At 63.8% G+C, this 56466-nt stretch carries 40 protein-coding genes and 1 tRNA gene; 20 read left to right on the top strand and 21 right to left on the bottom strand.

Translation table 11 applies throughout. The annotated features are described in order from the left end of the window. The coding region (locus tag DH08_RS24830) for a beta strand repeat-containing protein (RefSeq protein WP_210328873.1) at positions 1–3562 on the bottom strand (3562 nt) is incomplete at its 3' end. Positions 3563–3985: 423 nt separating this feature from the next. Here DH08_RS24830 and DH08_RS24835 point away from each other — a divergent pair. Then, positions 3986–4876 (top strand): transglutaminase-like cysteine peptidase, encoded by an 891-nt coding sequence (locus DH08_RS24835; protein WP_246800998.1) that lies wholly within the window; start codon positions 3986–3988, stop codon positions 4874–4876. 25 nt (positions 4877–4901) lie between these two features. Here DH08_RS24835 and DH08_RS24840 read toward each other — a convergent pair whose 3' ends face one another. The 5 genes from DH08_RS24840 to DH08_RS24860 form a co-directional block, all read right to left on the bottom strand. Then, positions 4902–5498: a ribbon-helix-helix domain-containing protein gene (locus tag DH08_RS24840; protein WP_210328874.1), complete on the bottom strand. Its 597-nt coding sequence runs from the start codon at positions 5496–5498 to the stop codon at positions 4902–4904. 34 nt (positions 5499–5532) lie between these two features. After that, on the bottom strand, positions 5533–6822 hold the full coding sequence (locus tag DH08_RS24845; RefSeq protein ID WP_192181802.1) for an HlyD family type I secretion periplasmic adaptor subunit: 1290 nt from the start codon (positions 6820–6822) through the stop codon (positions 5533–5535). 46 nt (positions 6823–6868) lie between these two features. Next, on the bottom strand, positions 6869–9001 hold the full coding sequence (locus tag DH08_RS24850) for a type I secretion system permease/ATPase (RefSeq protein WP_192181803.1): 2133 nt from the start codon (positions 8999–9001) through the stop codon (positions 6869–6871). 30 nt (positions 9002–9031) lie between these two features. Continuing rightward, entirely contained in the window at positions 9032–10489 is a 1458-nt protein-coding gene (locus DH08_RS24855; RefSeq protein ID WP_192181804.1) for a TolC family protein, read from the bottom strand. Between the two features lie 409 nt (positions 10490–10898). Then, complete coding sequence (locus tag DH08_RS24860) at positions 10899–11672, bottom strand: SDR family NAD(P)-dependent oxidoreductase (protein WP_192181805.1); 774 nt, start codon at positions 11670–11672, stop codon at positions 10899–10901. Positions 11673–11871: 199 nt separating this feature from the next. On the opposite strand from DH08_RS24860, the gene DH08_RS24865 reads away from it, so the two are divergent. Beyond that, the gene (locus DH08_RS24865) at positions 11872–13188 is read left to right on the top strand and encodes an NAD(P)H-dependent oxidoreductase (RefSeq protein ID WP_192181806.1); all 1317 of its coding nucleotides are present in this window, start codon (positions 11872–11874) and stop codon (positions 13186–13188) included. 3 nt (positions 13189–13191) lie between these two features. Here DH08_RS24865 and proC read toward each other — a convergent pair whose 3' ends face one another. The 3 genes from proC to DH08_RS24880 form a co-directional block, all read right to left on the bottom strand. Continuing rightward, positions 13192–14007, bottom strand: a complete 816-nt coding sequence (gene proC, locus DH08_RS24870) for a pyrroline-5-carboxylate reductase (protein ID WP_192181807.1) — start codon at positions 14005–14007, stop codon at positions 13192–13194. A 73-nt stretch (positions 14008–14080) separates the two neighbouring features. Next, a complete protein-coding gene (locus DH08_RS24875; RefSeq protein ID WP_192181808.1) occupies positions 14081–15397 on the bottom strand; it encodes an O-antigen ligase family protein in 1317 nt (438 codons plus the stop codon). Then, positions 15366–16364: a glycosyltransferase family 2 protein gene (locus DH08_RS24880; RefSeq protein ID WP_192181809.1), complete on the bottom strand. Its 999-nt coding sequence runs from the start codon at positions 16362–16364 to the stop codon at positions 15366–15368. The genes DH08_RS24875 and DH08_RS24880 overlap by 32 nt, the downstream gene beginning before the upstream one ends. A gap of 170 nt (positions 16365–16534) precedes the next feature. Here DH08_RS24880 and DH08_RS24885 point away from each other — a divergent pair, with 170 nt between their 5' ends. The 3 genes from DH08_RS24885 to DH08_RS24895 are packed head-to-tail and all read left to right on the top strand — an operon-like array spanning position 16535 to position 19424. Then, positions 16535–17707, top strand: a complete 1173-nt coding sequence (locus DH08_RS24885; protein WP_192181810.1) for a glycosyltransferase — start codon at positions 16535–16537, stop codon at positions 17705–17707. After that, positions 17704–18498, top strand: coding sequence for a WecB/TagA/CpsF family glycosyltransferase (locus DH08_RS24890; protein WP_192181811.1), 795 nt, complete (start codon positions 17704–17706; stop codon positions 18496–18498). Before DH08_RS24885 ends, DH08_RS24890 begins: the two co-directional genes overlap by 4 nt. Further along, positions 18495–19424 (top strand): DUF6492 family protein, encoded by a 930-nt coding sequence (locus DH08_RS24895; RefSeq protein WP_192181812.1) that lies wholly within the window; start codon positions 18495–18497, stop codon positions 19422–19424. Before DH08_RS24890 ends, DH08_RS24895 begins: the two co-directional genes overlap by 4 nt. Here the strand turns inward: DH08_RS24895 and DH08_RS24900 are convergent. Further along, on the bottom strand, positions 19421–20716 hold the full coding sequence (locus DH08_RS24900; protein WP_192181813.1) for a lipopolysaccharide biosynthesis protein: 1296 nt from the start codon (positions 20714–20716) through the stop codon (positions 19421–19423). The two genes, DH08_RS24895 and DH08_RS24900, sit on opposite strands and share 4 nt — an antisense overlap. A 200-nt stretch (positions 20717–20916) precedes the next feature. Here DH08_RS24900 and DH08_RS24905 point away from each other — a divergent pair, with 200 nt between their 5' ends. The 4 genes from DH08_RS24905 (at position 20917) to DH08_RS24920 (ending at position 27184) form a co-directional block, all read left to right on the top strand. Then, a complete protein-coding gene (locus DH08_RS24905) occupies positions 20917–23304 on the top strand; it encodes a GumC family protein (RefSeq protein ID WP_192181814.1) in 2388 nt (795 codons plus the stop codon). A gap of 209 nt (positions 23305–23513) precedes the next feature. Continuing rightward, positions 23514–24413, top strand: a complete 900-nt coding sequence (gene folD, locus DH08_RS24910; RefSeq protein WP_192181815.1) for a bifunctional methylenetetrahydrofolate dehydrogenase/methenyltetrahydrofolate cyclohydrolase FolD — start codon at positions 23514–23516, stop codon at positions 24411–24413. Between the two features lie 17 nt (positions 24414–24430). Next, the gene (locus DH08_RS24915; RefSeq protein ID WP_192181816.1) at positions 24431–25429 is read left to right on the top strand and encodes a GlxA family transcriptional regulator; all 999 of its coding nucleotides are present in this window, start codon (positions 24431–24433) and stop codon (positions 25427–25429) included. A gap of 90 nt (positions 25430–25519) precedes the next feature. Continuing rightward, on the top strand, positions 25520–27184 hold the full coding sequence (locus DH08_RS24920; protein ID WP_192181817.1) for a vWA domain-containing protein: 1665 nt from the start codon (positions 25520–25522) through the stop codon (positions 27182–27184). Positions 27185–27252: 68 nt separating this feature from the next. Here the strand turns inward: DH08_RS24920 and edd are convergent, their stop codons facing one another. The 3 genes from edd to zwf form a co-directional block, all read right to left on the bottom strand. After that, entirely contained in the window at positions 27253–29076 is a 1824-nt protein-coding gene (gene edd, locus DH08_RS24925; protein ID WP_192181818.1) for a phosphogluconate dehydratase, read from the bottom strand. Between the two features lie 70 nt (positions 29077–29146). After that, positions 29147–29863: a 6-phosphogluconolactonase gene (pgl, locus tag DH08_RS24930; protein ID WP_192181819.1), complete on the bottom strand. Its 717-nt coding sequence runs from the start codon at positions 29861–29863 to the stop codon at positions 29147–29149. Continuing rightward, on the bottom strand, positions 29845–31314 hold the full coding sequence (gene zwf / locus DH08_RS24935) for a glucose-6-phosphate dehydrogenase (RefSeq protein WP_006202754.1): 1470 nt from the start codon (positions 31312–31314) through the stop codon (positions 29845–29847). The genes pgl and zwf overlap by 19 nt, the downstream gene beginning before the upstream one ends. A gap of 280 nt (positions 31315–31594) precedes the next feature. On the opposite strand from zwf, the gene DH08_RS24940 reads away from it, so the two are divergent. Continuing rightward, a complete protein-coding gene (locus DH08_RS24940) occupies positions 31595–32341 on the top strand; it encodes an SDR family oxidoreductase (protein WP_040582923.1) in 747 nt (248 codons plus the stop codon). Between the two features lie 72 nt (positions 32342–32413). Here DH08_RS24940 and DH08_RS24945 read toward each other — a convergent pair whose 3' ends face one another. The 3 genes from DH08_RS24945 to DH08_RS24955 all read right to left on the bottom strand — a co-directional run bounded on the left by DH08_RS24945 (position 32414) and on the right by DH08_RS24955 (position 36271). Beyond that, complete coding sequence (locus DH08_RS24945; RefSeq protein WP_192181820.1) at positions 32414–33277, bottom strand: SH3 domain-containing protein; 864 nt, start codon at positions 33275–33277, stop codon at positions 32414–32416. A gap of 264 nt (positions 33278–33541) precedes the next feature. Continuing rightward, complete coding sequence (locus tag DH08_RS24950) at positions 33542–34828, bottom strand: NAD(P)/FAD-dependent oxidoreductase (protein WP_192181821.1); 1287 nt, start codon at positions 34826–34828, stop codon at positions 33542–33544. 6 nt (positions 34829–34834) lie between these two features. Further along, positions 34835–36271, bottom strand: a complete 1437-nt coding sequence (locus DH08_RS24955; RefSeq protein ID WP_192181822.1) for a glutamine synthetase family protein — start codon at positions 36269–36271, stop codon at positions 34835–34837. A 156-nt stretch (positions 36272–36427) separates the two neighbouring features. Here DH08_RS24955 and DH08_RS24960 point away from each other — a divergent pair, with 156 nt between their 5' ends. Next, entirely contained in the window at positions 36428–37147 is a 720-nt protein-coding gene (locus tag DH08_RS24960; RefSeq protein ID WP_192181823.1) for an HAD family hydrolase, read from the top strand. A gap of 39 nt (positions 37148–37186) precedes the next feature. Here the strand turns inward: DH08_RS24960 and DH08_RS24965 are convergent, their stop codons facing one another. The 3 genes from DH08_RS24965 to aceA form a co-directional block, all read right to left on the bottom strand. After that, on the bottom strand, positions 37187–37666 hold the full coding sequence (locus DH08_RS24965) for a DNA-binding transcriptional response regulator (protein ID WP_246800999.1): 480 nt from the start codon (positions 37664–37666) through the stop codon (positions 37187–37189). 225 nt (positions 37667–37891) lie between these two features. Beyond that, on the bottom strand, positions 37892–38134 hold the full coding sequence (locus DH08_RS24970) for an SMc00767 family acetate metabolism repressor (protein WP_006202762.1): 243 nt from the start codon (positions 38132–38134) through the stop codon (positions 37892–37894). A gap of 56 nt (positions 38135–38190) precedes the next feature. Continuing rightward, positions 38191–39480 carry an isocitrate lyase gene (aceA, locus tag DH08_RS24975; protein ID WP_192181824.1) on the bottom strand — a complete coding sequence of 430 codons (1290 nt, stop codon included), beginning with the start codon at positions 39478–39480 and terminating at the stop codon, positions 38191–38193. A 250-nt stretch (positions 39481–39730) separates the two neighbouring features. Here aceA and DH08_RS24980 point away from each other — a divergent pair, with 250 nt between their 5' ends. From DH08_RS24980 to DH08_RS25010, 6 genes are all read left to right on the top strand, one after another. Further along, on the top strand, positions 39731–41179 hold the full coding sequence (locus DH08_RS24980; protein WP_192181825.1) for a helix-turn-helix domain-containing protein: 1449 nt from the start codon (positions 39731–39733) through the stop codon (positions 41177–41179). A gap of 147 nt (positions 41180–41326) precedes the next feature. After that, entirely contained in the window at positions 41327–42277 is a 951-nt protein-coding gene (locus tag DH08_RS24990) for a DMT family transporter (RefSeq protein ID WP_192181826.1), read from the top strand. Between the two features lie 361 nt (positions 42278–42638). Beyond that, positions 42639–43736: a polyamine ABC transporter substrate-binding protein gene (locus DH08_RS24995; RefSeq protein WP_192181827.1), complete on the top strand. Its 1098-nt coding sequence runs from the start codon at positions 42639–42641 to the stop codon at positions 43734–43736. Between the two features lie 76 nt (positions 43737–43812). Beyond that, positions 43813–44952 carry an ABC transporter ATP-binding protein gene (locus tag DH08_RS25000; RefSeq protein ID WP_192181828.1) on the top strand — a complete coding sequence of 380 codons (1140 nt, stop codon included), beginning with the start codon at positions 43813–43815 and terminating at the stop codon, positions 44950–44952. Between the two features lie 9 nt (positions 44953–44961). Beyond that, positions 44962–45933: an ABC transporter permease subunit gene (locus tag DH08_RS25005; protein ID WP_192181829.1), complete on the top strand. Its 972-nt coding sequence runs from the start codon at positions 44962–44964 to the stop codon at positions 45931–45933. Further along, entirely contained in the window at positions 45930–46748 is an 819-nt protein-coding gene (locus DH08_RS25010; RefSeq protein ID WP_192181830.1) for an ABC transporter permease, read from the top strand. Before DH08_RS25005 ends, DH08_RS25010 begins: the two co-directional genes overlap by 4 nt. Before the next feature lie 58 nt (positions 46749–46806). On the opposite strand, the gene DH08_RS25015 is transcribed toward DH08_RS25010, so the two are convergent. Beyond that, complete coding sequence (locus tag DH08_RS25015; RefSeq protein WP_192181831.1) at positions 46807–48660, bottom strand: AsmA family protein; 1854 nt, start codon at positions 48658–48660, stop codon at positions 46807–46809. Positions 48661–48883: 223 nt separating this feature from the next. On the opposite strand from DH08_RS25015, the gene DH08_RS25020 reads away from it, so the two are divergent. After that, a complete protein-coding gene (locus DH08_RS25020) occupies positions 48884–50842 on the top strand; it encodes an acetoacetate--CoA ligase (protein ID WP_192181832.1) in 1959 nt (652 codons plus the stop codon). Between the two features lie 315 nt (positions 50843–51157). Here the strand turns inward: DH08_RS25020 and DH08_RS25025 are convergent, their stop codons facing one another. Then, positions 51158–55054: a histidine kinase dimerization/phospho-acceptor domain-containing protein gene (locus DH08_RS25025; protein ID WP_192181833.1), complete on the bottom strand. Its 3897-nt coding sequence runs from the start codon at positions 55052–55054 to the stop codon at positions 51158–51160. A gap of 246 nt (positions 55055–55300) precedes the next feature. On the opposite strand from DH08_RS25025, the gene DH08_RS25030 reads away from it, so the two are divergent. Both DH08_RS25030 and DH08_RS25035 read left to right on the top strand, forming a co-directional pair. After that, positions 55301–55759: a phasin gene (locus tag DH08_RS25030; protein WP_192181834.1), complete on the top strand. Its 459-nt coding sequence runs from the start codon at positions 55301–55303 to the stop codon at positions 55757–55759. 344 nt (positions 55760–56103) lie between these two features. Next, positions 56104–56180: transfer RNA gene (locus tag DH08_RS25035), tRNA-His, on the top strand. The last annotated feature ends 286 nt before the right edge of the window (positions 56181–56466 follow it).

Below are 56466 nucleotides of genomic sequence, written 5' to 3' on the forward strand. Positions count from 1 at the left end.
TCGTCTGGGCATCCTGTGTCACCAGCGTCAGGCCACCATCCGCAACCGTGCCGACCGTCAGCGACGGCGCATCGTCATTGAAGGTGATCGTCAGTGTGCCCGGTGCCGTCGAGCCGTCGGCGTCGGTGATCACATAGCCGAGATCGACCGTTGCATTGTCTTCATTGTTCGGACCGCCCGTATGCAACACGTTGTCGATCAGCGTCACCGTGTAGGCGCCGGTCGCCGGATCGGTGACATGGACCGAGAACAGGTCACCGCGCGGGCCTGTCGCCGTCAGCGTGTTGTTGAGGGAGTTCCAGCTGTAGGTGACGTTCTCCTGGCCGACCGTGCCGTCGGTGCCGTTGAGCGTCGCGAACGAGAAGCCGTTGGTGCCGGCGCCGTCGCCGCCGAGACTGCCGCCGAGCGTGCCCGAGAACGTCGCTTCGTTGTTGTCGCCATCTGTGTTCGGAACCGCGATATCGCCCGTCGTGCTCGCCGGATTGCCGCCGGCAAGCCCGTCATCGTCGACAGAGGCGGCCGCTGAGCCGCTCGTCGGCGTATTGGCGTCGGTCACCACAAAGCTGATGCCGGCCGTCGCGATATCGCCGTCGCCGTCCGTCACCGTGTAGGTCGCCGATGCCGCACCCGTACCGGCAACCGGACTGTTAGCCGTGAACGAGTAGCTGCCGTCGGCCTTGACCTTGATGAAGCCATCGCCGATGTCGATCGCCTGCGAGTAGTTGCTGTCAGCCGGATTGAACACCAGCGCCGTGCCGTCGATATGCGTCACCGTGGCGCCGTCGGCGCCGGCGACGAAATCCAGCGTGCCGGTCAGCGTCGTGCCTTCGGCAACGTTCTGCGAAGCTTCCGCGCTTGCGGTGGGCGCATCGTCATTGAAGGTAACCGTCAACGTGCCCGATGCGGTCGAGCCGTCGGCATCGGTGATGACGTAGCCCAGGTCGGCCGTCGCGTTGTTTTCGTCATTGGGACCCTGTGCCTGCAGCACGTTGTCGAGCAGCGTCACCGTGTAGGCGCCGGTCGCCGGATCGGTCACATGAACCGAGAACAGGTCGCCGCGCGGGCCCGTCGCCGTCAGCGTATTGTTGAGGGAGTTCCAGCTGTAGGTGACGTTCTCCTGGCCAACCGTGCCATTGGTGCCGTCCAGCGCTGCAAATGAGAAGCCGCCGGCGCCGTCGCCGCCGAGACTGCCGCCGAGCGTGCCGGAGAAAGTCGCCTCGCTGTTGTCGCCATCGGTGTTTGGAACCGCGATGTCGCCCGTCGTGCTTGCCGCATTGCCGCCGGCAAGCCCGTCGTCGTCGACAGAGGCCGCCGCCGTGCCGGTTGTCGGATGGTTGGCATCCGTCACCGCAAAGCTGATGCCAGCCGTCGCCGTGTCGCCGTCGCCGTCGGTCACCGTGTAGGTCGCCGATGCGCCACCCGTGCCGATGACCGGATTGTCGGCGGTGAACGAGTAGCTGCCGTCGGCCTTGACCTTGATCGAACCATCGCCGATGTCGATCGCCTGGGAGTAGCCGTCGCCCCCGAAGATGAGTGCCGTGCCGTCGATATGCGTCACCGTGGCGCCGTCGGCGCCGGCGACGAAGTCCAGTGTGCCGGTGATCGTCGCGCCCTCGGCGACGTTCTGCGAGGCTTCCGCACTTGCCGTCGGCACATCGTCGACGATGTTGACGACGAGCGTGCCGTTGACGCTCTGGCCGTCCTGGTCGGTCAGCGTTACGGTTAAGTTTTCGAACAGGCTGTTCTGGTCGAGGGCGTGGGCATGCACCTCATTGTCGTTGAGCGTGTAGGTGTAGCTCACTTCGCCTGTGGCTTGATTGTAGGCCGTCACCGACAGCGTGTTGCCGAGCGCGGTCGTGAACGAGCCGGCGGTGAACGCCCCATTGGTGATGAAGTTGTGGCCTTCGATTGCCAGCGCGGCGACGCCGTCCGGCGAGGAGATCGTGAAGGTGCCCGCACCGGTCTCGGCCGTGCTTGCCGGATTAGAGCCGGGTCCGCCCGGCGTGCCGACATTCAATGCCTCTTCATCCACCGTCACGTCGCCGCCACCGGCTTCCGGCGTCAGGTCGGTGATCACAGGCGGTGAGTTGCCGATCGAGATGGTCAGCGTGGTGTGCGAGGTGTCGCCGTCGCCGTCCTTGATCGTATAGGTGAAAACGTCGTTGACGCCGCCGGCGGTGCCGGCGTCGCGGACATAGGAGTAGGTGCCGTCGGCATTGAGCGTCAGCTTGCCGTAAGTGCCCTGGATCTGCACGCCGAGCGTGGCGGCATTGTCGACATCGGTATTGGTGTTGCCGGCGGCAACGCCAACCACGGCTGCGCCATCGGCGCCCTCGGTATCGGCATTGCCGTCCGTTGCGTTGGCGTCGGCGCCATCGGTTCCGCCGGCCAGCACATTGCCGGTCGCCGGGCCGAACTGGCCGGCCGCGATGCTGTCGATGTCGGCTACCGCCGTCGGCACGTCGTCGATGATGGCGACGGCAAAAGTGGTGCTGGCCGTATCGCCATCGACATCCGTAACCGTGATGCTGAAATTGTCCGGAACCGTGTCGTTGGGGTCGAACCCATTCGTGTGCTCAGGATGAGTGACCGACTCGGTGACCGTGTAATTGTATTCGATGGCACCGGTGCCCGGATCGAAGGAGACGATCGTGATGTAGCCGAACTGGCCCTGGATCTGCTGCCCGACGCCGCTCACGGTGACGCCGTTGATGACGATCGAGCCGATACCGTCCGGTGCGTCGATGTTGATCGTTCCGATGCTGGAGGTTTCCGCGTCGCTCGGCGCGTCGCTACCTGGCGATTGGGCCGGGCCTCCGTCCAGGCCGGTTTCGCTGGCCGCCTCGTCCGGGGCGAGCAATGACGTGGCCACAACGGAAACTTGCCTGTCCACAATAGACGGGAAGAGCTCGCGCCGGTCCAATTGCCCAAACTGCAAGGCAGTCGGAGGCAGCAATGCCGAGAGGTCGAACCCGTCGCCGATGCCGCCCGGAGGAACCGCGAAGTTTCCACCGGCGCTGTCCGGGCCGTTGCCAGGTCCCGCCGAGATCGAGCCATCGGCGCCGAAGGCGACATCGACATGGCTTGCTTCCAGCGCTGCGATCAAGGCAACCCGCGGCACCTCGACATCGCCGAGGATGAAGGTCGGCACGTTCAGGGCGCCGTCCTTGATGACAATCACCGACCCGTCGGGCTGTTCGAGCACCAGATTGCGGCCGTCGACACGGATGTTGTCGATCGAGACATTGGCTGGAAGCCTCACCACGTTGCTGGCGTCGGCCACATAGTCCTGCGGCGCAGGTGCTGCCGGCGCGTTTGCCGCCGCAGCAGGTGCGTCTGCCGCTGGTGGGTTTGCCGCCGCTGCCGCGGGCACTTGCGGCTGCACGGGTGCGCCGCTGCCAACATCGACCGGAACCGGATCGGCTGCTGCCGGGGCTGGCTCCCCCGTCGCTGCCTGGGCGACCTGCATCTCTGCCGGTGCCGTTGCGGCATTGTGTTCGCTGGAGGCCGAATGCTCGTTCCAGGAACCCGAAAAATTGTCCAACTCGATATTGGTGGTCATCTCTGAAACCCCTCCGGTATTTCCCGGAAAGAGACAGGGGTGGCCTCTCCTTTGCAACAGTCCTTCAATCTATTTCATATATTAGACTATACAGGCATGAGCATTTTTTACGCATGGTAAACCGCTGCCATATAGCCAGCTATATCTTGCCTTTCGTGATCCCTTTTCGGCGGCCGGCGAGCTGCGGCCATTAGGTCAATATAAGTATAAATTAAATTAGAATTTTAAATAAAGTAGACAAAACCAATTGCTGGAAACTTATCTACCTTCCTTTCCAATAATTTGAGGCGAGACTGGTAGCGTCCACAGTCAAAGGTGGGCGTTATGACAATAAAAAAAGCTTCTCCGGCATCAGCCCCGTTTAGGATTCTCCTGCTGGCGATCGGCCTTGCGGGCCTGCCGCATTCGTCGTTGGCGAGCGCGATGTCGGGTGATTCGGTGCCTGCCGGTGCGCTGCTCGAAAGGCTCCAGGCGCCGTCCAGCCTGGGCGGCGTTTCGTTGGCGAGGCCTCAGCCCTGGCAGCCTGCCGCGCCCTACCGCGTCGGCTCCGTCTCCGGCAGTTACGCCCCTGCCGAGGCGGATGGCGCAAACACCCCTTCGATGGCAGAAGCCAATACCGGCATCGACCCGATGCAGACGGCGGCGATCATCCCGGGCGTCTTCGGCTCGGTTGCCCTTTCGATGCGCAACTTCCCGGTCGCGGCTCGCTGGGCGCCCGTCTACAAGGCGATCGTCGGCTGTTCGGCGGGCAGTGCGTGCGAGCGCAAGAACGCAGCGTTCGTCGCGATGGTGGACGCGGCCAAGGCCAAGGGGTTCAGCGACAAGCTGGCCTTTGTCAACACCAGCATCAATCGCCTGATCGCCTACCGCAAGGACAGCGCCGTCTACGGCAAGCTGGACTATTGGGCGAAACCTTCGGAAATCCTCGAGCGGCGCGCCGGCGACTGCGAGGATTTCGCCATCCTCAAGATGACGGCGCTGCTGCAGGCGGGCATTCCGGCGCAGAGCATGTCGCTCGTTGTCCTTCAGGATCGCAAGAGGAAGTTCTTTCACGCTGTGCTGTCGGTGAGCACGGCCAGCGGCGCCTTCATCCTCGACAGTCTTGGCAACGCCGTCCGGCGCGACAGCGATCTCCCCGACTATGCTCCGCTCTATTCCTTCAGCATGGATCGGGCCTGGATCCATGGCTCCAGAACCGGTGGTGCCGAGATGGCCGACATCAAGGGCGGTTTCGCGACGGTCGCTCCTGGCGAAGGCTTGCAGCCGGAAATGGTTTCCGCGGACACGACACCGACCCGCCTCGGCCCGCAGTGAGTGGCGCACTTTTCCTGGAATTGCTTTAGCCGTTGAAGACGAACGCCATCAGCAATTCAGGTTCGGCCACCGGCGCGCGCACCGCGCTCAGCTGACCCCGGTAGCGGCGCTCGCCGGCGCCGATGACGAAGCCGGTCGCGACCGGCGTCTCGCCATTGGTATCGAGCCGCGCGAATATGTCGGCAACATTGAGGTCCAGCGCCAGCTTGAGGTCGTGGCGCGCATCGTCGTTTGGTGCTGTCGGCAGCTGCCGCTTGACCAGCTGCTGGAACGGCGCGTTGAACGTCAGGATCTTCTTCGACGATGACAGCGCGAAGGCCGGCGACGGACAGGCGACCAGAATGGCGTTGATCGTCCTGATCGAGGCGAGCTTTCGCAGCATCAGATTTTCTTCCGCCATGCCGCGCATGCAGGCGACCCGGATCGCCGACGTCAGGTTTCCCTGATCGGCATGGCTTTCGGCGATCTCGTCGACCAGCATGCCGATCGTGCATTTCCGGGCTTCGGCCATCTGCTTGAGCGACGCCCAGAACGCGCGTTCCAGGCGAATGCCGCGGCGTATGCCGCCGCGTGCGACGACCCGGAACTCCGGGCCGAAATCATCGGCCGAAAGCGGCAGCATCAGCCGCTCGCCTTGGGTGGCGGGAAGGGCGGAGCTATCGTTCACTCATGGCCTCCTGGCGCGCCTTGTTGATCGGCTTCAGCAGGTAGTTCAGGATCGTCTTGCGCCCGGTCTTGATGTCGACCGAGCAGATCATGCCCGGGATGATCGAATAGGCCTTGCCGTCCCTTTCCAGCGTCGACGTGTCCGTCGCGACGCGCACCTGGTAGTAGGGTTCGCCCGTCTTCTGGTCGACCAGGCTGTCGGCGGTGATGTTCGAGACCTTGCCTTCGATGCCGCCGAAGATCGAGAAGTCGTAGGCGGTGACCTTGATCAGCGCATCCTGGTTCTCACGAATGAAGGCGACATCGCGTGGCGAAACCCGCGCTTCGACCAAAAGGGTCTCGGAGGTGGGCACGATGCCGGCGACGACGGCGCCGGGCTGCACGAAGGCGCCGACCGTGTTCAGCTCCATCGTGTTGACGATGCCGTCCACCGGCGAACGGATGTCGGTGCGCGCGACCTTGTCGGTGGCACCGCGAATGGTCTCGTCCACCACCGAAAGCTCGGCCAGCGCCTGGGTCAGGTCGTCCAGCGCTTCCTGTTGCAGCTGGAGACCGAGCTCGTCGACCTGCAGCTGCGCTTCGGTGATGGCACCCTTGGCCTTCTTTATGGTCTCGCCGGCCAGGTTCAGCTGGCCGTTGAGTTCAGCCTGCTCCCGGTCGACGCGGATCTGCTCGGTCCTTGCCATCAGGCCTTTTTTGACCATCGCTTCGACCAGTTTTGCCTCCTGGTCGCTGATGGCAAGGTTCTTGGACAGGCGGTCGGCGTTGGCGGTTGCTTCGTTCAGCTCCTTCTCGCGCTGGTCGAGGCGCGATTTGAGTACCGACAGTTTGTTGTCGAAATTCCCGCGACGTGCGATGAGCAGTTTCTGCTCGTTGTCGCAGATTTCCGGGGCGATCGACTGGATTTCCGCCGGGCACGGAAAGGGACCGGAAAGGTTGCCGGCCTGCTCGAATTTGAGCCTCGCGATGCGCACCTGCAATGCGCGCGCCTTGGCCTGCTGTTCGCCGAGGCTGGAGGTGTTGACTGTGTTGTCGAGCCGGATGATGAGGTCGTTCTTCTTGACCACCTGGCCGATCCTCACCGCGATCTCCTGAACCACGCCGGCCTCGCTGGCCTGGATGATCTGGGTCTTGGATGCGGGTATGACCTTGCCGTCGCCGCGCGCGATTTCATCGACTTCGGCGAACGACGCCCAGCCTACGAACGAGACGAACAGCGCCCCGATGATGAATATGGACGCCGACGCAAACAGCGGTGGGCGGTCTTCCCTTGCAAGCATTTACCACGTCCCATTATATTGAAATGGTTCAATATAATCCGTTTTGTCAGGCGCTGTTCTTCTGTAGCGCCTGTATGACTTGTTCCTTCGGCCCGTCGGCGACGATCCGGCCCTGATCGATGACGATGAGGCGATCGGCGAGTTCGAGCATGCTGAAGCGGTGGGTCGAGACGATCAGCGTCGTGTTCCGCTCGAAAGCCACCTTGAGCTGCCTGATCAACTGCCGTTCCGAGGCAAGGTCCATCGACCCCGACGGCTCATCCAGAAAAACGATCTTCGGCTTGGTCAAAAGCAGGCGCGCGATCGCCACTGCCTGCCTCTGGCCGCCGGAGAGATTGGTGCCGCGCTCACCGACATTCATGTCGTAGCCGCGCGGGTGGCGGGAGACGAATTCGTCGACGCCGGCGGCCTTCGCGGCGTCGATGATCTCCTCGTCGGTGGCTTCCGGGGCCGCCATCAGGAGGTTCTCCTTGATGGTGCCTGAAAACAGATCGCCGGCCTGGGCAACGATCCCGACTGCGGCGCGAACCTCCGAAGGGTGGTATTGGCGAATGTCGATGCCGTCGAGCAGCAGCTCTCCCGAGGTCGGCAGGAAAAGCCTGCCGATCAGCCGCCCCATCGTTGTCTTGCCGGATCCGATGCGACCGATGATGCCCACCCGCTCGCCCGGTTTGACGGAGATGTTCAGCCCGCTCAGAACCTCGTTCTCCGACCCCGGATAGACAAAGCCGACATTCTTGAAGACCATCGCGCCGTTGCGGATCGGACGGTTGACGAAGCCGACGGTATCCGGCCGATCCTCCGGTTGAGACATGATCGCGTTGACTATTCGCAGCGACAGCAGGGCCTGGCGGAACCTGGACAGCGTGATGGCGATCTGGCCAAGCGGCGCCACCGCCCGGCTGGCCAGCATGACAGTGCCTATGATCGCGCCCGTCGACACATAGCCCGCGGAAAAGGCGTAGGCGCCGGCCACGACCAGCGCGACGGTCACCAACTGCTGGATGGATCCGGTGATGTTGCCGGCGGCGGCCGAAAGCTGCTTGATCTTTTCCGACGTGTTGGCAGCATTCTTGGAGTGCTCGCCCCATTTGCGCAGCAGATAGGCCTCGGCGCGCAGCGACTTGATCGTCTCGAGGGTCGAAATGGATTCGACCAACAGGGCTTGGCGCTGCGCGGCTTCGTTCATCGAGGCGGCGACACGCTTGCCGATACGGCGCTGCGTGATCAGGCCGACGATGACTGAAATCACAAAGGCCAGCGCCGGTATGATCACCAGCCAGCCACCTATCGCATAGATGACCAGCAGGAAGACGAAGACGAAGACCGTGTCGATGAAGACGCTGATGGTGTTGGAGGTGAAGAACTCTCGCACGAACTCATATTGGGTCACCCGGTTTGCGTATTCACCCGTCGAACTGGGCCGCGCCGAAAGCGACGAATTGAGCACTTTTTCAAACAGCAGGTACGAAATCCGCAGATCCGCCTTGCGCCCGGCATAGTCGATGAGCGAGGCGCGGGCCGTCTTCAAGAGCAGGTCGAACACAATGACGGCGCCGATCCCGAGCGCCAGGACCCAGAGCGTCGCGACCGCTTTGTTCGGCAGGATCCGATCGTAGACGTTCATGGTGAAGATCGGCGAGGCGATGGCGAGCAGGTTGATGAAGACCGCCGACAGCACGACCTTCGAATAGGTGCGCCAGAACGCGCCCATGGTTCCGGTCAGCCAGTGCCGTCTTTCGATCTTCGCCGCCGAGCCGACCTTCATCGCCTCGGTGGTGTTGGCATAGGTGATCGAGAAAGAGGCGCCGCCGCTGATATAGCTTTCGACCAGCTCGGATTTGCCGATCGTGGTGCGACCGTTCTCCTGGGGAGCGGTCAGATAGTCGCCGCCTTCGATTTCCGCGAGCAGGGCGACTGGCAGCTGGCTGGCGCGAAAGACGATGGCCGGAAGGTCGAAGCGACCGCGCACGAAATCGCGGTGGTTGAATTCCGCGACCTCCAGGCCGATGCGCTCGGCCAGATGCCTGATGTCGCCGGCCTCGATGCGCGTCTCCGCGATCGGAACGCCGGCGAACAGCACGGTCTCCGCGCTCGGCCTGCCGAGATAGGCGGCAACGGCCGAAAAGCAGGCCTTGAAGGCCTCTTTGGGCGACAGGATATTGGGCTGCTGGTTCACGATCCGCTCCCGAAGGACCCGCGATCGATCTTACATCGGCTGCTTTTTCCGGACCGGAGCGAGGATGTCGAAGGGCAGATCGTTCTTCTGCTCCGACGGCGTCCGCGCATAGGTTTCGGTGTCGGCGGTTGCTGGCACGGCGAATTCGGACCGTGCATAGGCCGCGGCCTGTTTGGCCGGCTGGATGTTCATCGTCTTCAGCAACTGTCCCGTTGCCGCCAGCAGCCGATACTGGGCGAAAAGCGACGCGTAGGATGCGGTATCCGCCAGCGTCGCCGTGTTGAACCGCGTGTTCTGCGCGTCCAGCACGTCGAGCAGCGATCGCTGGCCAACCTTGAACTGTTCGCGATAGGACGCGACCAGCCGTTCGTTGGCGGCAGCCTGTTGCCGCAGCGTCTTGGCCAGGTCGGCTTGCCGGAAGCGGCGATCCCATGAGATGCGGACAGCTTCCTCGATCTCGCGCAGGACCTGATGCAGCGCTAGGCGTTGTTCGCTGGAGCGGCGGATCTGTTCCTGTTCGTTGGCCTTGTCGATGCCGCCGCGGTAGAGGTTCCAGCGCAGCACCAGCCGCGCTTGCAGGTCGTTGGTGTCGCCATCGTCGCCATCGATGTCAGTCCCCGCCCGGGCGCGACCTTCGGCGATGATGGAGGGTCCGAATTTCGCCCGTGCCGCGTCCACAAGGGAGGCCGCCGCGTCGATGTCGCTGTTGGCCATGTGCACGCGCGGATTGCTTTCCCGCGCCAGCCCGATTGCTTCATCGAGCGACCTCGGCAGTGCTGCGGAGACATCGCCCGGCCTCGAAGCGTTGGTCAGCGGCTTTCCGACGGTCTTGAAGAAGCGTATCTTGGCCGCTTCCAGTTCCTCGGTGGCTTCCTGCATGCGCGCCTTGGCGGCGAACAGCCGCTCCTCGGCCTGTTGCCGGTCGGCGTCGTTTAGCGCCCCGCCGTCGATGCCCTGCCGGATATCGCCGAGTATAGCCTGGTGGAAGCCGAGGTTTTTCTTCGCCTCGGCAACGATCGACGCCTGCAGCATGTATTCCAGATAGTCCTGGACGACGGAGAGCCCGATGAATTCGGACCGTTCCAGCACCCGGAACGAAGCGCCGTCGACGCGCGACGCCTGACGGGTCAATTCGGCCCGTCTTGCGCCGCTGTCATAGAGCGTCTGCGAAATCGTAAGATCGGTTTCAACGGGATAGAGCGCGTCGTCCTCGATGGAAAGCGCGCGCCGGGATGGATTGTCGAGGCGCCGGGCGCCTGCCGACGCTTCCAGATCGACGCTGGGAAGGTAAAGACCTTTCGCCTGGCGCAGCTCGAATTCGATTGCTTCGCGGTTTTCAATCGCCTGGCCGATCTCCGGATTGGATTCGACGGCGACTGCCATTGCTTCTTTGAGCGTGAGTGCGCCGGCGCTTCCGCAAGCCAGCATTGACACCGTCACGGCAAGCGCAATACGCCAGCCGACGGTCACTTTACCCGTCCTGTTCATGTCTACCCCGTGACTTTCCCCGCGCCTTGTTATTTTTTTGGCGCTTAATTGCCCAAGCCTGCCACCGGAGCTTGCGGCGAGTATCTATCAGATTTTCAAAGGATGTGAGTACTTAATGATTTAGAGGCCTCTAAAACCGGGCGTTCGCGCCATTAGACCCAATAGATGTAGCAAAAATGGCACATAGGCCTTGCGTCGCCGCACTGCTATTCGGCGCGAATCGGGCCAGAAGCACGAGTCTCCTGGAAAACTGCAGGCCCGCACCCGCGAAGCCGCCCGGTCGCCGTTACTGACCCTGCTGCAGCATTTCAGCAGTAATGCGCCCCTTTGGTAAATAAGTCGGGAGTGCAATGATTTCTCTCAGCGTCAGCTCAATCCTTTGAGACGATTGGCCTGCAAGCCTGGTCGCTCACGCCACCGACCACCCGCCATCGACCAATATATTGGCGCCGGTGATCATCGACGCCGCCGGCGAGGCCAGGAACACCACTGTTCCCGCGACATCGATCGGGTCGCCGATGCGGCCAAGCGGAATGTGCCCCAGCACATGCGCGTGAAAGTCGGGCTCGGCCAGCGATGGCCGTGTTCCGTCAGTCCAGATGAAGGTTGGCGCGACGCTGTTGACGTTGATCCGGTGTTGCGCCCATTCGGCGGCCAGGCAGCGCGTCAGGTGATTGATCGCGGCCTTGCTCATGCAATAGATCGCCTCGCCCTTCAGCGTCACGGTGCCGGCCTGCGAGCTGATGTTGATGATGCGCCCGGATTTCTGCGCGATCATCAGTTTTGCAACTGCTTGCGTGGTGAAGAACGTGCCCTTGAGGTTGACGTTGACGGTGAGGTCGAAATCTTCCTCGGTGACGTTCTCGGCCAGGTTTTCCGGCCCGAGCCCGACATTGTTGACCAGCACATCGATGCGGCCGAAGGCGGCGTGCGCCTCGGCGACAGATTTTCGCACCGTAGCGAGATCGGTGAGATCCATCCGCACGGCCAGCGCCCGGCGGCCGATGCGCTCGATTTCGGCGACAAGCTCCGCGCCGTCGGCAGCGCTGCGCACACCGACGATCATGTCGGCGCCGGAGCCGGCGCAGGCCAGCGCGCAGGCGCGCCCGATGCCGCGCGAGGCGCCGGTGACCAGAACCACCTTGCCTGCCAGATCGAATTTCGGCGTGAATTCCGCTGTCATCTCGTCCTCCCTGGAAGTCTCCCTTCCCGAACATTAGCCGGTCGCGCTACGAAAGCCAGAAGCCTGCAAATCGCTGCGCAAAATCTATTCGGGTTCTGCAAAGCGTGCGCAACAAATTGTCACGAGCGGCTGGTTTTGTTGGCAAACGGGGATCGTTCCCTGTATTGCGGGCCAAAGGCAAAAGCGTGGACGTTCTTGTATGACAAATGTCGCCCTGACCGGGCTTGCCCGTGACCTCGCCAGGCGCGCCACCGAAGGTAAGCCGGTGCGCATCGGCGTCATCGGCTCCGGCGAGATGGGCACCGATCTGGTGACACAGGGCATGCTGATGCCGGGCATTTCGGTCTGCGCGGTGTCGACCAGGCGTCCGCATACCGCCCGTGACGCCATCCGCATCGCCTATGGCGACGAGGCGATGGCGTTGGAAGCGGACACGGCCTCGAAAGTCACCGCCGCGATCGAGAATGGAAAAATCGCCATCACCTCGAACGAGATGCTGGTGACCAGTCCACTGATCGACGTCGTCATCGACGCCACCGGCAAGCCCGGTGTCGCCGCCGATTTCGACCTGAAGGCGATGGAGCACGGCAAGCACCTGGTGATGATGAATGTCGAGGCCGACGTCACCATCGGCTGCTACCTCAAGCAGCAGGCCGACCGGCTCGGCGTCGTCTATTCGGTCGGCGCGGGTGACGAGCCGTCGAGCTGCATGGAATTGATCGAGTTCGCCGCCGCGCTCGGCTACACCATCGTCTCGGCCGGCAAGGGCAAGAACAACCCGCTCAACCACGACGCCGTGCCTGACGACTATCGCGAGGAAGCGATCCGCCGCAACATGAACCCGCGCATGCTGGTCGAGTTCGTCGACGGCTCGAAGACCATGGTCGAGATGTGCGCCATCGCCAACGCCACCGGCCTGGTGCCTGATGTTCCGGGCATGCACGGCCCGAAGGCCGACCGCGATGAACTGGCCAAGGTGCTGATCCCGAAGGCTGATGGTGGCATTCTCTCCAAAAAGGGTGTCGTCGACTACACGGTCGGCAAGGGCGTCGCGCCCGGTGTCTTCGTCATTGTCGAGGCGACGCATCCGCGCGTCATCGAGCGCATGGACGATCTCCATGTCGGCCACGGCCCCTATTACAGCTTCTTCCGGCCCTATCACCTGACCTCGCTGGAGGTGCCGCTGACCGCCGCCCGCATCGTGCTCTACGGCCGGCCCGATATGGTGCCGCTGCCGAAGCCGGTGGCCGAGGTCTGCGCGGTCGCCAAGCGCGATCTCGCCGCCGGCGAGAGTTTCGACGCCATCGGTGAGACCTGCTACCGATCCTGGACCATGACCGTCGGCGAGGCCCGCGCCAACCGCGCCGTGCCCGTCGGACTGCTCGAGGGCGGCAAGGTGCTGAAGCCGGTCAAAAAGGGCGAGTTGCTGACCGCCGACAACGCCGCGCCCGACCAGACGACCAGGCTGTTCGCCCTGCGCCGGCTGCAGGACGAGATGTTGTACGGGTCAAATTAAGGGTTACTTCCCCAACTCTATCGACCTCAACCGCGCCGCTCCCACCGCCTCGGTGAGGAGTTTGGTCAACCGCTCCTCGCCCATCAGCACGGCAAGGGCGGCGGCCGTGGTGCCGTTGGGGCTGGTCACCTGCTGGCGCAGCAGGCCCGGTTCCTCGCCGCTTTCGGCGGCCAGCGATGCGGCGCCATAAACGGTCTGCATGGCGAGCAGCTTGGCGGTTTTGGTCGGCAGCCCGGCCCTCTCTGCCGCCACGGTCAGCGCCTCGATGAAATGGAAGATATAGGCCGGCCCTGAGCCGGACACTGCAGTCACCGCGTCCATCAGGCTCTCGTCGTCGATGGTGGCCACTTCCCCGCTCGCCGACAGCAGGTCGGCGACGAAACGCCTGGCGTCGTCGGAAACCAGCGGGTTGGAAAACACCACCATCATGCCCTTGCCGATGGCCGCCGGCGTGTTCGGCATGCAGCGCACGATCGGCGCGCGATGGCCGAGGATCGCCTCGAAGGTGGCGACAGGTGTGCCGGCGGCGATGCTGACGAAGGTGGTGCGGCCGTCGCCAAAGCGCTTGTAGGCGGCGGTCACGTCGCGAATTACCTGCGGCTTGACGGCGATGACGACAAGCGCTGGCACCGCATCCGCCGGAATTGCAGCGGCATTGGTCGCCGCGCCGCAGCCCAGTGCTTCGGCACGCTTGCGCAGATCGTCATTGGGCTCGACAACGAAGACTGCTGCCGGGGGAACCTTGCCGGATTTCAGCCAGCCCGAAAGCATGGCGTAACCCATATTGCCGCAGCCGGCGAGAACGAGCCTGATCGTCATTGAAGAACCTCCGCGAAGATGGCTCTCAATAGACGCTCGCGGCGGGACGGGAAAGCCCTCGCCGGAGGAGCGATCAGGAAGGCCGCACCGCAATCGGCCGCAGCGATACTTGCCTCAAACCAAGCACGCCGAGCACGAAGAACAGCCAGACCGGGTCGCCGCGGTGGAAGAAGAAGCTTTCCAGGAAGGCGTTCAGCGCCGCGAACAGCACCACCATCATGAAGAAGTCGCCGAGGTAGATGTTCTCCTTGCGCAGCGGGATGCGCATATAGTCGCGCAGCGGCGCAATGAGGAAGGCGTAGATCGCAACGCAGAGCGCCGGGATGCCCATCAGCACGGCAATGTCGAGATAGCCGTCATGGCCGTGCACGATGGTTCTGATATCCCAGGGCCGGTCGAAGGGCTGGTCCTGGTTGAGCAGCAGCGGCGTGCCCCAGAAGCTCTCATAGCCGTAGCCGGTCCAGGGCTTCTTCGCCAGCATGTCGCCGGCGAACTCCCACAGCGTGGTGCGCCCGGTATAGGTCAGGTCGGGAAAATAGATCGCCGCCAGATGCTTCACCGGCGGCAGGAAGACGATACCCAGCGTGCCGACCGCCGTGGCGATGATTGCCGCCGCAAACAGGATCGGCGTGCCGAGCCGCATGCCGATCAAGCTCGGCAGCACCACGATCAGGATCGAGAACGGCACCAGGCCCGCCGTCGTCTTGGAGCCGGTATGCAGCATGAAGATCATCGCCGCGCAGAAGATTATCGCGCCCCACCAGCGTTGCCCGCGCCGATAGAGATAGAGGCCGCCAAAGCTGAAGCAGGCCATGATCGGCCCGGCGATGTTCTTGTGGGTGAACACACCGCGCCACAGGCCGGCATGCTCCGGCTCCTGCGAGTCGGCCGTGTGCATGGCCTCGTGCGGAAAGACGATGAGGCCGAGGTAGGAGAGGCCCATGACGACGATGGCGGTGAAGATGATGACTTTCGAGAAAGCCTCGCCGTCGCGCGGCAGCACCAGGATAGTCGCCATCGTCAGGATGCCGATCAGCGTGAAGGATGCCGCGCGCATCGCCGACGGCGGATCGGTCGCCAGTATGACCGACAGCATGAAGCAGCCCAGCATCAGCATCCAGGACGGGCTGAGCAGCGAGCGCACCACACGCGGGTCGGCGAAGGCCATCAGCGAGAAGATCGAGATCGCACCGAGCGACGAGAAGCCGAGCTGGTTGACGATGTCGCCGCCTTCGCCGGTGAGCTGGGCGCCGGCCGGCTGAAAGGGGCGGAAGGACACCAGGATCATGGTGAACAGCAGCGCCGCGATCGCCGTCGCCACGCCCTCGCGCGTGAACGCCGCGCTGAGCGGTGCGCGCTCAGTTCTTCTCAGGCTGCCGGTATTGCTCATTGGCATATCCGAATTCGGCGAGCACGCGGCCGAGCGCGACATGGATGGGGTAAAGTGCCGTCGCCGGCGATCCGGTCCGCACCAGCCGGACCGCGCCGCGCAGCGGCGAGGCGGCAAGCAGTGCCAGGCTCTTCGCAAACACTTTGGCGCCGGCAAGCGGCCTGCCGGCACGTTTCTTCTTTTCGACCAGGGTCGAGATCACGCCGTTGCGCAGGCTGCGGGCGCGGATCCAGTCGGCCGCCACACGACGGGCCGGAACGGTCTCCTGTACCTTCGCCTCGGCGCACCAGCCGAGCACGAAGCCCCTCTGCGCCGCCCGGCTGAGGAAATCGGAATCGCCGCCGCCCATGAAATTGAATCTGAGATCGAGGAAGGGCGGCCCCATGGCGGTCAGCACGTTGCGCCCGACCAGCAAATTGCCGGAGGAATAGAGCGCCGCAACAAGCCCGGTTTCCCGGTAGGGTGGCGCGAAGACCGGGTGTTCCGCCCATCTCGCATGCGCCGGTTCGGCAAACACGGGCACTTGCGGGCCGCCGACAATGTCGGCGCCGAGCGTCTCGGCCGCCTTGCACATGTTCTCCAGCCAGAACGGGTCGGCGATCTCGTCGTCGTCGATGACCAGCAGATGCTCAAAGTCGGGGAAATGCACGATCGCGGTCTGCCAGCCGGCATTGTAGGCGCTGCAATTGCCGCGCTCATGCGCGATGATCACCATACCGGCGATCTCGCCACGCTCGAACAGCGGCAGCGCCGCCTTGGCGCCGTCGCGCGCCTCGGCCTCGTTTTCCATGACGATGACGGCGAAGCGCCTGGCGGTCTGTTGCGCCTTGAGCGACGCCAGCGTCGCGAGCACCTGTTCGGGCCGTTTGAAAGTCGGCAGCGTGACGACAGCTTCGATGGTCTCGGCGGCGAGCCCCGGAGACCGTCCCGCGATCGATACCGAACCGTCCGATGGCAATGGGATCATCCGTGTCCAGCCGCCTGGTGATTTTGGTTCTCGATAGCACCCCGGTGATAACGTTTCGTTAATCACCTTTCGCGGCGAAGCCCGCAAAACCGAGACTCCCGGCCTCGATTGCGTTCACTTAATCAAGGGTTCACCCCGCTTTGCTATCTGGGCTGCACTGGATAGGTGAGATGCATCTGCTGTTCGCCACATCGATCGTGCCCGACGGCGCTCTCGCTTCGGGTTACGAAATCGCCAACGCCGCGATCATCGCTGCTTTGCAGCGCGCCGGCGCGCGCGTCACCGTGATCGGCTTCACCTGGCCGGGAAAGCCTGCCGCCGATCCGGAAAACACAATCGTGCTTGGCGCCGTCGACGTGCGCACCGAGAGCGCCTCGCCGCTGCAGAAGCTCGCCTGGGTTGCCAGGGCGGTGCTGTCAGGTCTCACCTTCGCATCGGTCAAGCTGCGCGTGGTCTCCGACGCGGAAGTCCGCGCCGCCGTCGAGCGCGCCGGGCCCTTCGACGGCTATGTACTCAATTCCGTGCAGTTCGCCGGCGCCTTCGAAAAGCTGTTCGGCGACCGTCCCTCGATCTTCGTCGCCCACAATGTCGAACATCGCTCGGCGCAAGAAAATGCGGCCGCCGCGGGCAGCATTCTCCAGCGCCTGCTGTTTCGCCGCGAGGCACGGCTGCTCAAGAACGTGGAAGACCGGCTTTGCCGCCGGGCTCGCTTCGTTTTCACTCTGGCCGATGAAGACCGCGTAGCGCTTGGCGTCGCCTCCGACGATCGCTCGGTGGTGCTGCCGCTGGTGACCCGCGCCGATGCGCCGGCAGGAACGGGCCAGCGCCGCATCGAATGCGACGCAGCACTGATCGGCACCTGGACCTGGCAGCCGAACCGCATCGGGCTCGACTGGTTCCTGGGCAAGGTGGTGCCGCATCTGAGGCCTGGCTTCCGCATCAGGATCGCCGGCGGTATGCCGTCCGGCATCACGTCCACGCATCCCGGTGTCCAATTCGTCGGCCGCGTGCCTGACGCGCAAGCCTTCGTGCGCGCTGCGGCCATCATTCCGCTGATCAGCACGGCCGGCAGCGGCGTGCAGTTGAAGACCATCGAGACCTTCGAGCTCGGCCTGCCTTCAGTCGCCACCAGCCGCTCGTTGCGAGGCATCGATCACCGGCCGGACAATTGCGTCGTCACGGACGATCCCGTTGCCTTCGCCGCGGCACTCGAAACTGCTGCTTCCGCTGTCAGGGATGTCGATGGCGGCGCTTTCCATCGCCGCCAGGTGAGGGCGCTCGACGCCGCGATCAGGCTCGGCCTGAACAAGCTTGGTCCGGTCAGGCAGGAGGTGTTTGCATGAATATGCACACCGCCCGCGCCCCCATCGGGCGCGACCTGTTGAAGACGATCCTCGGCATTCCGGTTCTCGCCATCCGTTGGGACGACGCCATCGCCTTGCTTGCACAACTGGTCGCAGAGCGGCGCTTCACCAAGGTCAGCTTCCTCAACGCGCACAACGCCAACATCGCCTATACCGACCCGACCTTTGCCGAAGCGCTCGATGACTTTCTCATCCTGCCTGACGGCGTCGGTGTCGACATGGCGTCCAAGCTGCTCTACGGCGCGCCGTTCCCGGACAATCTCAACGGCACCGATTTCATCCCGGCCTTCCTGAAGGCGTCGTCCCGGCCATTGACCGTCGGCTTGCTCGGCGCGACGCGCGTCAACGCCGAGGCGGCGTCGTCGAAGCTTTCGGCGCTCGCCGTGCAGCACAAATTCGTCGTCATCCATGACGGCTATTTCTCCGCCGCCGAGGAGCCGACTATCGTCGACAAGATCGAAATGCTGCGGCCCGACGTGCTGCTCGTCGCCATGGGCGTGCCGCGCCAGGAACTGTGGATCGCGCGCCACATCGACCAGCGCCATTGCACGCTGCCGATCGCCGTCGGAGCGCTGCTCGATTTCCTCAGCGGCACCGTGCCGCGGGCACCGCTGTGGATGCGTCGTCTGCGGCTCCAAAGGCTGTTTCGCCTGTGGATCGAGCCCGGCCGCCTCTGGCGCCGCTACGTGGTCGGCAACCCGTTGTTCCTGTGGCGCGTCGTCGGGCAGAAATTCTCGGGCGCCGGAGCAGGCCCCGGAGCAAACCATTGAACAGCCGGTTCGTGCCTGACGCCGCCGCAGGGTCCGATCCGCTGCGGCAGACGCCGACGGCCGCGGTCGTGACCGCCAGCTATGCGCCGGATTTCGAGCGCTGCCGTCTGTTGTGCGAAACGATGGACGGCCAGGTGTCAGGTGTCGCGCATCACTACATCCTGGTCGAGCACCGCGACGTGGCGCTGTTTCGCCAATTGGAGACCGGCAGCCGCACTGTCGTCGACGAGCGGGACCTCTTGCCGCGTTGGCTGCGTGTCGTCGACGATCCGGCGAGCCTGTTTCGCCGCCGCGTCTGGCTCAGCCTGAAGACCCAGCCGCTGCGCGGCTGGCATGTGCAGCAGCTTCGCCGCATCGCCATCGCGGCGCATGCGAAGGAAGACGTGCTGGTCTTCTGCGATTCCGATGTTGCCTTCGTCAAGTCGTTCGACCTGAGCGCCTTCTGTCGCGACGGCAAGGTGCGGCTGTTCCGGCGTGACGGCGTCTTGTCCGGCGAAGGGCATGAGGAGCATCGCATCTGGTCGCGCAACGCCGGTTCGGCGCTAAGCATCGATAGATCCAAGGTTTCGACGCACGACTACATCTCGACGCTGATCGCCTGGCGCCGGCAAACCGTAACGGCGATGTGCGACCGGATCGAGAAAGCCCATGGCCGCAGCTGGGTCGAGGTCGTCGGCTCGAAAAGAAAATTCTCCGAATGCATGATCTACGGCCGCTATGTCGACGAGGTGCTGGAGGGCGCCGGCCATTTCCACGGGTCGGAAGAATTCTGCCGCGTCCACTGGACCGGCGAGGCGCTGTCGGACGACGAGTTCCGCCGCTTCGTCGCTGCCATGGCGCCGCAGCAGGTGGCGATCGGCATGCAGTCCTTCATCGGCACCGATATCGGCCGCATCCGCCGTCTGATCGGGCTGGGTAAGTCTTAGATTGCCTTCGCCGGCCTGCGCATCGCCGAATAGGTGAGCAGCGCCGACGCGAGATAGAGCAGCAGGAACACGATGTTGAGCGAAAGCACCAGATTGGGCGTGTCGGCGATCGCGGTCAGCACATAGGTCAACAGCACCGCCTTCAGCCCGGCCAGCAGGCCGAGGTTGAGCGCCCTGACTGCCGTCTGGCCGCGCGCGAACAGAAGCTCGGCCTGGTATTCGACCAGGTTGCGCAGTCCTGGAACGCAGATTGCCAGCGCCACCAGCGGTGCCGCCTCCGCGACATTCCTGCCCAGCGCATTGGGGAAGAAATGCAGCACGATGCCGAGCGCCGCCAGCGCCAGCGTCGAGACCAGGAACACGCCGCCTTCTATGCCGCTCTTGACCGCCAGCCGCGACAGCAGTTCCGGCGCCCGCATCATCCGCTGTACCAGCATCATCGAGAAGGTGCGGATCGGGATCGCCGTCAGGTCGACCAGCCGCATGATGATGGCGTAGATACCGGCAAGATGCGGCCCGCCGATCGCCAGCACCAGGAGCTTGTCGAACTCCATCTGCAAATAGAACAGCACCTCGGCACCGGCGACGTAGATCGAATCGGCAATCCGCCTGAGGTAGAGCTCGGTGCGCAGCCTCAGCCGCTGGCGCGGATAGAAGAAGCCGAAGGCGATGATCAGCGAAACGGCATTGGCGCCGATATAGTACCAGGACCAGACGCCGACCGTGTGTTGCACCGCAAACATGAACAGCACGGCGCTGGCGGCCCGCAACGCTGTCGCCAGGATCGTCAGCACGGCGGCGCGGCCGAATTTGCCGAGGCCGTTGTTGACGATCAGCACCACCTCGACCGGCCGCCACAAAAGCGCCTCGGCAAAGACGATGGCCGCGAAGACCGAAAGCGGCACGGTGCTGGCAAAGAAGACCAGGTAGACGCCGTATGAGGCGGCGGCCAGCAACGGCAGCGACACGACGCCAAGCAGCAGGAAGCCGGCGCTGAAGGTGCCGATCAGATTGGGGCGGATGGTGGCGGTGCGGTACAGCGCCGAGATGAAGCCGAAGGCGAGGATGCGCGACAGCATGACGCCAGCCGCCGATGCGGTGGCGAACATGCCGAACTCGGCGATGGACAGCGTGTTGGCCAAGGCGATGAAATAGGCGAGCGAGAACACCAGCCGCCCGCCGGCGCCGCTGATGGCGGAGAAATAGTCGATGACAAGCTTCCGCCGTGCGGCCACGAAGGTGCCGATCCGGGCGAAGGTCCGCCTTTGCGGTATGTCACTGGCTTGGGTCATGTGTCCGGCAGAACATAGGCCGGAAAGCTTAACGTGCGGTTCTGGACGCCTCGATCGCACCTGAAAACGATGCAATCAAAGCGCGAAAACTCTGCCTTCCTCATCCGAAAATTAACCATTTGTTTCCTATGCCTGTTTAGCGTGGCTTAACGATTGGCCGACGCCTTTCCCAAGCCGCCGAACAGTAAAGTTCCAAGAAAATGGTCGACAGGGAAAACCGAGACGACTGGAGGCGTGAGCGCTCTCTGCTGGCGCTCGGTCAGGCCATGCGTGGCGAGGACGAGGCCGACGCGTCGCTGGTGTCGATCGGCGACCGGGCAGACCCGGCATGGCGCGAGGATGCCGCCGCACGCCACCGTCTCGCCCGCTCACAACGCGAGGCGCGGTCGAACCCGCCTGCGGCCACGGCAGAGCCCGGCCAGTATCAGCCCGGTGGCGGCCCCGTTTTGGAAGAGGCCTCGCCCGAGGACGGTTGGGCGGCTCGAAACAGTTACGCGCAGGCCGGGCCGCGCGAAGAGCCAGTTGTCCGCCCCTCCCAGGACTACCGCGCCAAAGCCGCCTTCGAGCCTCGATACGCCAGCGAAGAGCGGCGGCCCGCAGGGGCTGATGACGACGGGCAGGAATGGAAGCCGCTGATCGATCCGGCGCATGTCGTTCGCGGCATTGCCCGTTCGAAGCTGCTGATCCTGTCGACGACAATACTGGGTGCGGCGCTCGGCATCGCCATCGCCCTGTCGACGCCGAAGAAATACGAAGCCACCACCCAAGTGGTCATCGAGCCGGGCGACCTGAAGCTTTCCGACAACGATCTCACTCAACCGGTCGGGCAGCCCGATGCCGCGCTGGCCGTCGTCGAAACCCGGATCAAGATGGTGTCGTCCGGCAAGGTCCTCGACCAGGTCGTCAAGGATCTCAATCTTGTCAACGATCCGGAGTTCAACGGGCAAGGTTCCGGCGGCCTTGGCGTCATGTCGCTCATCCGCTCGATACTGTCACGCCAGGATGGACCTGGCGGCGACGATGACATTCGCCGCCAGGCGCTGGCGGTTGGCAACCTGGCCGAGAGCCTGTCGGTCGAGCGCAGCGGCAAGACTTTTGTCGTTTCCATCAGCGCCACCACCCAAAGTGCCGAGAAGTCGGCGAACATCGCCAACACGACGAGAACCGTCTTCCAGGAGGAGGCGGCCAACTACCAGTTCGACATGGCCGGACGCGCGACGAACCAACTGACGTCCAAGCTCGATGACTTGCGCAAGGGTGTCGAGGCGGCCGAGCGCAAAGTTGAGGATTTCAGGGCCACGCATGGTCTTATCGACGCGCAGGGCCATTTGATCAGCGACGACCAGATGCTGAAGGTCAACGAGCAACTCTCCGTTGCCCGCGCCCGCACGCTGGAGCTCAATGCGCGAGCGGCGTCGACGCGTTCGATCAACGTGAATTCGGTTCTCAACGGCACCTTGCCGGAAGAAATCAACTCCAACATGATGAGCGAACTGCGCTCGCAATATGCGACGCTGAAGCAGGAGGCCGACCGCGCCGCGGTACGGCTTGGGCCGCGCCATCCCGAATTCCAGGCGCTCAGTGCCCAGCTCGATGGCGCGCGCGAGCGCATCGCCGGCGAACTTCGTCGTATCTCCTCTTCACTGCAGGTCGACCTCAAGCGCGCGGTCCAGGTCGAGCAGGATCTGGCTTCGCGCCTGGCGCAGGCAAAGGTCCAGAGCGGCGACGTCAACAACGACCTGGTCAGCTTGCGCGAACTGGAGCGTGACGCCGCGGCCAAGCGTTCCGTCTATGAGCGCTATCTTCTGCGCGCCAAGGAGACCGGCGAACAGGAAAACATCAACACCACCAACATCAATCTGATGACCGAGGCTCGACCCCCACTCGAACCAAACGGGCCGTCGCGCGCCGTGATTGCGCTTGCCGGACTGCTGCTCGGGCTGGCCGCCGGCATCGGCCTCGGCGGCATGCGCGGCGCCTATGAGAGCGTGCGCGAAACCGCGGCGTTCCGGTCCCGGAGCAAGACCGACAAAAGCAGGCCGGCTTTCGACGACAAGGCCTATCGGGCCGCGCCGCCGCCGGCCGCACCGGCCGCGCGGCCACCGGCTGCACCGCAAGTTTCGAGGCCCCAGGCCGTCGACGTTGGGACCGAACGGTCCGGACCGGTTGGCGCAGTGCTTTCAGCCATAGGCGGGCTTCTTCCAGGCAAACAGCAGAAGCCTGCCACGATGCGCGCCGACAAGCCCGTCTCGCCCCCCGTCGCCCAGGCGACAAAGCCGGTAGGGAACGCAGATCCGCAACCGAAGTACCAGCGGGAGACTCCGCGCCAGTCGATGTATCCGGCTCCTCGGGCGGAGGCCTACTCCCATGCCAGCCAGACCGAATACCCTGAGGATCGGTATGCACAGACACCGCCGAGCCCCACTCAACAGCCAGTGATGCCTCCGGTTGGGCAGGGACCGAATCCTCCTCAGGAACCGGACGCCGATCAGCAGTCCCAGATCGATGAAATCCGCGACAGCCTGCGCGAATTCCGCGATGCGGTGCGCGAACTGACCGAAAGCCGTTCAAACCGCCGCTATTTCTAAAACTCCCGGCAACCGATAAAAGCGGCCGGTTTCGAGTTTACGGCATGTGACGGCGTTTTGACGGGATTGCCCGCTGGAATTTTCGTGAAAATGCCGCGCTGCATGGTGCCCGAAACCGCAAGGCGTTTTTCGGGTGCGTCGATGTGCAACCAGAGATCGAGCGTGCACGGATAGGCGCGCTCCAGGCAGAACAGTGTTGAAGGTGGTCCATGGCCAAAGTGATTGACGGAAAAAGCGTCGCCGAAGACGTGGTTCAGAAGGTCAAGGCCCTGACCGCGCAACTGGTGGGCAAGGGTGCGGAGAAGCCCGGCCTGGCAGTGGTGATCGTCGGTGAGGATCCGGCAAGCCAGGTCTATGTCGCCTCCAAATCCCGCACCGCCAAGGAATGCGGCTTTCATTCTCTCCAGCACACGCTGCCGGCTGATACGTCCGAACAGGCGCTGCTCAAGATCATCGGTGAGCTCAATGCCGATCCGGCCGTCAACGGCATTTTGGTGCAGCTGCCGCTTCCCGGCCATATCGATTCCGGCAAGATCATCCAGGCCATCGCGCCGGAAAAGGATGTCGACGGTTTCCATTTCATCAATGTTGGGAAGCTCGGCACCGGCGAACTCGACACGGCCTTCGTGCCGTGCACGCCGGCCGGCTCGATGCTTTTGATCGAGCGCGTGCGCGGCAAGGACCTGTCCGGCCTCAACGCGGTCGTCGTCGGCCGCTCCAACATCGTCGGCAAGCCGATGGCCAACCTTCTGCTCGCCGCCAACTGCACCGTCACCATCGCTCACAGCCGCACGAAGGACCTGCCGGCACTCGCCCGCACCGCCGACATTCTGGTGGCCGCCGTCGGCCGACCCGAAATGGTCAAGGGCGACTGGGTCAAGCCGGGCGCTACCGTCATCGATGTCGGCATCAATCGCATCGCCGCGCCCGAAAAGGGCGAAGGCAAGACCCGACTCGTCGGCGACGTCGCCTATGCTGAGGCGGCGCAAGCGGCTGGCGCCATCACCCCGGTTCCCGGCGGTGTCGGACCGATGACCATTGCCATGCTGATGGCCAACACTGTAGCTTCCGCCTACCTCGCGGCCGGGATGAAGCGGCCGTCCTTCTGACCCGGAAAGCTTGAGCGTTGCCGAACCTTACTGCTTCCGTCGAACGCTCGCTCACGAACGATCCCGTTCAAGGTGGCCGGCAATTCGCCTTCCTGCTGGTCGACAAGTTTTCGATGTTTTCGCTGGCTGCGGCGATCGACACCTTCCGCTCGGCCAACCGCCTGCTTGGCCGCGATTTCTACGGCTGGACGACGGTATCGGCCGACGGCGAGGCCGTCATGGCTTCCAACGGCCTGCCGCTCAAGATCGATTATGCCGTCGCCGACCTGCCGCCGGTCGACATCCTGTTCGTGTCCTTGGGCCTTTCCATCGAGTTCCCCGGCAAGAGCAAGGTGCTGGCGGCGCTGCGCAACTGGGGCCGGCGCGGCAACGCGCTCGGCGCGCTCTCTGTCGGCTCCTACCTGCTCGCCGAGGCAGGGCAGCTCGAAGGCTATCGCTGCACCATCCATTGGGAGAACCGCGCCGGCTTCATGGAGCGCTTCCCCGACATCAACTGCACCGGCAACGTCTTCGAGATCGACCGCAAGCGCTACACCTGCGCCGGCGGCACCACCTCGATCGACCTAATGCTGGAGATCGTGCGCGGCGATTTCGGCTCCAACCTCGCCAACGGCGTCGCCAACCAGTTCCAGCACGAGCGCATCCGCTCCGCCGGCGACCGCCAGCGGGTCGGGCCGGAGCGCGACCTGACCGGCAAGTCGGAGAAGCTCAGGCGCATCGTCGAACTGATGGCCGATCACCTCGACGAGCCGCTGTCGGCGGTGCAGCTCGCCAAATCGGCGGGCCTGTCGGTACGCCAGGTCGAGCGCCTGTTCCTGCGCCATCTCAGCGTAACGCCCGGCCGCTACTATATGCGGCTGCGGCTCGAGCGGGCGCGCGAATTGCTGCGCCAGACCAATATGCCGATCCTCGACGTGGCGATCGCCACCGGCTTCACCTCGCACTCCTATTTTGCCCAGAGCTACCGGCTGCAATTCGGTCGCCCGCCTTCCGAAGAGCGCCGCACGACCTATTGACCTGCGGTTCTCGCAGTCTCGGACTTGTGTCCTGACGCCGGGTCAAATACCTTTTCGGAGCGGACCAGAGGGCGATCTCGGGAGATTTTGATGGCGAGACTTTTGCGGAGCGTCGCTGCGGCGATCCTCCTTTTGTTAATGACTTCGGTTGGCTTTGCCGCCGGCAAGGTCGTCATCGTTCTCGATGCGTCAGGCTCCATGTGGGCTCAGATCGACGGCAGGCCGAAGCTCGAAATCGCGCGTGAATCGCTGCGCAACGTGCTGCAGTCGGTGCCGGCCGACGCGGAAATCGGCTTCATGGCCTATGGCCATCGCCAGAAGGGCAGCTGCGACGACATCGAACTCATCGTGCCGCCGCAGGCCGGCTCGGCCAGCGCGATCTCCGCCGCCGCCGACAGCATGAAATTCCTCGGCAAGACGCCGCTCACCGCCGCCGTCAAGCAGGCGGCCGAGGCGCTGAAATACACCGAGGACAAGGCAACAGTCGTTCTCATCACCGACGGGCTTGAAACCTGCGGCGGCGACCCTTGCGCGCTCGGCAAGGAGCTGGAAGCGTCCGGCATCGACTTCACCGCCGACGTCGTCGGCTTCGGGCTGACCGCCGATGAGGGCAAGCAGATCGCCTGCCTCGCGGAAAACACCGGCGGCAAATACATCCAGGCCTCCGACGAGAAAGCGCTGCAGGACGCGCTGGTCGAGACGGTGGCGGCGCCGGCACCGGCGCCCGAACCTGCTCCGGCCCCTGCGCCGGCGCCCGCGCCGGAGCCTGTCAAACCGGAGTTCAATTTCATCCCGACCGTCGTTATGGCCGAAGGCGGCGAGCCGCTCACCGACGGCAATGCCTGGGAGATCTACAAGGCTGGGTCCGACGGCACGCGCGGCGAGTCTGTCACAACCCAATATGGCGCCTACAAGGGCAATCTGGAGCCGGGCGACTACGTCGTCGTCGCCCAGGACGGCGAGGCCAAGGTCGAGCAGAAGGTCAAGATCGAGGCGGGCCAGGTCTCCAAGCCGTTCTTCACCTTGAATGCCGGCACGCTCATCATCCATCCGCGGCCAAGCCCGGGGGCGGATGTCGTCGATGGCGCCGCCGTCGTCATCGACTATCCGGGCGCCGATCACCCTGCGACCTACTACGGGACCACGAAAATCGTGTTGCCGGCCGGCGACGAGAAGGTGACGGTCACGATCGGGCAGGGCGAGGTCACCGAGACGATTGCGCTGGCTGCCGGCAAGACCGTGGAAAAGGACATGATCGCCGGTGTCGGCCATGTCGTCGCTAATGCCTACTATACCGCAGGCGGCGACAAGGCAGACGCTTCAGGCATCGGCTTCAAGGTGCTCAAGGCAAAAAAGAAGATCGACGGAACCAGGGACGAGGTGACCTATTCCTACGGGCCCGACAGCAAGTTCGATCTGCCGCCGGATGACTACGTGCTGATTGCGACAGTCGATCTCGCCGTGGTCGAGCAGCCGTTCACCGTCAAGGTCGGCGAGTTTCAGGACGTGAAGGTTGCGTTGGACGCCGGCGTGCTGGCGATCACCGCGCCCGGAGCCTCGAAGATCGAGATTTTCGAGATGGAGAAGGACATCAACGGCAACCGTAAGTCGCTCGGCTATGCCTACGACCAGAAGTATCAGGCGGCGATACCGGCGGGCGACTACACCGTCGTGTCGGAGAAATCGGACAACAGCTCGAAGGAAGGCACCGTAACGGTCAAGGCCGGCGAGCGATCCGAACTGACGGTGCAATAGGATCCTATGGGCGAACGCAAAAGGGCGGCCGCAAGCCGCCCTTTTTCATGAGGAAGACAAGGCGTCCTTCAAGCTGTTCCGAAGGCGCTGGCGCCGTGGTCGGCGCGGCCGACCAGTTGCCGGAACCCGGCGAACAGCTCGCGGCCGAAACCGAATTCATTGCCGATGAGGTCGGCATCCGCCGTGCGGCGCAAGGCAAATTCCGTCCCCGGCACCAGCACTTCCAGCGTACCGGCATCGGCATCGAGCCGGATGATGTCGCCCTCGTGGATCCTGGCGATAGGGCCGTCCTCGACCGCCTCCGGCGTCACATGGATGGCGGCCGGCACCTTGCCGGAAGCCCCCGACATGCGACCGTCGGTCACCAGCGCCACGCGCTGGCCGCGATCCTGCAGGATGCCGAGCACGGTGGTCAATTTGTGCAGTTCCGGCATGCCGTTGGCCTTCGGCCCCTGGAAGCGGATGACGGCGATGAAGTCGCCGGTCAAAGTCCCGGCCTTGAACGCCTCGTTCAACCCTTGCTGGCTGTCGAAAACCTTGGCCGGCGCCTCGATGACGCGCCGTTCCGGCTTCACGGCGGACGTCTTGATGACGGCGTGGCCGAGATTGCCTGAAAGCACTTTCAGCCCGCCGGTCGGCTGGAATGCCTTTGCGAACGGCGCCAGCACCTTCTCGTCGCCGCTCTCCAGCGGAGAGGCCTCGCGCACCACGCTGCCGTCTTCGCCGAGCCTGGCCTCGACCGCATAGGGCCTCAAGCCTTCGCCCCACACCGTCTGCACGTCCTCGTGCAGTATGCCTTCGTCGAGCAGCTCGCGGATCAGGAAGCCTAACCCGCCGGCGGCGTGGAAATGGTTCACGTCGGCAAGGCCGTTCGGATAGACCCGTGCCAAGAGCGGCACGGCTTCCGACAGGTCGGAAATATCCTGCCAGGTAATGGCGATGCCGGCCGCGGCAGCCATGGCGATCAAATGGATGGTGTGGTTGGTCGAACCGCCGGTGGCGTGCAGGCCGACGACGCCGTTGACGATCGAGCGCTCGTCGATCATGCGGCCGACCGGCGTATAGGCATTGCCGAGCGCAGTGATCGCCAGTGCCCGCTTCGTCGCCTCGCGGGTCAGCGCATCGCGCAGCGGCGTGCCGGGATTGACGAACGAGGCGCCCGGCGTATGCAGGCCCATGATCTCCATCAACATCTGGTTGGAGTTGGCGGTGCCGTAGAAGGTGCAGGTGCCCGGCCCGTGATAGGATTTGGACTCGGCCTCGAGCAGTTCGGCCCGCCCGGCCTTGCCCTCAGCATAGAGCTGGCGGACCTTGGCCTTTTCGTCGTTGGGCAGACCTGTCGTCATCGGTCCGGCCGGCACGAACACCGCCGGCAGGTGGCCGAAGGTCAGTGCGGCGATCACCAGCCCCGGCACGATCTTGTCGCAGACGCCGAGATAGACGGCGGCGTCGAACATGTTGTGCGACAGGCCGACAGCGGCCGCCATGGCGATCACGTCGCGCGAAAACAGCGACAGCTCCATGCCGGGCTGTCCCTGGGTGACGCCGTCGCACATCGCCGGCACGCCGCCGGCCACCTGGGCGATACCGCCGGCCTCGCGCGCCGCTTCCTTGATCAGCGCCGGAAACGTCTCGAACGGCTGATGCGCCGACAGCATGTCGTTGTAGGAGGTGATGATGCCGAGGTTCGGTACCTGGTCGCCGCCAAGCGCCACCTTTTCCGATGGGCTGCAGACGGCGAAGCCATGCGCGAGGTTGCCGCAGGACAGCACCGCCCGGTTGGCGGTGCGGTTCGACGCCTCGGCGATGCGGCCGAGATAGCGTTCGCGGCCTGGCTTGGAGCGCTGGCGGATCCGTTCGGTGATGGCTTCGATGTCGCGTCTGGCTGTCATGGCGGTCGGTCCTTTCAAGTCCCGGAAAACATCCTCCCACCGTCTGCCGGGACCATTGGCGAGTTGAAAATCAGGGTGCCCAGAAAACCTCTACGGCCCTGGGCGCCGCCTCGAGCACGGCACGGATCGGCTTTTGCGGTCCCGGCGCCATGGCGTTCTCGAAGGCGCTGCGTTTTTCCTGGCCTTCTATATGGAGCGCGATGAAGCCGGCGGCGACGATACGCGCCAGCGACAGCGTCAGCCGCGGCTCGCCGGCGCTGGCCGCGTGGACCGGCAGAACGATCCTTGGCGAGGACGGGTCGAGCAATGTCGCCAGGTCGTCCGCGTCGGGAAAGAACGAGGCGGTGTGGCCGTCGCCTCCCATGCCGAGCACGACGACGTCGAGCGGCCAGGGCAGCGACTGCAATGCCGCATCGTCGGACGCCGCGGCGGTCTCGATGCTTGTCGCCTCATGGTAGAGCGGCACGAAACGTGCGGCCGCGGCCGCGTTCTGCAGCAGGTTGGCGGCCACCAGTCCCGCATTCGAGCGCGGCGAGGAGGCCGGCACGAAGCGCTCGTCGACCAGCGTCACCGTGACCTTGTCCCAGGCGATCGGAATATGAGAGAGCGCGGCGAAGAACTTCGCCGGCGTCGTGCCGCCGGAGACGGCGAGCAACCCGGTGCCGCGCTCGGCGATCGCCTTGGTCAGGCGACCCGCGACATTGCCGGCGAGTGCGGCCGCCAGCTCCGGGCGATCGGCAAAGCCGTTCCAGCTAAAGGTGGCGTCGCTCAATTGCTCTCGTGCCATGTCCGCCCGTCGCGTTCGATCAGCGCAATCGAGGCCGATGGCCCCCATGTGCCGGCCGTATAGCCCTGCGCCTCCTGCCTGGCGCTCTCCCAGGCGTTCTGAATCGGGTCGATCCATTTCCACGCGGCCTCGACCTCGTCGCGGCGCATGAATAGCGTCTGGTTGCCGCGCACGACATCCATGATCAGCCGCTCATAGGCGTCCGGCGCGCGTCCGTCGAAGGATTGCGCGAAGCTCATGTCGAGCGGAATCTGGCGCAGCCGCATGCCGCCCGGACCGGGATCCTTGATCATGATGAACTGCTTGACGCCTTCGTCGGGCTGCAGCCTGATGACCAGTTGGTTGGCGAAGATCGGCCCGGCGCTATCGCCGAAGATCGAATGCGGGATCGGCTTGAACTCGATGACGATTTCCGAAACCCGGGTCGCCAGCCTTTTGCCGGTCCGCAGATAGAACGGAACGCCCGACCAGCGCCAGTTGCCGATCTCGGCCTTGATGGCGACGAAGGTCTCGGTGTTGCTGTCCTTGCCGAGTTCCTCGACATAGCCTTTCACCGGCCCGCCGGCCGAGGCACCGGCGCGATACTGGCCGCGCACCGTGTGCTTCGGCGCCTCGTTGCCATTGACGCGCTTCAGTGCCCTGAGCACCTTCAGCTTTTCGTCGCGCACCGCGTCGGCATCCATCGACGACGGCGCCTCCATCGCGACGAGGCAGAGCAGCTGCAGCATGTGGTTCTGCACCATGTCGCGCAGCGCGCCAGCCTTGTCGTAATAGGTGACGCGGTCTTCCAGGCCGACCGTTTCGGCGACCGTGATCTGCACATGGTCGACATTGGCCGAGTTCCACAGCGGCTCATAGAGCGCGTTGGCGAAACGCAGCGCCATCAGGTTCTGCACCGTCTCCTTGCCGAGATAGTGGTCGATGCGGAAGATCTGGCTTTCGTGGAAGTCGTCGCCGACCAAATCGTTGAGCGCCCGTGCCGAGGCAAGATCGCGCCCGATCGGCTTCTCCAGCACGATGCGCGAATTCGGCGTGATCAGATTGTGCTCTTTCAGCTTGTGCGAGATGTCGCCGAACAGTGCCGGCGCCACCGCCAGGTAGAAGGCGCGGATGCGGTCGCTGTCGCCGATCGCCTTCTTCAACTTGTCGAAGCCGGCGCCCGTGGTGGCGTCGGCCGAGACATAGGAGAGGCGTGCAAGGAAGGTCTTCAGCTCCTTGGCGTCGATGTCGGCCGGTTTCACATGGTCCGAAATCGCCTGCTTGGCGAAGGCCTGGAATTCCTCGTCGGTCATCTTCGAGCGCGAGGTGCCGATGATCCGCGTCGGTTCGGAAAACTGGTGGTCGCGCTGGCGATGGTAGAGCGAGGGCAGGAGCTTGCGTTCCGACAGGTCGCCGGTGCCGCCGAAAATGATGAAGTCGAAAGGATCGACGGGTATGATCTGGCTGGTCATGGTCTGTCCGCTTTGACGCCGGTCGCATTGACGGGGCTGATATAATCTAATCGATTTAAATTTTCCAGTGCCATGGTGTCACATCTAAGTGCTGGAGTGTGCCCCTTGACACTGGCACAAGCCGGAGGTCTGTCGACGGACGATGGTTCCGGGAAGCCTTCGCACCTGCAACATAGAGCGGGATTGTGACGAAAGCCAAAGGAGAAATTGGTGATGGCCGCACATCTTTCGAGGGTCGTGGTCGGCGCGATCGGTAGTCTTCATCATGGGTGAGAAAAGCATGCGCCTGGAAAACAAGGTCGCCATCATCACGGGTGCGGCGTCGGGCTTCGGCGAAGGCATGGCCAGGCGCTTTGCCGAGGAGGGCGCCAAAATCGTTGTCGCCGACCTCAATGCCAGGGGCGCGGAACGCGTCGCCGCCGAGATCGGCAAGGCCGCGATCTGGACCCAGACCGACGTTTCGCTACGTTCCGAGTTCGATGAGATGGTCTATGCCGCAAAGAGCGCCTTCGGCCGCATCGACATCATGGTCAACAATGCCGGCTACACCCACCGCAACGGCGACATGCTCGATGTCAGCGAAGAGACTTTCGACCTGATCACCGCCGTGAACATGAAGGCGATCTACCACGCGGCACTCGCCGTGGTGCCGATCATGGAGCGGCAAGGCGGTGGCGTCATCCTGACCACCGCCTCCACGGCCGGTCTCAGGCCCCGGCCCGGCCTCACCTGGTACAACGCCTCGAAAGGCTGGGCGATCACAGCGACCAAATCGATGGCGGTCGAACTGGCGCCGAAGAACATCCGCGTCAACTGCCTCTGTCCCGTCGCCGGCGAGACCGGCATGCTGGAGAAATTCATGGGCGCCGACACGCCCGAGATCCGCGAGAAGTTCCGCGCCTCGATCCCGCTCGGCCGTCTCTCGACGCCGCTCGATATCGCCAACGCTGCACTCTGGCTTGCCTCGGACGAGGCTGCCTTCATCACCGGCGTGGCGCTGGAGGTCGATGGCGGGCGCTGCATCTGAGCTGCGACCGCCGGGAGACTGATCGCCCGGCTGTCCCGCTGCTATCCGGCGCTTAACCGCCACTGCCGATCGTCAGGCGCCAGTCTTGATGTAGGTCTTGTAGATCCAGCCGCGTTTGCCGTTATAGACGATCTGGCACCATTTCTTGCAGCTTATGACTTGCACCGAAGTCTTGGCTGGCACGGTGAGCATCGCGGCCGCTTTCTGTTTCGGGCCGGCCCGCATCGTGACGGCCTTGAGGATGCGTCCGGTAGCGGCGCTCGCTTGCTGTAGCTTGGCCTGGCTGTCGTCAGCTTGGCTCGCGGCCGCTGCCGCAACCTGCGGCTTTGGCGTGGGAATTGCGGCGGTCTGTGCGCCGTCCATGCTGTCGTCGGTCGCTGCATCCTCTGGTGCGGCGACGTTGGATAGCGCTGTCGTTGCGTCGTTTTTCGCCGCCGGCTCGGCGAAGGCCGCTGCCGACGGTTTGGCGTTATCGTCGGCAGGCTTGCTTGCCGCCTGCTCGGAGGTGGCGGTCGCCGTGCTGGTGGACGCGGCTTCCGTGTCCGCACCGGACCAGCGCGGGTCATTGGCAGCCAGCGCCGGGATACTGGCCTCCTTGGCCGCCACCGCGGGTGAAACCGCGTCGGCCTTGCGCGCTGCCTGCGGTGCAGCCGCAGCCACCGTCGCGTTCGCGGTCGGGGGCGCAATCTTCGTTGTTTTCACCGGAACGGCTGGAACGGTCTGCGCGGGGCTCGCGATCGCTTGCCGGTCGTTGGCCGGCAATGCCAGCCATAGCGCCACACCCGCGACGCCAAGCAGCGCGACAGTGCCGACCGCTGCAATCACCAGATGTGCGTTCGAGCGGACTCCCTGCCAGAAAGAGGGCCGCATCTCATAACCGAACTGCATGGCAAAGCGCCGCCGTTCCGGCGCACCGAAACTGAAGGGCTCGTTCACTCCACTACCTCCAACATACGGGCCGACGTTCTTTCGATCGGCGCCAGAAATGCGGCTTTCGATCGGCATCGGTCCCAAAACCTAAGCGGGCAAGCCCGCGGAAGTCCCCGTTTGATAGCCCAGAACCGCCACCTTTTGCCGGCGATTGTGGCATCAGTGCGCCCTAACCGGGAATTTTGCACACTTGTTAAGGATTCTGCAACGTGTCGCTGGGGCAAGCCAACAGCAGACTTAACAGTCTGATTCCGCGCGGAGATGCCTTTTCTAGATCCTGTCCCGCAGCGCAAACCAGTTGAGCGCCAGGAACAGCAGCGGCGTGCGAAAACGTCGACCGCCGGGGAAGGGCGGTATCTTCAGGTCCTCGATCAGCTTCAGCCGGTCGCGGTTGCCGGCGATCGTCTCGGCATAGAGCTTGCCGAAGAAGTTGGACAGCATGACGCCGTGGCCGGAATAGCCACCGGCCGAGATGACGTTCGGCATCACCTCGCGCACGAACGGTTTGCGCGGCACCGTGATGCCGACATAGCCGCCCCAGCCATGGGTGATCTCGACATCCTTCAACTCGGGATAGAGCTCCGATATCTGCCGGCGGATGTGGATATGGATGTCCTTCGGATCGTTGACGGCATAGATCTCGCGCCCGCCGAACAGCAGACGGCCGTCCCTGGTCTTGCGGAAATAGCGCACGACGAAGCGGGAATCGTCGACGGCCTCGCCGCCCGGCAGCACTTTTGTGTCAGTCCCGAGCGGCACTGTAGCGCCGATGAAGGAGCCGATTGGCATGATGTGCGCGGCGCTCACTGGCTCGAGCGTGCCGCCATAGGCGTTGACGCCGATCAGGCATTTTTCGGCAGTGATCGTGCCTTTCGGTGTCGTGACCCTCACCTTGCCGCCACTGGAGCTGATGCCGGTCGACGGCGTTTGCTCGAACAGCTGGGCGCCCGCTTCCGCCGCCACCATTGCCGTGCCGATCACTAGCTTCAGCGGGTGGATATGCCCCGTGCCGGTGTCGCGCGTGCCGCCGAAATAGGCGGTCGAACCCATCCGCTCCGCCGTCTCACGGGCGTCCATGAACGTCATGTGCGGATAGTTGAAGCGCTTCGCCATGATTTCGGCATGCGCCTTGTAGTCGTCGACGTAACGCTGCTTGTGCGCCACCGACATCTGGCCCGGCATGTAGTCGATTTTGATGTTGTTGACGGCAGCGAATTCAAGGAGGTGCGCCTTGGCCTCTTCGGCAAGGTCGAACAGCGCCTTGGCGCGGGCAAAGCCGTATTCCGCCTCCAGTTCCTCGGCCCAGGCGCGCTGGCCGGTACCAAGCTGGCCGCCATTGCGGCCCGACGCGCCGTCGCCGAAACGATACGCTTCGATGAGCACGACATTGCTGCCCGCCTTGGCCAGATGCGCCGCCGCCGACAGCCCGGTGAAGCCGCCACCGACGATGACGACGTCGCATGTCCGGTCGCCATCGAGCGCCGGGTACTCGGGCCTTGGTCCGGCCGTGTCCTCATACCAGGACCGCCCGGGCGAAATCGGAGATTGATAATTCATGATTGGTCAGACGTTGAGCAGCAGATACTCCCGCTCCCACGGGCTGATTACTTCCATGAAGGTCTCGAATTCCGCCCGCTTGATCGCCGCATACGTTGCGGTGAAAGACTTGCCGAGGAGCGCGCCGAGCTCTTCGTCCGCCTCGAACAGGTCGACGGCTTCGAGCAGGCCGCGTGGCAGGTCGATCTCGTCCTCATTGGCGGTCGTCAGCACCGGCGGCTCGGCCTTGATCTTGTTGGTCATGCCGATCAGCCCGCAGGCCAGCGACGCGGCCATCGCCAGATAGGGATTGGCGTCCGAGGAGGGGATGCGGTTTTCGACGCGCCGCGCCGCCGGGTCGGAGCGCGGTACACGGAAAGCCGTGGTGCGGTTGTCATAGCCCCATTTGTTGTTGACCGGCGCCGACGCCGCCTGCGTCAACCGGCGGTAGGAATTGACATAGGGCGCGAACATCACCAGCGCGTTCGGCACATGCTTCTGCATGCCGCCGATGAAGTGGAAGAAGGCGTCCGTTTCCGAACCGTCCTCGGCCGAGAAGACGTTGCGGCCGGACTTCTTGTCGATGATCGACTGGTGGATGTGCATGGCCGAGCCGGGCTGGCCCTGGATCGGCTTGGCCATGAAGGTGGCATAAATCTCATGCTTCAGCGCCGCCTCGCGGATGGTGCGCTTGAACATGAACACCTGGTCGGCGAGTTCGATCGGGTCGCCATGGCGCAAATTGATCTCGAGCTGACCGGCGCCCTCCTCATGGATCAGCGTGTCGATCTCCAGGCCCTGGCTCTCAGAGAAATGGTAGATGTCGTCGATCAGCTCGTCGAACTCGTTGACGCCTGCGATCGAATAGCCGGCGCCACCGCCGATCGGCCGCCCCGAGCGCCCGACCGGCGGCGTCAGCGGATAGTCCGGATCGGGGTTCTTGCGCACCAGGTAGAATTCGATCTCGGGCGCCACCACCGGCTTGAGGCCGCGTTTGTCATATGCTGCAAGCACGCGCTTCAGCACATTGCGTGGTGTGAACTCGACCGAGCGGCCGTCCTGGTGGACGAGGTCGCAGATCACCGCGGCCGTCGGGTCCTCTTCCCACGGCACCACGGTCAGTGTCGAAAGATCGGGCATCAACTTGAGGTCGCCGTCGTCCTCCGGATAGTGGAAGCCGTTGCCGTCCTCCGGGTAACCGCCGGAAATCGTCGTCATGAACACCGCCGAAGGCAGCGCCAGCGAGGTGTTGGAGGTGAACTTCTTCGACGGCATCATCTTGCCGCGGGCGACGCCGGCCTGGTCCGGGGTGATGCATTCGATGTCTTCGATGCCGCGCCATTCCAGCCAGGCGCTGACTTCCTTCCAGTTCTTGACGCCACGTTGGTTTTTCACAAAGGCAGGCGTACGGACACGTCCTCCGCGGCTCGACGGACGGACTTCCTTTTTCGCAGGCGGCATCATTCACCAGATTGGGTTGCGGATTGCCGAGTATAGCCGTGGCCGGCGATGGAAGGGAAGGGGAGCCGGTTGCCGTACGCCCGCCAGTTGAAAATCGCTGCAGGCAGCTTAGGTTTTGGCCACCCGCAGACTCGGGCGGTCCCAGCTGGAAGGCGTCGAATGCAAGACAGGCCAAAACTGACGACAATCGGCTTCGATGCCGACGACACGCTGTGGCAGAACGAGCAGTTCTTCCGCATGACCGAGAAGCGCTTCGCCGGGCTGCTCTCCGATCATGGCGAGCCGGAACACATTTCGGCAAGATTGCTGGAGGCCGAGAGGCGCAACCTTGGCGTCTACGGTTTCGGCATCAAGGGGTTCACCCTGTCGATGATCGAGACGGCGATCGAAATCACCGAGGGTCGCGTGCCGGCGCCCGTCATCGCTGAAATCCTCGCCGCCGGCCGTGAGATGCTGAGCCACCCGATCGAGCCGCTTCCCCATGCGCGCGAGACGGTAGAGAGGCTCGCCGGCGCCTATCGCCTGGTGCTGATCACCAAGGGCGATCTCTTCGACCAGGAGCGCAAGCTGGCGCAATCGGGCCTCGGCGATCTGTTCGACGCCGTCGAGATCGTCAGCGACAAGAGCGCCGCCACCTACACCAGGATCTTCGGTCGCCATGGGGACGGTCCTGAGAAGAGCATGATGGTCGGCAACTCGCTCAAGTCCGATGTGGTGCCGGCCATCGAGGCCGGCAGCTGGGGCATCCACGTGCCGCATGAATTGACCTGGGTGCTAGAACATGTCGAGCCGCCGTCGGCCGCGCCGCGCTTTCGCCAGATCGCCGATCTCGGCGAACTGCCCGCTCTGGTGGAGAGCATCACGACACCAGGCCGATGACATCGCGGCCTTTGAACCGGCCGCCGAAAATTCAAACCGTCAGCTACGGCACAATCCGATCAACCGGTCGATCACCGGTTGTAGCCTTTCGGGTGTGATCGGCTTGGCGACCACGACATCGATCACGCTCGACAGGCCGAGACTCTCGGGCGTGCCATTCTTGGTTGAAAGCAGGACCACCGAGGGTAGTGCCCTGCCCGAGGTCCGCCGCAGCGCGTCGATGCCGGACAGCAGCCTGTCGCAGTCCTTGTTGTCGGCTCCCCCGTCCAGCACGATCGCGCCGGGGATAAGGGAACGCAGCGCCTTCGCCGCCGTCTCGGGCGATTCCGAGATCGGCTTGAGCCCGGATTTCTCGACGATTTTCGAAACCACGACCCGGTTGATCGGTGATTTCCCAACGACGAGCACCTGTGAGAAGTCCGTTACCATCCCGATGCTCGCGCCGCGTTCCGACAGATCGAGGTGTTTTACTGTCCTGGTCTCACGATTCAAAGGGGACATGGGCGGGCGGGCACTCATCTCTGTTTCAATGCAGGGTTGAAACCTGCGACACAAATGGCGTGAGATCAATGCCGGTGTCAAGCTGAAACGGCAGGCATCTACAATATTGCAAGAAAAGCTAAAATTTAGTGCAAGTTCTATTCCTGGCAGTAGTGCTAGAACGAAAGTCGCCCGCGCGTAATCGCGCGGGCGAGACTGCATCCGCCGAAGCACGCTCGCGAAGCGAGCGCGCTGAGGATTTGGTCAGCCGTGGCTCTGCTGGGTGACGATCACCGGTATCAGCAGGTCACCCCAATTGCCGTCGCCGCCATGGTGGCGCGCCGAGCGCACGAGCTCGACGGAGACGCCGGCTTCGACCGCCTTCATGACCGACTGGTTGAGCCTGTGCAAATCATTGGCCAGCATGCGGATGGTCGCCTGCTGGTCGACGCTCATCGTGGTCGACTGTTCTTCAGCTCGTTCCTTGACGCGGCTTATCGATGCCATTGGTCTTCTCCTTGTTCCTTGCCCTCTCGGGCGCTTCCTCTGGTTGTTTTGCCTTGTTATTCCGCTGCCGGCTTGAACTGGGCGTGCTCGGTCGATTCATGCATGGCCGTGGTCGACGACTGGCCACCGGTGATCGCCATCGACACAGCGTCGAAATAGCCGGTGCCGACCTCGCGCTGGTGCTTGGTCGCGGTGTAGCCATGGACCTCCGCGGCGAATTCGGCCTCCTGCAATTCCGAATAGGCCGCCATCTGCCGCGCCTTGTAGCCGCGGGCCAGCTCGAACATACCGAAATTGAGCTGGTGGAAACCGGCCAGCGTGATGAACTGGAACTTGTAGCCCATGGCGCCGAGTTCCCGCTGGAATTTGGCGATGGTCGCGTCGTCGAGGTTCTTCTTCCAGTTGAATGACGGCGAGCAATTATAGGCGAGCAGCTTGCCCGGATGATGCTTGCGCACGCCCTCGGCGAACTTCTTGGCCTGGGCCAGGTCGGGCTTCGAGGTCTCGCACCAGATCAGGTCCGCGTAAGGCGCGTAGGCGATGGCGCGGGCGATGCAGGGCTCGATGCCGTTCCTGACATGATAGAAGCCTTCCACCGTGCGGCCGGCATCATAGTCGACGAAGGGCTGGTCGCGCTCGTCGATGTCCGAGGTCAAAAGCTTTGCCGCTTCGGCGTCGGTGCGCGCGACGACCAGCGTCGGCGTGCCCATGACGTCGGCCGCCAGGCGTGCCGCACTGAGGTTGCGGATATGCGCCGCGGTCGGGATCAGCACCTTGCCGCCGAGATGGCCGCACTTCTTTTCCGACGCCAGCTGGTCCTCATAGTGGACGCCCGCGGCGCCCGCCTCGATGAAGGCCTTCATGATCTCGAAGGCGTTGAGCGGTCCGCCGAAGCCGGCCTCCGCGTCGGCGACGATCGGCGCGAACCAGGTGTCGACCGAAAGCCCCTTGCCTTCGGAGGTCTCGATCTGGTCGGCGCGCTGAAGAGTGCGGTTGATGCGCTTGACGAGTTCGGGTGCTGCATTGGCGGGATAGAGCGACTGGTCCGGATACATCGCCGACGCGGTGTTGGCGTCGGCCGCGACCTGCCAGCCCGACAGATAGATCGCCTTCAGCCCGGCGCGAACCTGCTGCATGGCCTGGTTGCCCGACATGGCGCCGAGTGCGTTGACGAAATCCTCCTCGTGGATGAGCTTCCACAGCCGGTTGGCGCCCATTTCGGCAAGGCTCTGGCGGATCTGGACCGAACCGCGCAACCGCTTCACATCCTCGGGCGAATAGGGCCGTTCGATGCCGTCGAACCGGCCTTCGGGCGCGGATGGGACGAGATTGTAAAAATCGGTCATTGGTCACTCCAAATCGTCAGATGCTGGTTTTGAAACGCCGCGTCATGATAGGTCCTGCGTCGTTAGTGTGTGTGACATCATTTACATTGCGGCGCGAAACAAGCGAGGAAAAACTGCCATTTTGGTCGGAAAATAAGGGAAAATCTGTGTTGTATTTGACTGGTGAGCGCTGTAAATTTGTCACGATTGTAAAATCTGACGCGGGCGCCTCTTGCGCTGAACTTGTGTAAATTCCTGTCAAGGACAGTCGATGGCTGACCAGAAAATCTTCGCCGGGCCGCGCATCCGCCGCATCCGCAACACCAAGGGCCTGACCCAGACGGCGATGGCAGAAGGGCTTGGCATCTCGCCGTCCTATCTCAACCTCATTGAGCGCAACCAGCGGCCGCTGACGGTCCAGCTGATCCTGAGACTGGCATCCGTCTACAAGGTCGATCCGCATGAATTGCAGGGCGAGGCGAGGGGATCGATATCGGCCTTGAAGGAAGTGTTCGGCGATCCGCTGCTTTCAGGCGAACTGCCGGGCGACCAGGAATTGATCGAGCTGGCCGAGGCCGCCCCCAACGCCTCGGCCGCGATGATCAAGCTTTTCCGCGCCTATCGCGAGCAGGCCGAGCGGCTTTCCGATCTCAGCGAACTTCTGGCGCGCGAGGGTCGGGCCACCGCGCTCTCCGGCGCCCGTCTTCCGGTTGACGAAGTGCACGAGATTTTCGAGCGCCGGCCGAACCACTTTTCCGCGCTCGAGGAGGAGGCCGAGGCCTTCACCGCGCTGCTCGATCCGGGCGACGACCTGTTCGGCGCGCTGAAGGCCTGGCTGAGGCGCGAATACGGCATTGTGGTCAAGGTGCTGCCGGTCGCCACCATGCCGAACTGGCGCCGCCGCTACGACCGCCACTCGCAGCGCCTGTTCCTGTCCGAGCGGCTGTCGCCATTCGACCAGTTGCGCGAGGTGGCGATGGAGGCTTGCCTGATCCGCATGACGGTCGCGGTCGCCGGCGAGATTCAAGGCTTGAAGCTGACCACCGACGAGGCCCGAAGGCTCGCTCGTTTCGAACTCGGCCGCTATGCCGCCCATGCCTTGATGATGCCCTTTCAGGCCTTTCACTCGGCGGCGGTGCGCGCCCGCTACGACGTCGACGTTTTGCGCTCGCGCTTCGGCGTGTCCTTCGAACAGGCGGCGAACCGGCTGACCATGCTGCAGCGGCCGGGTGCGCAGGGCGTCCCGTTCTTCATGCTCGAGGTCGACAACGCCGGCAACCGCTTCCGCAAGGCGGGCAGCCAGGGCTTTCCGCAAAGCCGTTTCGGCGGCGGCTGCCCAAAGCTTCCCGTCCACGCCGCCTTCACGCTGCCGGGCCAAATCCTTGTCGAGGCGGTGGAGATGCCCGATGGCGCCGAATTCCTCTGCATCGCCCGCACGCTGGAAGGCCCGCAAGGCTCGTTCTCGGAACGCCCGCGACGCACCGCCCTGCTCCTGGCCTGCGACATCGGCTTTCGCGACGAGATCGTCTATGGCGCGGCCCTTCCGGGGCCGGCCGCAAGCGGCAAGGCCGGACAGGGCCCCGCCCCGGCCACGCCGGTCGGCCCTGCCTGCCGGCTCTGCGAACGCATCGGCTGCCTCGCCCGCGCCGAGCCGCCGGTGACACGCCCGCTCGGCCTCGACGAGATGGTGACGGGCCTGAGCGCTTTCGATTTCCAGTGAGGCGGTTCGCGACGGCATTTCCGTTGTCACAACCGCCGCCATTCGGTGGACCTCGCCCGACCTTCGTCTTTGCCCTACGCAAATGAAGCACGTTTCTGTCGTCCATCGCGCATCGTGCCGTCCTGAAAATTGCCGACAGTCGCAACCATGACCGATACCGTATCGCCCAGTGCCTCTTCGCCGGTCGCCTCGCCACGCGAGGAACGTATAGGCATGCTTCTGGTGTTTCTGTCGGCGCTGATGTGGAGTTTTGGCGGCACGATCGCCCGGTTCATCGACATCACCGACAACTGGACGATCGTATTCTGGCGCTCGGCCTGGGCCGCGGCCTTTCTCATCGCGTTCATGGCCTGGCGCGACGGCTGGCGCGGCATGCTGAAATTGTTTCGCGACATGGGCCTGCCTGGCTTGGCCGTGGCCTTCTGCTTCGCCATCGCATCGACCTCGTTCATCGTCGCGTTGGCCCACACCACAGTCGCCAACATCCTGTTGATGCAGGCCGGCGTGCCGCTGCTGGCTGCGCTGCTTGCCTGGCTGCTGTTTCGCGAGCGGGTGACCAGGGCGACCTGGCTGGCAATCGCCGCCGTCATTGCCGGCGTCGCCATCATGGTGTCGGAATCGCTTGGCGGCACCGTGTCTCCCATCGGCGACGGTCTGGCGCTGCTCATCGCCTGCGTGTTCTCGATCGCCACCGTCATCACCCGGCGCTTCTCCTATGTGCGCATGACGCCGGCGACCTGCCTTGGCACGATCCTGGCCGGCGCCTTCGCCGCGTCTCAGGCATCGGCATTCGCCGTTTCCAGCCACGACATGGGTCTTCTGTTTGTCTTTGGCGTCATCAATCTCGGCGTCGGCCTTGTCTTTTTCGCCACCGGCGCCCGACTTGTTCCGGCAGCGATCGCCGCCCTGCTCGGCACGTTCGAGCCGATCCTTGGTCCGATCTGGGTCTGGCTTGTCCATTCCGAGGTGCCGTCGGCGCGCACCATCATCGGCGGAACGGTCGTCGTCACGGCGCTGCTCGTTCATATCGGACTCGAGTTTAAGCGTCAGGCGCGACCCGAGCGGCCGGGCGTCACTGGCCTGCCTTCGCCTAATTGATGCGGCATCGATGCGGCGCACGCGTTTGCCATTGACAATGGTGTTGCGGCGCGGGCAGGTTGCGGCCACGGCAACAACAAGACAGGCGTATCTTGCCAAGTGTCTCCGCCGGTCCGATCGAGACCGGACAACATCGTCGTATCCCTGCCCGCGCCGTGGCGAAAGCTTCTGACGGCGGCCAAACGCCCTCAAGATCCTGGCATGGGTACGCGAGCTCTCCATCCGATCGGACATCGAGCCAGGCCTGCTGCGCCAACTCTGGCCTGCCGCTCTCCGGCAAGCCCAACAATCTGAAACAAAAGCCCGGCCGCGCGGATGTCGCGACAGACCGGCAATGGAACACTCACCAAAGGAGAATAGCATGATCCGCAAAGCGCTCTGGCTTTCGGCGACTTCGGCATTTTTGACACTTTTCACCATAGGCGGTCATGCCGAGGACCGCGTCGTCAACGTCTTCAACTGGTCCGACTATATCGACAGCTCGATCATCGACGACTTCACCAAGGAGACCGGCATCAAGGTTGTCTACGACACCTTCGATTCCAACGAGATCCTCGAAACCAAGCTCCTGGCCGGCGGCAGCGGCTATGACGTCGTCGTGCCGAGCGGCAATTTCCTCGCCCGCCAGATCCAGGCTGGCGTGTTCCAGAAGCTCGACGAGTCGAAGCTGCCGAACATCTCCAACATGTGGGACACCGTTCTGGAACGAACCGCCAAATACGACCCCGGCAACGAATATTCGATCAACTACATGTGGGGCACCGTCGGCATCGGCTACAACATCAAGAAGGTGCAGGCCGCGCTCGGCACCGACAAGATCGACAGCTGGGACGCGTTCTTCAATCCGGAAAGCCTGGCCAAGCTGAAGGATTGCGGCGTCTACGTGCTGGATTCGCCGGCCGACATCATTCCGGCGGCGCTGAAATATCTCGGCCTCGATCCGAACAGCACCTCGCCCGACGACATTGCCAAGGCCGAAGAGACACTGCTGAAGATCCGGCCCTACATCAGAAAATTCCATTCGTCCGAATATATCAACGCGCTTGCCAACGGCGACATCTGCCTGGCGGTCGGCTGGTCGGGCGACGTCTTCCAGGCCCGCAACCGCGCCGTCGAGGCCAAGCAAGGCGTCGAGATCGGCTATGCCGTGCCGAAGGAAGGCGCCCAGATGTGGTTCGACCAGATGGCGATACCGGCCGATGCGCCGCATGTCGCCGAGGCGCTCGAGTTCCTCAACTACATGATGAAGCCCGAAGTGATCGCCAAATCATCGAACTATGTGCTGTACGCCAACGGCAACAAGGCCTCGCAGCAGTTCATCGACAAGGCGGTGCTCGAAGATCCGGCGATCTATCCGGATGCGGCGACCTTGCAGAAACTGTATACCGTCCAGCCCTACGATCCGAAGACCCAGCGCCTCATCACGCGCACCTGGACCAAGATCGTCACCGGTCAGTAGGCGATCAGACACGACCCCGGCAGCCAGCTGCCGGGGTCAAATCTCTTTCGGGGAACGCAGCAGACGGAGTGGGGATATGAAATCGCTTGGCAGCATCCGCAGGGATTTCGCGCCATGGAATGATCCGAACGCCAAGCCGTATATCCAGTTCGACAATGTCACCAAGAAGTTCGGCGACTTCACCGCCGTCAACAATCTGTCGCTGACCATCTTCGAGCGCGAGTTCTTCGCGCTGCTCGGCGCGTCGGGCTGCGGAAAGTCGACGCTGCTCAGGATGCTTGCCGGTTTCGAGGAGCCGACCGCCGGCCGCATCCTACTCGACGGCCAGGATCTGCGCGGCATCCCGCCCTACCACCGGCCGGTCAACATGATGTTCCAGTCCTATGCGTTGTTCCCGCACATGACGGTCGAGAACAACATCGCCTTCGGCCTCAAGCAGGACGGCATGCCGAAGCCCGAGATCGCCGCGCGCGTCGCCGAGATGCTGAAGCTGGTCAAGCTCGAGCAGTTCGCCAAGCGCAAGCCGCACCAATTGTCGGGCGGCCAGCGCCAGCGCGTGGCGCTCGCCCGCTCGGTCGCCAAGCGACCGAAGGTGCTGCTGCTCGACGAGCCGCTCGGTGCGCTGGACAAGAAGCTGCGCGAGGAAACGCAGTTCGAGCTGATGGACCTGCAGCAGAAGCTTGGTCTGACCTTCGTCGTCGTCACCCACGACCAGGAAGAGGCGATGACCATGGCCGATCGCATCGCCATCCTCGACAAGGGCGAGGTGATGCAGGTGGCGACGCCGCCTGAAGTCTACGAGGCGCCTGCTTCGCGCTTTGTCGCCCACTTCGTCGGCAACGTGAACATGTTCGAAGGCAAGGTTGCCGAGCGGACGGCGCAGACGACGCGTATCGCGGGCGCCACCGGAGCCCAGATCGTCGTCGAGAACGCCGGCGATGCCGCGGCCGGCGCCGACATCGTCTTCGCCATCAGGCCGGAGAAGATCAGGATTTCGTCGAGGAAGCCGGCCGACGCGGTCAATGCGCTCGAAGGCGAAGTCTACGACATCGCCTATCTCGGCGACATGACCGTCTATCACGTCAGGCTGGACGACGGACAGATGGTGCGGGCGAGCACGATGAACGCGGCGCGCGTGACCGAAGATCCGCTGAGCTGGAACGACCGCGCCTGGGTTTCTTTCCGGTCCGATGCCGGCGTCGTGCTGACACGGTAGGGGGCGACCATGTCGAACGCCACCGCCGCTGCAGCAACGTCCCCATCGGCAGATGCCGCCCAGTCCCCGCTGGCCAGACTGGGAGCGGCTTTCGTCGGCCGTCTGGTCATCATCATCCCCTATCTCTGGCTGCTGTTCTTCTTTCTCATTCCCTTCATCATCGTCTTCAAGATATCGCTGTCGCAGACCGCGATCGCGATGCCGCCCTACACGCCGGTGCTCGATTTCAGCGGCGGCATTTCCGGCTTTTTTGATCAGTTCAAGCAGCTCAGCATCGACAACTACACCTGGCTGACCGAGGACGCGCTCTACTTCAACGCCTATGTGACCAGCGTAATCATCGCCGCTATCTCGACGCTGCTGACCCTGCTCGTCGGCTATCCGATCGCCTACGGCATGTCGCGCGCCCCGGCAACGATCCGCCCGACACTGCTGATGCTGGTGATCCTGCCCTTCTGGACCTCGTTCCTGATCCGCGTCTACGCCTGGATCGGCATCCTCAAGCCCGAGGGGCTGCTCAATCAGCTGCTGCTCGCCACCGGCGTCATCAGCCAGCCGCTGATCATCCTCAACACCTACACGGCGATCTTCATCGGCATCGTTTATTCCTATCTGCCGTTCATGGTGCTACCGCTTTATTCGTCGCTGGAGAAGATGGATTACTCGCTGATCGAGGCAGCCAAGGATCTCGGTTGCCCGCCGACCAGCGCCTTCTGGAAGATCACCTTTCCGCTGTCGCTGCCCGGCGTCATCGCCGGCTGCCTTCTGGTGTTCATCCCGGCCGTCGGTGAGTTCGTCATCCCCGACCTGCTTGGCGGCTCGCAGACGCTGATGATCGGCAAGACGCTGTGGAACGAGTTCTTCGCCAACCGCGACTGGCCGGTGTCGTCGGCCGTCGCCGTCATCCTGCTCTTGCTGCTGATCGTGCCGATCATGCTCTTCCAGCAGGCCCAGGCGCGCGCCCAGGAGCAAGGCAAATGAACGCCACCTGGAGCCGCTTCAACATCACCTCGATCGTGCTGGGCTTTGCCTTTCTTTACCTGCCGATCGTCCTGCTCATCGTATTCTCGTTCAACGAGTCGAAACTGGTTACCGTCTGGGGCGGCTTCTCGACCAAATGGTACGTCTCGCTGTTCCACAACCAGGGCCTGATGGACGCCGCCTGGGTAACGGCCCGCGTCGGCGTCATCTCGGCCACGGTGGCCACCGTGCTCGGCACTTTGGCGGCGCTCACCTTGACCCGCTACACGCGCTTCAGAGGCCGGGTGCTGTTTTCCGGCATGGTCTTTGCCCCGCTGGTCATGCCGGAGGTCATCACCGGCCTGTCGCTGCTGCTGCTCTTCGTCGCTGTCGGCCTCGACCGCGGCTTTTTCACCGTAACCCTTGCCCACATCACCCTGACCATGTGCTTTGTCGCCGTCGTCGTGCAGTCGCGTCTCATCAGCTTCGACCGTTCGCTGGAAGAAGCTGCGATGGATCTTGGCGCAACACCGGTGAAGACCTTCTTCCAGATCACGCTGCCGGTCATCATGCCGGCCATCGTCTCGGGCTGGATGCTGGCCTTCACGCTGTCGCTCGACGACCTGGTCATCGCCAGCTTCACCTCGGGCCCTGGCGCCACAACCTTGCCGATGAAGATCTATAGCCAGGTTCGCCTCGGCGTGACGCCAGAAATCAACGCCGCCTGCACCATTCTGATCGCCGTCGTCGCCATCGGCGTCATCATCGCCTCGCTAGCCAACAAGCGGCGTGAAGTGCAGCGCCAGCTCGACGAGCAGGCGGCGCAGCGCGGCTGATCAAGCTGCGGTAGTCAGATGATGGATCGGGAACGGGCGTTCGGCTGAAGAGGAGGGCTTACTCGCCTGAAATGCCGCGGCTGATCGGCGAGATGAACGGCGTGCTCCAGGTCCCGCCGACGAAGAAGGACGACTGGTTGGGCCCTTGCTGCCCATCCGGCTGCTTGGCGGCCGGCTCCGGCTGGATGACACCGCCCGACAGCGCCAGTCCCCGTCCGGCATAGGAGGCGATGCCGGAAAGCCAGATCTTGGACTTCGCCGAATTGGCCTCGGCCTTGTCCAGCCGCGCCACGCCCTTCGAGATGCTGGCCTTGATCTCGGCGCCGTCGATCGGCAGCGTCCCGTTGGAGACGTCGTCGAGCGCGAAGAACCCGCCCTGTTCGGTGCGTTTGAGGAAGGCCGGCAGGTTGAGCCCGGTGAGCGCGCCCGGCCCGAACGTCGCCGTGACCGAGCCGTCGGCGTTTTCGAAGATCGAATCCCAGGATTTGCCCGGCCCTTTCAGGATGACCGAGACGGTTGCGGTTCCGACCGGCACCAGCCGCGTCATGCCGGCCGCGGTGGCGAAGGCGCCGCCGTCGACGTCGGATGCGAGAAGCCGGATCTCGACCTGCGTGCCTTCGGGCTTGCGGTCGAAACGCAGGCTGCTCTGGATATTGCCGCCGAACGCCGAGGCATCCGAAATATCGAACACCGCCAGCCCGTTCTTGACCTGCGCCGTGGCGGCGACGTCGGCAAGCTGGACGGGTCCGGCCGTGGCGTGCGCCGCCGATAGCCGCAGGTCGAGATTGACCTTGTCGGCGAAGCTGGTGTTGATTTCGCCGGGACCGGCTTCGCCCGTCGGCGCCAGCGGCGTGAAAGCGGACAGAAACGACCGGAGGTCGAGCGTGTCGAAGGCGAGCGTGCCGGAGATGACCGGCAGGGACTCGCCGAAGGAGAAGTCCAGCACCCCCATGCCCGGATTGTTGTCGAGCGCCACCGTGGTGTTTTCGAATTTCACCCGGCCGGCCGACGCCGTCACCTTGCTCGCCACCGAGACCGAGCCGATCGCCGCACTTGGCGCGATGCCGGCCTGCGACCACTCGAGCACGCGCCGCAGCGAGGGTGCTGCAAACTTCGCCTGGCCATCGAAATAGCCGTTCTCCGACATCGAGGCCATGCCGTCGAAGGAAAAGGTGGCCGGTGCGGCCTTGAAGGATAGCGTGATTGGCGCGGCACCGCCGGCAAACAGCACCAGCGGGTTTGGCGACGCGAAATCGACGGCTACGCTTTCGCCGCGCCAGATGCCGGTCGCCGTCATCGTCGCATTGCTGTTCATCGCCGCCCAGTTCGCCTGGCCGGTAAGGCTGCTCAGGATCTCGGTCTCCTTGCCGCCGACCAGGGCCACCATGCGGCCGTCCCTGAACTCCACCGTGCCGAACGGATCGGCCGGCAGCTTGCTGAGATCGGGCTTGGCCGGATCGGCACTGACTACACCGCGCGCCGTGTCGATCGAGCGCGTGATGCGGCCGCCGGTCGGAATGGCCGGCAGGTAGAAACCGTTCGTCGCACGCTGGACCCTGATCGTCGGCCGCACCAGCCGCGCGGTGGAAAACACCACGTCGCCGCGCAATGCCGCCATGGCGGAGAGGTCGACCTCGACGCGCTCGGCCTCGATCACCGGCGGGGCGTCGGTCTCGGTCCACTGCGAAAGCGTCACGTCGCTCAGGATGGCCCGGAATTTCGGCCAGACCTCGATGCGCGGCGAGCCCTGGATGGTGACCCTGAAGCCGCTCCAGGCGCTCATCTCCCAGGCGATACGGTCGCGCACGATGCGGGTCGAGGCAAACAGCGGCAGGGCGGCGACGACCAGCGCGATGACGAGCACGGCAACGCCGATCGCCCATATTCCGCGCCGGATCAAAGATGATCGCATATCGCCCCGGTTGCTTCCATTGCCGACAAATCGCCCGACGGGTGTAACCCAGCGCTGACGCATTTCAAGTCTTTATGGCCCGGCGATGGCATTTGCGCACACCAACAGCCATGGACATCTGCTTTGCCGGCGGTTTTCCCGATGCGTCATCGCTTGTCGGAACAAAATCTTGCCCTGCTGCAACGCAATATGCATAAGCGGTGCAGCCCGTGGAGGAACGATCATGGCTGCCGACGCACCACTCTGGACCCCGACGCAAGACCAGATCGACGCTGCGCCGATGACCGCCTTCATGAAGGCCGCGGCGGCGAAAACCGGTCTCTCCTTCGCCGCCTATGCAGCGCTTCACCGCTGGTCGATCGACGATCGCGAGGCGTTCTGGGATCTGGTCTGGGATTTTTGCGGCATCGTCGGCGACAAGGGCGATCGCGCATTGGTCGATGGCGAAAGGATGCCGGGGGCAGCCTTCTTTCCCGACGCGACGCTGAACTTCGCCGAGAACCTTTTGAAGAAAACCGGGTCAGGCGAGGCGATCGTTTTTCGCGGCGAGGACAAGGTCGAGCGGCGGCTGTCCTGGAACGAACTCAATGCGCTGACCTCGCGCCTGCAGCAGCTTTTCCTGTCGCTGAAGGTGAAGAAGGGCGACCGTATCGCCGCCATGATGCCCAACATGCCGGAGACCGTCGCCGCTATGCTGGCGGCGGCCTCGATCGGCGCCGTCTGGTCGTCCTGCTCTCCCGATTTCGGCGAGCAGGGCGTGCTCGACCGTTTCGGCCAGATCGAGCCCGTCGTGTTCATCGCGCCCGACGGCTACTGGTACAATGGCAAGGCGATCGAGGTCGCCGACAAGATCGCTGCGGTGGCGGCAAAGCTGCCTTCCGTCCGCAAGATCCTGATCGTCGACTATCTCGGCACATCGGCGGATGTGGCAGTGACCATCGACAGGGCGGATAGCCTCGAGGAGGCGTTGTCTCCCTTTGCCGCCAAGCCGGTCAGCTTCGAGAGGCTGCCGTTCGCTCACCCGCTCTACATCCTGTTTTCCTCAGGCACGACCGGTATCCCCAAATGCATCGTCCATTCGGCCGGCGGCACGCTGATCCAGCATGTCAAGGAACAGCGCCTGCATGCCGGCCTGCTCGACGCCGACCGCTTCTTCTACTTCACCACCTGCGGCTGGATGATGTGGAACTGGCTGGTCTCCAGCCTGGCTTCGGGCGCGACGCTGCTGCTCTATGACGGCTCGCCCTTCTATCCGGACGGCAACGCCCTGTTCGACTTCGCCGACGCCGAGAAGATGACCTATTTCGGCACCTCGGCGAAGTTCATCGATTCCGTGCGCAAGGCCGGCCTCGAGCCGATCCGCAGCCATGATCTTTCCACGGTGCGCACCATCTCCTCGACCGGTTCACCACTGTCGCCGGAGGATTTCCGCTTCGTCTATGACGGCATCAAGAAGGACGTGCATCTGGCCTCGATCTCCGGCGGCACCGACATCGTCTCCTGCTTCGTGCTCGGCGTGCCGACTGAGCCGGTATGGACCGGCGAGATCCAGGGACCCGGCCTCGGCCTTGCCGTTGACGTCTGGGACGACGACGGCAGGCCGGTCCGGCAGGAGAAGGGCGAACTGGTCTGCGCGAAAGCCTTTCCGGCAATGCCGATCGGCTTCTGGAACGACCCCGAAGGCAAGAAATACAAGGCCGCCTATTTCGAGCGCTTCGACAATGTCTGGTGCCACGGCGACTTCGCCGAATGGACCGCCCATGGCGGCCTGATCATCCATGGCCGCTCCGACGCGACGCTCAACCCGGGCGGTGTGCGCATCGGCACGGCGGAGATCTACAACCAGGTCGAACAGATGCCGGAGATCCTCGAGGCGCTGTGCATCGGGCAGGATTTCGACAATGACGTGCGCGTCGTGCTGTTCGTGCGGCTGGCCGCCGGCGTGGTGCTGGACGCCGATCTGGAAAAACGCATCCGCGCCAAAATCCGTACCGGGGCGAGCCCCCGCCATGTGCCGGCAAAGATCGTCGCCGTCACCGACATTCCGCGCACCAAATCGGGCAAGATCACCGAACTTGCGGTGCGCGACGTCGTGCATGGCCGCGCCATCAAGAACAAGGAGGCGCTCGCCAATCCCGAGGCGCTGGAGTTGTTCAAAAATCTGCCACAGCTTGCCGACTGATGCATGCCGCCCAAAAGTGTGTAGCGGTTTTGGGAGAACAGCATGCATGGCTAAAAAGGCCATCAACGATGGTTAACGAATTATCTCGGTCGAATTTACCTAGATTTCATGAGTGGTACACATTCGTAAATTTTCCGGCTGGCCGGTAAGGATTTGTTAAGGGCCGGCGCCGATAGTCGCATGTAACTTGAGGGAGAAATCCCGTCCTCGTCCCCTGAGGATCAGTTTCGCTCAAGCCCCGTTGTGACAGCAATCTCATTACCTAAGGCGTCCCATTGGACGCCTTTTCTTTGCTGCAAAAGCAATGGATCGGGCCTACTCGGCCAGCACGCGGGTCGAGGGGAAGGCGACTTCGACGAGCGTGCCTTCGCCGGGCGTCGAGTTGATGCTGAAGCGAGCCCGATTGGCTTCCACCATCGCCTTGGTCAGCGGCAGTCCGAGACCGGTACCGTCGCCGCGTCCGCGCTTCAGCGCGTTGATCTGCTTGAACGGCTTCAGCGCCTGCTCGATCTCGGCCTGGCTCATGCCGATGCCGGTATCGCGCACACGCATGACGACATCGCCCGAGGTCTCGTAGGCGGTCGAGACGATGACCTGGCCGCCGGCCTGCGTGTAGCGGATGGCGTTGGACAGGATGTTGAGCGCGATCTGGCGCACGCTGCGCAAATCGGCCACCACTTCCGGCAGCCGCGAGGCGAAGCTGGAGCGGATGATGACGCGTTCGCGATTGGCCTGCGGCTGCATCATCGCCACGGTTTCGGCCAGCGTGTCGTTGAGCGACACCGCCTCGTAATCCATCTCCTGCTGGCCGGCCTCGATCTTCGAAATGTCGAGCAGGTCGTTGACGAGGTCGAGCACGTGGTTGCCCGATCGGTTGATGTCGCGCAGATAGTCGCGGTAGCGGTCGTTCGCCACCGGCCCGAATTTCTCGTCCACCATCAGTTCGGAAAAGCCTATGATGGCATTGAGTGGCGTGCGGATCTCATGGCTGATGCGGGCCAGGAAATCCGTCTTCTGCGAGGAGGCGCGCTCGGCCACCGCGCGTGCCTGGGTGAGGTCTTCCTCCGCCCGCTTCCATTGTGTGATGTCGCGCACCACGGCGCAGAAGCCGCTGTCGCTGGGCAGCCTGCCGATGGTCATGAACAGCGGAATGAAGCGCCCCTGCGCCTCGCGCCCGATCACCTCGCGGCCGTCATTCATCACGCTCGCCACGCCGGGCTCGGAAAGCCCGTTGAGATAGTCGCGCGCCGCGCGCTGGCTCTCGATGGCGAACAGCGAGGCGAACGGCTTGCGGGCCACCTCGTCGCTGTCGAAGCCGAACAGCGCTTCGGCCGGGCGGCTGATCGAACGGATCGCGCCGTCGCGGCCGATCAGCACCACGCCGTCGGTGGCGGTGTCGATGATGGTGCGCATTTCGGCAATGCGGCTTTTGAGCTCGGAAACGTCAGGCTGGGTCGGCTCGTCCGACGGACCATTCAGGGCCGCGGCCGGCGCTTCGTCCTCGCCTGAACGGCGCACCACCAGCATCAACGCCTTGCCGCCACGCCACGGAACCGAGCGCAGGATGGCGTCGATCGGGAATTCCTGCCCGTCGCGCGCCTTCAGCCTGAGCGCCCGATCGCTTTCGTCGGCAGCGCCGTCGTCGGAATAGGGATCGGCAAACAGGGCGTCGAGGCCGCCGGCGTCGGCCAAATCGTCGAGCGCGTCATAGCCGGTCAAACGGAGGAATTCGTCATTGGCGTAATGAAGCTCGTCGCCGGAATGGATGAGCAGCGGCACCGGCAGCTTGCCGAGGATCGATGTATCGGGGGCTTTGGTCTCATCCCCGGTTGAGAAAGCCGAGGGCAGGAACCCGCCGAGCTTGAGCGGCGGAACCTTGAGGAGCGGCTGCTCCGGCGGTGGCACGGCTGCGTCGGGGAGGCTATCCTGCGCCAACGAAGCGGCGTCCTTGGCGGAAGAAGCCTCGTCGGACGGCGTCCAGTCCTCGCTGTCCTCGGCGTCGCGGAAATCGTCTGATGTCATGCTGTCGTCTTCGCCGGCGCCGGTAGCCGGCGTCACGGCAACAGCCGGCTCGGCGTTGTCAGCATTGGCGGCTTCAGGCGCCGCTGCCGCTCGCTCAGGTTCGGAAACCGGCGTGTCGTCGCTGTTGCTCTCGGCGACCTGGCCGGGCTCGTCCGTATGGTCGGCATAGTCGAGCAGCGAGCCCGAGACGGCAGGCGCCGCGGTCTGGTCCGTGGGGGCCTCTTCGCTATCTTTTTCCGGCTGGACGCCGTCGAGCCGCGCCAGATCCTTCTCGTCTTCGGCGTCGCTATCGAGCGGCTCAGTTGCTTCCGTTTCGCTTTCCGCCGGCTGGCCGACGGTTGCTGCGACTTTCGCCTGCTCACCGACTTTGGCGGACGGCTCCGGCTGCTGTGCGACGGATTGCCCGGGCAAAGTCGCGTCGACTGCCTCGATCGGGGCATCCCTGTCGGCGGTTGCTTTTGTGTCCCCGGCGCTGGTCTCCGCAGCCGGCGGCTGTTCGACCGGGGTCGTGCTGTCTTTCTTCAGCCGCTCGCCGATCTCGCGGAAGGCGCTGCGCTCCAGGGTCGACAGGCCCCTTTCACTTGCCGGCTGCTTATCGTTGGCCGGCTGTCGATGCTCGGCCAGCCGGATCACCTTGTCGGCGAAGCGGCGTTCTGGCTTCGGCACGATGGTCAGCGCCGGCACTTCGCCCTTGAACGGGTCGGCCGGCTCGGCTGTCCCCGTCTCGGGCGCCTCAACTGCGGGCTCGCTGGTCCGGTGCGTCTCGGCATTGGGGACAAGCGCCATGCCGATCGCTTCCGGATCGACCACCGCGTCGCCGCTGCGGGCAACGCCGAAACCGCGAAAACCTTCGAAGGCGCGGCTGCGGTCATAGACCGGCAGCGCCGCCAGATCGACTGGTATCTTGAGATCGGAGCCGGCCACCGGCCACAGCACCGAACGGCCGGACCAGGTGTCGCGCCGCTCCAGCAGGCCGGCAATCTCGCCCGAGGCATCAAGACCGAAAGTGGCCGCCACATCCTTGAAGCGGCGGCCGATCACATCGGCGGCGGGCTTGCCGACGATCCCGGCGAATTCCGCCGACAGAGCGCTGAACCTGCCTTCGGCATCGGTGCGCCAGACGAAGCGCAGCGGCGGTGCCGAACGGTCGATTGTCGCCGCGGCGGGGCGTTCGGTGGCAGAGGCAGCCTTGGCAAGCTCCTGTTGCCTGCTTTCGGCCGGGGCGTCGACCTGCACCGGAGTGCCTGACCGGTTCGGCTGTCTCGCCTCATCCCCGCCGGCATTGAAATACCAGTGGTCGTGTTGCGCCGGCGCTCCGCCCGTTGTTTGCCGGTCGTCCGGGCTTTGCGCCGCCGAAGCGGCAGGCGGCTCGTCGGTCGGCCGTGCGACGCTGCCGGCGTCCGGCGCCACGTCCGCTGCCGTCGGAGCTGTTGTCGTGGGCTCATTATCCTGACCGGCTTCCGCCCGGCCAGCCTTGTTGTCTTCTGCCGATGCGGCGTAGGGCTCACCAACGGCCCCTTCATCGTCGAGTTGGTCTTCGTCGATGACCACCAGCAGGTGGCGCGTGTCGGTTAGCCGGGCGAGGCCGGCCGGATAGGAATTGGCGCCGCCCGGAACCAGGCGCTTGACGATACGCTCGTCGCCGTTTGCCACATCGCCAACAAGGGCTGCCAGCGTCTCGGGCTGGATGCCGAGGGCCGAAAAGCCGTCCGAGGCGGCCTCGACGCCGCCCGAAGCGTTGATGAAGGCGATGAAATGGCCATCTTCGGTGAAACCGCCAATGGCGCGGCTGGCGATCTCGGCCGGGCTGCGCGAGCCGGTTTGCGCCGCTGGCAACACCAGCATGATCGCATGCTCACCATCCGGCATCCTGACCGCGCTGGCCAGGAAGCCGACGGCACGGCTGCTGAGGCCGGTCGCAAGCCTGACCGTGATGGCACGGTCGCTGCCGATCTCCGGAAAGCCGCTGGTCGCCATGATCTGGCGCCGGGCGATCAGCGGCAGCCGTGCCGAGGCGCCGATGATGGCCTCGATATCCGGGTAGCCGAACACCGCGGCCCCGGGCCCATTGGCCCAGATCACCTGTTCGAGGTCCGCCGACAATATGGCGATCGCGTCGCCGGCGGCGAAGCGCTGGCGGACCGCGTCGAGCACGGCGACGTCGAGGAAGGAGTAGTTTTCAGGCGGCATGCGCTTGGCGAATCCCTCGGCGGGCAATTTCAGTTAACGCTTTGTTAATAAAAGCCGGCGGGGCGAAGGTCCACAAGCTATGACGTGCAGCGGTCGGAATCTCTGGGCTCTTGGTTAACGGTAGGGAAGAATTTTATGGTGCACCGCAACAAAGATGTTGCATCGCACAAAAAAACCTCTATATTGCCATTATACCTGAACGAGACGGCTTTCTGTCAAAGCCGCTACCACTGAAAAGGATGGAAAATGTCCAAGACCAAGACCGGCGAGACGATCGAGAACGTTGAATTCCCGACCTTCGATGCTTCCAAGACCACCGACCAGATTCGCGCTTTCGCCGAAAAGGGCGTCGAGCAGTCGAAAGAGGCCTACACCAAGCTGAAGACCGGCGCTGAGGAGACCCAGAAGGTTCTGGAGTCGACCTTTGAGACCGCCAAGACCGTTTCCAGCGACCTGTCGCTCAAGACCATTGCCGCTCTGCGCGCCAATGCCGAGGCCGGCTTCTCGCATCTCGAAGCCCTGATCGGCGCCAAGTCGCTGTCGGAAGTCGTCGAACTGCAGACCTCCTTCCTGCGCAAGCGTGTCGAAACGACCGTCGAGCAGGCCAAGGAATTCCAGGCTGTTGCTTCCAAGGCTGCCGAGGACGTCTCCAAGCCGGTCAAGACCGCTTTCGAGAAGGCCCTGAAGGACATCAAGGCCGCCTAATATTTGCGCTCATCCTGGCGATGCATCAAAACGTCGCATTTCGTCAGACAAATAGATGTGCGATAAAGTTACCAAGTGAATACCCGGCGAGTGGAACCTCCTCCCTCTGCTCCCCGGGGTGACCAGCCAGCACCTCCTCCCGCTGGCTCGTAACAGGAAAAGGCCGGCACCTCCTCCCGCCGGCCTTTTCTTTTGTCCGGCGGAATCCGCCGCGGTTTGTAGAACCGTAGCTTTGCTTCTCAAAGGCCTTGAATTAAGATCCGATAGCCCGTATTGGACGCATCGCCGAACGACAGTGCGGATCCCGGAGAACCAGCTTCACCTCGATCCTGCCAGGCACACGTGCCGTTGTAGCTCAGATGGTTAGAGCGCCGGATTGTGGATCCGGAGGTCGCTGGTTCGATCCCAGCCAACGGTACCATCGGCCTAATGCTAAATAATTGAATTTGTTGATGAATTTCGTTTAAAAAGACCTGACATTGCCGCTTTTTGTATCACACATTGTGCGACCTGCTGCGACACAAATAGCAACTCCTTGATCAAAGTGCTGTTCTGCCAGCCGTGCCAAGAGGTGGGGCGCCCAGATCGCAACCTGGCGTTCACCGGCCATCCTAAGACGCCGGACAAGCGGCGCTAGACACTAGGTCCAATCGACATTCAGGATTCAAATTTGCGTTGAGGCATGATTCATAGGCTTCCAGATTCGA

Origin of the sequence: Mesorhizobium amorphae (genome assembly GCF_014843845.1) — a bacterium.
Classification (GTDB): domain Bacteria; phylum Pseudomonadota; class Alphaproteobacteria; order Rhizobiales; family Rhizobiaceae; genus Mesorhizobium; species Mesorhizobium amorphae_A.

Excerpts from the sequence above, each read along its gene's own strand:
- DH08_RS24905 (WP_192181814.1), top strand. The coding sequence starts at position 20,917 with ATGGTCGACAGGGAAAACCGAGACGACTGGAGGCGTGAGCGCTCTCTG.
- DH08_RS25000 (WP_192181828.1), top strand. The coding sequence starts at position 43,813 with ATGAAATCGCTTGGCAGCATCCGCAGGGATTTCGCGCCATGGAATGAT.
- DH08_RS25025 (WP_192181833.1), bottom strand. The coding sequence starts at position 55,054 with ATGCCGCCTGAAAACTACTCCTTCCTCGACGTCGCCGTGCTCGACGCG.
- proC (WP_192181807.1), bottom strand. The coding sequence starts at position 14,007 with ATGACGATCAGGCTCGTTCTCGCCGGCTGCGGCAATATGGGTTACGCC.
- DH08_RS24845 (WP_192181802.1), bottom strand. The coding sequence starts at position 6,822 with ATGCTTGCAAGGGAAGACCGCCCACCGCTGTTTGCGTCGGCGTCCATA.
- DH08_RS24880 (WP_192181809.1), bottom strand. The coding sequence starts at position 16,364 with ATGATCCCATTGCCATCGGACGGTTCGGTATCGATCGCGGGACGGTCT.
- DH08_RS25020 (WP_192181832.1), top strand. The coding sequence starts at position 48,884 with ATGGCTGCCGACGCACCACTCTGGACCCCGACGCAAGACCAGATCGAC.
- DH08_RS24885 (WP_192181810.1), top strand. The coding sequence starts at position 16,535 with ATGCATCTGCTGTTCGCCACATCGATCGTGCCCGACGGCGCTCTCGCT.
- DH08_RS24855 (WP_192181804.1), bottom strand. The coding sequence starts at position 10,489 with ATGAACAGGACGGGTAAAGTGACCGTCGGCTGGCGTATTGCGCTTGCC.
- DH08_RS24980 (WP_192181825.1), top strand. The coding sequence starts at position 39,731 with ATGGCTGACCAGAAAATCTTCGCCGGGCCGCGCATCCGCCGCATCCGC.
- DH08_RS24990 (WP_192181826.1), top strand. The coding sequence starts at position 41,327 with ATGACCGATACCGTATCGCCCAGTGCCTCTTCGCCGGTCGCCTCGCCA.
- DH08_RS24995 (WP_192181827.1), top strand. The coding sequence starts at position 42,639 with ATGATCCGCAAAGCGCTCTGGCTTTCGGCGACTTCGGCATTTTTGACA.
- DH08_RS24960 (WP_192181823.1), top strand. The coding sequence starts at position 36,428 with ATGCAAGACAGGCCAAAACTGACGACAATCGGCTTCGATGCCGACGAC.
- aceA (WP_192181824.1), bottom strand. The coding sequence starts at position 39,480 with ATGACCGATTTTTACAATCTCGTCCCATCCGCGCCCGAAGGCCGGTTC.
- zwf (WP_006202754.1), bottom strand. The coding sequence starts at position 31,314 with ATGACCAGCCAGATCATACCCGTCGATCCTTTCGACTTCATCATTTTC.
- DH08_RS25015 (WP_192181831.1), bottom strand. The coding sequence starts at position 48,660 with ATGCGATCATCTTTGATCCGGCGCGGAATATGGGCGATCGGCGTTGCC.
- DH08_RS24920 (WP_192181817.1), top strand. The coding sequence starts at position 25,520 with ATGGCGAGACTTTTGCGGAGCGTCGCTGCGGCGATCCTCCTTTTGTTA.
- edd (WP_192181818.1), bottom strand. The coding sequence starts at position 29,076 with ATGACAGCCAGACGCGACATCGAAGCCATCACCGAACGGATCCGCCAG.
- DH08_RS24965 (WP_246800999.1), bottom strand. The coding sequence starts at position 37,666 with ATGAGTGCCCGCCCGCCCATGTCCCCTTTGAATCGTGAGACCAGGACA.
- folD (WP_192181815.1), top strand. The coding sequence starts at position 23,514 with ATGGCCAAAGTGATTGACGGAAAAAGCGTCGCCGAAGACGTGGTTCAG.
- DH08_RS25005 (WP_192181829.1), top strand. The coding sequence starts at position 44,962 with ATGTCGAACGCCACCGCCGCTGCAGCAACGTCCCCATCGGCAGATGCC.
- DH08_RS24900 (WP_192181813.1), bottom strand. The coding sequence starts at position 20,716 with ATGACCCAAGCCAGTGACATACCGCAAAGGCGGACCTTCGCCCGGATC.
- pgl (WP_192181819.1), bottom strand. The coding sequence starts at position 29,863 with ATGGCACGAGAGCAATTGAGCGACGCCACCTTTAGCTGGAACGGCTTT.
- DH08_RS25030 (WP_192181834.1), top strand. The coding sequence starts at position 55,301 with ATGTCCAAGACCAAGACCGGCGAGACGATCGAGAACGTTGAATTCCCG.
- DH08_RS24860 (WP_192181805.1), bottom strand. The coding sequence starts at position 11,672 with ATGACAGCGGAATTCACGCCGAAATTCGATCTGGCAGGCAAGGTGGTT.
- DH08_RS24840 (WP_210328874.1), bottom strand. The coding sequence starts at position 5,498 with ATGCTGCCGCTTTCGGCCGATGATTTCGGCCCGGAGTTCCGGGTCGTC.
- DH08_RS24955 (WP_192181822.1), bottom strand. The coding sequence starts at position 36,271 with ATGATGCCGCCTGCGAAAAAGGAAGTCCGTCCGTCGAGCCGCGGAGGA.
- DH08_RS24940 (WP_040582923.1), top strand. The coding sequence starts at position 31,595 with ATGCGCCTGGAAAACAAGGTCGCCATCATCACGGGTGCGGCGTCGGGC.
- DH08_RS24950 (WP_192181821.1), bottom strand. The coding sequence starts at position 34,828 with ATGAATTATCAATCTCCGATTTCGCCCGGGCGGTCCTGGTATGAGGAC.
- DH08_RS24970 (WP_006202762.1), bottom strand. The coding sequence starts at position 38,134 with ATGGCATCGATAAGCCGCGTCAAGGAACGAGCTGAAGAACAGTCGACC.
- DH08_RS24835 (WP_246800998.1), top strand. The coding sequence starts at position 3,986 with ATGTCGGGTGATTCGGTGCCTGCCGGTGCGCTGCTCGAAAGGCTCCAG.
- DH08_RS24865 (WP_192181806.1), top strand. The coding sequence starts at position 11,872 with ATGACAAATGTCGCCCTGACCGGGCTTGCCCGTGACCTCGCCAGGCGC.
- DH08_RS24875 (WP_192181808.1), bottom strand. The coding sequence starts at position 15,397 with ATGAGCAATACCGGCAGCCTGAGAAGAACTGAGCGCGCACCGCTCAGC.
- DH08_RS24890 (WP_192181811.1), top strand. The coding sequence starts at position 17,704 with ATGAATATGCACACCGCCCGCGCCCCCATCGGGCGCGACCTGTTGAAG.
- DH08_RS25010 (WP_192181830.1), top strand. The coding sequence starts at position 45,930 with ATGAACGCCACCTGGAGCCGCTTCAACATCACCTCGATCGTGCTGGGC.